Annotated in this window: 50 protein-coding genes (2 of these 50 only partly in view); 28 read left to right on the forward strand and 22 right to left on the reverse strand. The window is 63.7% G+C overall.

Going from position 1 to position 57671, the window contains the following annotated elements:
- The 19 genes from tssC to BLR77_RS09985 form a co-directional block, all read left to right on the forward strand.
- Positions 1-887: the 3' portion of a type VI secretion system contractile sheath large subunit gene (gene tssC / locus BLR77_RS09900; protein ID WP_074677234.1), read on the forward strand. Its footprint begins 607 nt before the window's first position; the window shows 887 of its 1494 coding nt (coding positions 608-1494); its start codon lies off the left edge, out of view; the stop codon is at positions 885-887.
- A gap of 123 nt (positions 888-1010) precedes the next feature.
- A complete protein-coding gene (locus BLR77_RS09905; protein WP_061238833.1) occupies positions 1011-1499 on the forward strand; it encodes an Hcp family type VI secretion system effector in 489 nt (162 codons plus the stop codon).
- A gap of 80 nt (positions 1500-1579) precedes the next feature.
- Positions 1580-2038, forward strand: coding sequence for a T6SS effector amidase Tae4 family protein (locus BLR77_RS09910; RefSeq protein WP_074677236.1), 459 nt, complete (start codon positions 1580-1582; stop codon positions 2036-2038).
- The gene (locus tag BLR77_RS09915; protein WP_074677238.1) at positions 2035-2487 is read left to right on the forward strand and encodes a hypothetical protein; all 453 of its coding nucleotides are present in this window, start codon (positions 2035-2037) and stop codon (positions 2485-2487) included. The genes BLR77_RS09910 and BLR77_RS09915 overlap by 4 nt, the downstream gene beginning before the upstream one ends.
- Positions 2488-2495: 8 nt before the next feature.
- Positions 2496-3011, forward strand: coding sequence for a type VI secretion system baseplate subunit TssE (tssE, locus tag BLR77_RS09920; RefSeq protein WP_074677240.1), 516 nt, complete (start codon positions 2496-2498; stop codon positions 3009-3011).
- Positions 3008-4867, forward strand: coding sequence for a type VI secretion system baseplate subunit TssF (tssF, locus tag BLR77_RS09925; RefSeq protein ID WP_074677242.1), 1860 nt, complete (start codon positions 3008-3010; stop codon positions 4865-4867). Before tssE ends, tssF begins: the two co-directional genes overlap by 4 nt.
- Positions 4831-5883, forward strand: coding sequence for a type VI secretion system baseplate subunit TssG (gene tssG / locus BLR77_RS09930; protein WP_074677244.1), 1053 nt, complete (start codon positions 4831-4833; stop codon positions 5881-5883). Before tssF ends, tssG begins: the two co-directional genes overlap by 37 nt.
- On the forward strand, positions 5876-8548 hold the full coding sequence (tssH, locus tag BLR77_RS09935) for a type VI secretion system ATPase TssH (RefSeq protein ID WP_074677246.1): 2673 nt from the start codon (positions 5876-5878) through the stop codon (positions 8546-8548). Before tssG ends, tssH begins: the two co-directional genes overlap by 8 nt.
- A gap of 58 nt (positions 8549-8606) precedes the next feature.
- Complete coding sequence (locus tag BLR77_RS09940) at positions 8607-10547, forward strand: type VI secretion system Vgr family protein (RefSeq protein WP_074677248.1); 1941 nt, start codon at positions 8607-8609, stop codon at positions 10545-10547.
- Positions 10547-10978, forward strand: coding sequence for a DcrB-related protein (locus BLR77_RS09945; protein ID WP_074677250.1), 432 nt, complete (start codon positions 10547-10549; stop codon positions 10976-10978). Before BLR77_RS09940 ends, BLR77_RS09945 begins: the two co-directional genes overlap by 1 nt.
- A gap of 6 nt (positions 10979-10984) precedes the next feature.
- Positions 10985-15499, forward strand: coding sequence for an RHS repeat-associated core domain-containing protein (locus BLR77_RS09950; RefSeq protein ID WP_074677252.1), 4515 nt, complete (start codon positions 10985-10987; stop codon positions 15497-15499).
- Complete coding sequence (locus BLR77_RS09955; RefSeq protein WP_074677254.1) at positions 15489-15917, forward strand: hypothetical protein; 429 nt, start codon at positions 15489-15491, stop codon at positions 15915-15917. The genes BLR77_RS09950 and BLR77_RS09955 overlap by 11 nt, the downstream gene beginning before the upstream one ends.
- Positions 15918-16206: 289 nt before the next feature.
- Positions 16207-20676, forward strand: coding sequence for an RHS repeat-associated core domain-containing protein (locus tag BLR77_RS09960; protein ID WP_074677256.1), 4470 nt, complete (start codon positions 16207-16209; stop codon positions 20674-20676).
- Entirely contained in the window at positions 20670-21287 is a 618-nt protein-coding gene (locus tag BLR77_RS09965) for an Imm43 family immunity protein (RefSeq protein ID WP_074677258.1), read from the forward strand. The genes BLR77_RS09960 and BLR77_RS09965 overlap by 7 nt, the downstream gene beginning before the upstream one ends.
- Positions 21288-21361: 74 nt before the next feature.
- Entirely contained in the window at positions 21362-22297 is a 936-nt protein-coding gene (locus tag BLR77_RS09970) for an ankyrin repeat domain-containing protein (RefSeq protein WP_162275011.1), read from the forward strand.
- 374 nt (positions 22298-22671) lie between these two features.
- Positions 22672-23073, forward strand: coding sequence for an immunity 22 family protein (locus BLR77_RS09975; RefSeq protein ID WP_074677262.1), 402 nt, complete (start codon positions 22672-22674; stop codon positions 23071-23073).
- Between the two features lie 250 nt (positions 23074-23323).
- Entirely contained in the window at positions 23324-23752 is a 429-nt protein-coding gene (locus tag BLR77_RS25040; protein ID WP_139202934.1) for a hypothetical protein, read from the forward strand.
- 126 nt (positions 23753-23878) lie between these two features.
- Positions 23879-24283 carry an immunity 22 family protein gene (locus BLR77_RS09980; RefSeq protein ID WP_074677264.1) on the forward strand — a complete coding sequence of 135 codons (405 nt, stop codon included), beginning with the start codon at positions 23879-23881 and terminating at the stop codon, positions 24281-24283.
- 35 nt (positions 24284-24318) lie between these two features.
- The gene (locus tag BLR77_RS09985; RefSeq protein ID WP_139202936.1) at positions 24319-24717 is read left to right on the forward strand and encodes a hypothetical protein; all 399 of its coding nucleotides are present in this window, start codon (positions 24319-24321) and stop codon (positions 24715-24717) included.
- Between the two features lie 348 nt (positions 24718-25065).
- On the opposite strand, the gene BLR77_RS09990 is transcribed toward BLR77_RS09985, so the two are convergent.
- The 11 genes from BLR77_RS09990 to glyQ form a co-directional block, all read right to left on the reverse strand.
- Positions 25066-26217 carry a GGDEF domain-containing protein gene (locus tag BLR77_RS09990; protein WP_074677268.1) on the reverse strand — a complete coding sequence of 384 codons (1152 nt, stop codon included), beginning with the start codon at positions 26215-26217 and terminating at the stop codon, positions 25066-25068.
- Between the two features lie 67 nt (positions 26218-26284).
- Positions 26285-27217 carry a phosphatidate cytidylyltransferase gene (locus BLR77_RS09995; protein ID WP_074677270.1) on the reverse strand — a complete coding sequence of 311 codons (933 nt, stop codon included), beginning with the start codon at positions 27215-27217 and terminating at the stop codon, positions 26285-26287.
- 1 nt (position 27218) lies between these two features.
- A complete protein-coding gene (locus BLR77_RS10000; RefSeq protein WP_074677272.1) occupies positions 27219-27839 on the reverse strand; it encodes a lysophospholipid acyltransferase family protein in 621 nt (206 codons plus the stop codon).
- 9 nt (positions 27840-27848) lie between these two features.
- Complete coding sequence (locus BLR77_RS10005) at positions 27849-28283, reverse strand: hypothetical protein (RefSeq protein ID WP_074677274.1); 435 nt, start codon at positions 28281-28283, stop codon at positions 27849-27851.
- Positions 28273-29610, reverse strand: a complete 1338-nt coding sequence (locus tag BLR77_RS10010; RefSeq protein ID WP_074677276.1) for a phosphatase PAP2/dual specificity phosphatase family protein — start codon at positions 29608-29610, stop codon at positions 28273-28275. The genes BLR77_RS10005 and BLR77_RS10010 overlap by 11 nt, the downstream gene beginning before the upstream one ends.
- Positions 29610-31361, reverse strand: coding sequence for a bifunctional alpha/beta hydrolase/class I SAM-dependent methyltransferase (locus BLR77_RS10015; RefSeq protein ID WP_074677278.1), 1752 nt, complete (start codon positions 31359-31361; stop codon positions 29610-29612). The genes BLR77_RS10010 and BLR77_RS10015 overlap by 1 nt, the downstream gene beginning before the upstream one ends.
- A 26-nt stretch (positions 31362-31387) precedes the next feature.
- A complete protein-coding gene (locus BLR77_RS10020) occupies positions 31388-31993 on the reverse strand; it encodes a CDP-alcohol phosphatidyltransferase family protein (protein WP_074677280.1) in 606 nt (201 codons plus the stop codon).
- A 243-nt stretch (positions 31994-32236) separates the two neighbouring features.
- Positions 32237-33004, reverse strand: a complete 768-nt coding sequence (locus tag BLR77_RS10025) for a lysophospholipid acyltransferase family protein (protein ID WP_074677282.1) — start codon at positions 33002-33004, stop codon at positions 32237-32239.
- 13 nt (positions 33005-33017) lie between these two features.
- Positions 33018-33548, reverse strand: a complete 531-nt coding sequence (gene gmhB / locus BLR77_RS10030; protein ID WP_074677284.1) for a D-glycero-beta-D-manno-heptose 1,7-bisphosphate 7-phosphatase — start codon at positions 33546-33548, stop codon at positions 33018-33020.
- Between the two features lie 69 nt (positions 33549-33617).
- Positions 33618-35672 carry a glycine--tRNA ligase subunit beta gene (gene glyS / locus BLR77_RS10035; RefSeq protein ID WP_074677286.1) on the reverse strand — a complete coding sequence of 685 codons (2055 nt, stop codon included), beginning with the start codon at positions 35670-35672 and terminating at the stop codon, positions 33618-33620.
- Positions 35669-36616: a glycine--tRNA ligase subunit alpha gene (gene glyQ, locus BLR77_RS10040; RefSeq protein WP_074677288.1), complete on the reverse strand. Its 948-nt coding sequence runs from the start codon at positions 36614-36616 to the stop codon at positions 35669-35671. The genes glyS and glyQ overlap by 4 nt, the downstream gene beginning before the upstream one ends.
- 172 nt (positions 36617-36788) lie before the next feature.
- On the opposite strand from glyQ, the gene BLR77_RS10045 reads away from it, so the two are divergent.
- From BLR77_RS10045 to BLR77_RS10055, 3 genes are read left to right on the forward strand one after another with little or no spacing between them, the layout of a single operon-like run.
- The gene (locus tag BLR77_RS10045; RefSeq protein WP_074677290.1) at positions 36789-37343 is read left to right on the forward strand and encodes a DNA-3-methyladenine glycosylase I; all 555 of its coding nucleotides are present in this window, start codon (positions 36789-36791) and stop codon (positions 37341-37343) included.
- The gene (locus tag BLR77_RS10050) at positions 37340-37948 is read left to right on the forward strand and encodes a pyridoxamine 5'-phosphate oxidase family protein (protein ID WP_074677292.1); all 609 of its coding nucleotides are present in this window, start codon (positions 37340-37342) and stop codon (positions 37946-37948) included. The genes BLR77_RS10045 and BLR77_RS10050 overlap by 4 nt, the downstream gene beginning before the upstream one ends.
- Before the next feature lie 56 nt (positions 37949-38004).
- Entirely contained in the window at positions 38005-38892 is an 888-nt protein-coding gene (locus BLR77_RS10055) for a lysophospholipid acyltransferase (protein WP_074677294.1), read from the forward strand.
- Positions 38893-38935: 43 nt separating this feature from the next.
- On the opposite strand, the gene BLR77_RS10060 is transcribed toward BLR77_RS10055, so the two are convergent.
- The 7 genes from BLR77_RS10060 to BLR77_RS10090 are packed head-to-tail and all read right to left on the reverse strand — an operon-like array spanning position 38936 to position 46431.
- Complete coding sequence (locus BLR77_RS10060; protein ID WP_074677296.1) at positions 38936-39961, reverse strand: Rieske 2Fe-2S domain-containing protein; 1026 nt, start codon at positions 39959-39961, stop codon at positions 38936-38938.
- On the reverse strand, positions 39958-41085 hold the full coding sequence (locus tag BLR77_RS10065; protein WP_074677298.1) for a GNAT family N-acetyltransferase: 1128 nt from the start codon (positions 41083-41085) through the stop codon (positions 39958-39960). Before BLR77_RS10065 ends, BLR77_RS10060 begins: the two co-directional genes overlap by 4 nt.
- Positions 41082-42236, reverse strand: coding sequence for an ATP-grasp domain-containing protein (locus tag BLR77_RS10070; protein WP_074677300.1), 1155 nt, complete (start codon positions 42234-42236; stop codon positions 41082-41084). Before BLR77_RS10070 ends, BLR77_RS10065 begins: the two co-directional genes overlap by 4 nt.
- Entirely contained in the window at positions 42224-43579 is a 1356-nt protein-coding gene (locus tag BLR77_RS10075) for a F390 synthetase-related protein (protein WP_074677302.1), read from the reverse strand. The genes BLR77_RS10070 and BLR77_RS10075 overlap by 13 nt, the downstream gene beginning before the upstream one ends.
- Positions 43566-44420, reverse strand: a complete 855-nt coding sequence (locus tag BLR77_RS10080) for an MBL fold metallo-hydrolase (RefSeq protein WP_074677304.1) — start codon at positions 44418-44420, stop codon at positions 43566-43568. Before BLR77_RS10080 ends, BLR77_RS10075 begins: the two co-directional genes overlap by 14 nt.
- Positions 44417-45415 (reverse strand): NAD-dependent epimerase/dehydratase family protein, encoded by a 999-nt coding sequence (locus BLR77_RS10085; protein ID WP_074677306.1) that lies wholly within the window; start codon positions 45413-45415, stop codon positions 44417-44419. Before BLR77_RS10085 ends, BLR77_RS10080 begins: the two co-directional genes overlap by 4 nt.
- The gene (locus BLR77_RS10090) at positions 45412-46431 is read right to left on the reverse strand and encodes a 3-oxoacyl-[acyl-carrier-protein] synthase III C-terminal domain-containing protein (RefSeq protein ID WP_074677308.1); all 1020 of its coding nucleotides are present in this window, start codon (positions 46429-46431) and stop codon (positions 45412-45414) included. The genes BLR77_RS10085 and BLR77_RS10090 overlap by 4 nt, the downstream gene beginning before the upstream one ends.
- A 324-nt stretch (positions 46432-46755) precedes the next feature.
- Here BLR77_RS10090 and BLR77_RS10095 point away from each other — a divergent pair, with 324 nt between their 5' ends.
- From BLR77_RS10095 to BLR77_RS10105, 3 genes are all read left to right on the forward strand, one after another.
- The gene (locus tag BLR77_RS10095) at positions 46756-47022 is read left to right on the forward strand and encodes a PilZ domain-containing protein (protein ID WP_074677310.1); all 267 of its coding nucleotides are present in this window, start codon (positions 46756-46758) and stop codon (positions 47020-47022) included.
- 119 nt (positions 47023-47141) lie between these two features.
- On the forward strand, positions 47142-49778 hold the full coding sequence (gene mprF / locus BLR77_RS10100) for a bifunctional lysylphosphatidylglycerol flippase/synthetase MprF (RefSeq protein ID WP_074677312.1): 2637 nt from the start codon (positions 47142-47144) through the stop codon (positions 49776-49778).
- A gap of 10 nt (positions 49779-49788) precedes the next feature.
- Positions 49789-51033 carry a virulence factor family protein gene (locus tag BLR77_RS10105; RefSeq protein ID WP_074677926.1) on the forward strand — a complete coding sequence of 415 codons (1245 nt, stop codon included), beginning with the start codon at positions 49789-49791 and terminating at the stop codon, positions 51031-51033.
- Between the two features lie 147 nt (positions 51034-51180).
- Here BLR77_RS10105 and ehuA read toward each other — a convergent pair whose 3' ends face one another.
- The 4 genes from ehuA to ehuB form a co-directional block, all read right to left on the reverse strand.
- Positions 51181-51960, reverse strand: coding sequence for an ectoine/hydroxyectoine ABC transporter ATP-binding protein EhuA (gene ehuA / locus BLR77_RS10110; RefSeq protein ID WP_074677314.1), 780 nt, complete (start codon positions 51958-51960; stop codon positions 51181-51183).
- Between the two features lie 41 nt (positions 51961-52001).
- Complete coding sequence (ehuD, locus tag BLR77_RS10115) at positions 52002-52664, reverse strand: ectoine/hydroxyectoine ABC transporter permease subunit EhuD (RefSeq protein ID WP_074677316.1); 663 nt, start codon at positions 52662-52664, stop codon at positions 52002-52004.
- The gene (ehuC, locus tag BLR77_RS10120) at positions 52661-53320 is read right to left on the reverse strand and encodes an ectoine/hydroxyectoine ABC transporter permease subunit EhuC (protein WP_074677318.1); all 660 of its coding nucleotides are present in this window, start codon (positions 53318-53320) and stop codon (positions 52661-52663) included. Before ehuC ends, ehuD begins: the two co-directional genes overlap by 4 nt.
- 64 nt (positions 53321-53384) lie before the next feature.
- Entirely contained in the window at positions 53385-54230 is an 846-nt protein-coding gene (ehuB, locus tag BLR77_RS10125) for an ectoine/hydroxyectoine ABC transporter substrate-binding protein EhuB (RefSeq protein ID WP_074677320.1), read from the reverse strand.
- A gap of 243 nt (positions 54231-54473) precedes the next feature.
- Here ehuB and ehuR point away from each other — a divergent pair, with 243 nt between their 5' ends.
- The 3 genes from ehuR to eutC all read left to right on the forward strand — a co-directional run.
- Positions 54474-55871, forward strand: a complete 1398-nt coding sequence (gene ehuR / locus BLR77_RS10130) for a MocR-like ectoine utilization transcription factor EhuR (RefSeq protein WP_074677322.1) — start codon at positions 54474-54476, stop codon at positions 55869-55871.
- A gap of 402 nt (positions 55872-56273) precedes the next feature.
- Complete coding sequence (gene eutB / locus BLR77_RS10135; RefSeq protein ID WP_074677324.1) at positions 56274-57248, forward strand: hydroxyectoine utilization dehydratase EutB; 975 nt, start codon at positions 56274-56276, stop codon at positions 57246-57248.
- 9 nt (positions 57249-57257) lie between these two features.
- Positions 57258-57671, forward strand: partial view of an ectoine utilization protein EutC gene (eutC, locus tag BLR77_RS10140; RefSeq protein ID WP_074677326.1) — the 5' portion only. Its footprint extends 564 nt past the window's final position; the window shows 414 of its 978 coding nt (coding positions 1-414); the start codon lies at positions 57258-57260; the stop codon falls past the right edge of the window.

A 57671-nucleotide genomic window follows, 5' to 3' on the forward strand; every position in this document is an offset into this window, starting at 1 on the left:
TGGGCTCCTGGCAGGAGCTGTCCAACCCGCGCGACCTGACCAAGATCTTCACCACCCCGGAATACGCCGGCTGGCGCTCGCTGCGCGAGTCCGAAGATTCGCGCTACATCGGCCTGACCATGCCGCGCTTCCTGGCACGCCTGCCGTATGGCGCCAAGACCGATCCGGTGGAGGCCTTCGCCTTCGAGGAAAACACCGACGGCGCCGACAGCAGCAAGTACACCTGGGCCAATGCCGCCTACGCCATGGCGGTGAACATCAACCGCTCGTTCAAGCTCTACGGCTGGTGTTCGCGCATCCGTGGCGTGGAGTCCGGCGGCGAAGTGCCGAACCTGCCGGCGCATACCTTCCCCACCGACGACGGTGGCGTGGACATGAAGTGCCCGACCGAGATCGCCATCTCCGACCGCCGCGAGGCCGAACTGGCGAAGAACGGCTTCATGCCGCTGCTGCACAAGAAGAACACCGATTTCGCCGCCTTCATCGGCGCGCAGTCGCTGCAGAAACCGGCCGAGTACGACGATCCGGACGCCACCGCCAACGCCAACCTGGCTGCGCGTCTGCCGTACCTGTTCGCCACCTGCCGTTTCGCGCATTACCTCAAGTGCATCGTTCGCGACAAGATCGGTTCCTTCAAGGAGCGCGACGAAATGCAGCTCTGGCTGCAGGACTGGATCCTCAAGTACGTCGACGGTGACCCGGCTCACTCCACCGAGACCACCAAGGCCCAGCATCCGCTGGCCGCCGCCGAGGTGGTGGTGGAAGAGGTCGAGGGCAACCCCGGTTACTACAACTCGAAGTTCTTCCTGCGCCCGCACTATCAGCTCGAAGGGCTGACGGTGTCGCTGCGGCTGGTTTCCAAGCTGCCGTCGGCCAAGGGCGCCTGAGCCCCGGCAGGCAAGCCGGCCTCACGCGGCGTCGCCGCGTGAGGCCTCTGCCTGATACATGGAAAGCCCCGGGCTTTTCGCAATCTCTGACCCCCGTGGCGATGACCACACCCAGGAGAAAACATGGCTGTCGATATCTTCATCAAAATCGGTGACATCAAGGGCGAGTCTCAGGACAAGACCCACAAGGACGAAATCGAAGTACTCAACTGGAGCTGGGGCATGTCCCAGTCCGGCAACATGCACACCGGCACTGGCGGTGGCGCGGGCAAGGTCAGCATCCAGGATCTGTCGCTGACCAAGTTCGTCGACAAGGCCACCCCCAACCTGATGATGCATTGCTCCAGCGGCAAGCACGTGCCCAAAGTCACCCTGACCGTACGCAAGGCAGGCGGTGACTCCCAGGTCGAGTACCTGATCATCAACCTCGAAGAAGTGCTGATCTCCTCGCTGAGCACTGGCGGCTCGGGCAACGATGACCGTCTGATCGAGAACATCACTCTGAACTTCGCCAAGGTCACCGTCGACTATCAGCCGCAGAAAGCCGACGGTACCAAGGAAGGCGGTCCGATCAAGTACGGCTGGAATATCCGTTCCAACGTCAAGATCTGATGCCCTGCCGCCCCCGGCGCTTGCGCCGGGGGAGGTCGGCCTTGGGAAGACTCCGATTCACCCAGTAATGAGACTGTTTCATGGCCAAGCCTTCGTTTATCAATCTGTGGAACGAATATCTCAAGATCTGGAACGAGTACCCCGACGGCAAGGTATGTGATGGCCCATGGGCGAACCAATGCGCCATTCGCATGAGCTACACGCTCAATGCCGAGCAGACCATCAAGGTCAATAACTCCACCTACAGCGAACCCAAATGTGCTCACGCACATGCCAGGGGTGCTGAATCATTGGCCAACTGGTTGTGGAAACACCACCTGGGCCGCCCGTTGATCATCGGTGGCAGTGCACAGGAGCGTCTCAAGCTGGCCGACAAGACCGGACTGATCTTCTTCAAGGACTGCTTCCAGCAAGATGGGCAGACCGTCGATGAGCGCACTGGCGACCACATCGATCTGTGGAAGCGTGGCTTTACCGCAGGCCGTTACGATGACCCGAGGCACATGGCCCGGCAGATCTGGTTCTGGGAGCTGGCATGAGCAAGCGCCTTCGTACACCTTTACTGCTGCTCGGCATGCTGACCAGCCTCTGTGCATGCGCCGAATCGACTCCACCGCCTGCCACAGACAATCCTGGCTACCCGGAGCACGTGGACCTGGCAGGGCAGACTTATCAGCTGGAGAACGCCGGACAGGCCTGCGTATTGCGCAAGCCAGACCAGAGCGTACTGCCGCTGGACATTCCCTCGCCGTGTCATTTCAGCGTCGGCAAGGATGGCCAGGCACATGTCGAAACCTTTCAGGGTGTGCCGATCGTCATGGTGCTGCATGTAGCCCCCGTGGCGGACAGCAAGCTGGAGTGTCGTTCGCAATACAAGGCCATTCGACTGATCAAGGGCCAGCTGGAGCCATCGGTGCTGGCGCAGAGTGCCAGTTGCCTGCGCGGCGTCGGTGATCAGAAGAACTACACCGCGATGTTCGACTGGTAAACCTGCGCATGATCAGCCCCATGACCCCACGCGAGCGCCTGCAGCCATCGCTGCTCGACCGCCTGACCGACGATGACCCCAGCAATCCGCAGGAAAGCGCGGATCGCCGCGTGCTGTCGCTGAACCAGCTCAAGGCTTCGGTGCTGCGCGACCTGACCTGGCTGTTCAATACCATCGCCCTGCTCGATGCCGACGCCACGCGGCACACACCGGCAGGCACCTCGGTGATCAACTATGGCCTGCCGCCTTTGGCCGGCAGCAGTGTTTCCGGGATCGATATCGCCGCCCTGGAGAGCCTGATCCAGCGCGCCATCATTACCTTCGAGCCGCGCATCCTCGCCCACAGCGTGCGGGTACGGGCGCATGTCGGTCACGAACAGATGAACCATAACGCCTTGAGTTTCGAGATTCAGGGTGACCTGTGGGCACAGCCGGTGGCCCTACCCTTGCTGCTGCGCACCGAGCTGGACCTGGAGTCCGGCCATGTCCAGGTGCTGCCTGCCGAGCAGCGGAGACGTTCATGAACCCCCGTCTGCTGGAGCTGTATAACCAGGAACTGCTGCACATCCGCGAAAGCGCCCAGGAGTTTGCCCGCGAATACCCGAAGATCGCCGGGCGCCTGACGCTGTCGGGAATGGAATGCGCCGACCCCTATGTCGAGCGCCTGCTCGAAGGCTTCGCCTACCTGACCGCCCGCGTGCAATTGAAGCTCGATGCCGAGTACCCGACCTTTACCCATAACCTGTTGGAAGTCGCCTACCCGCATTACCTGGCGCCGACGCCGTCGATGACCGTGGTACAGCTGCACACCGATGCCAACGATGGCGCGCTCAACGGCAGCTTCAACCTGCCGCGCGACAGCGTGTTGCGCGCCACGCTCGGCAAGGACAGCCAGACCCCCTGCGAATACCGCACGGCTCACCCGGTGACCCTGTGGCCGCTGCAAGTAGCGGATGCCGAGTACATCAGCAACCCAGCCGCCACGCTGGGTCGCCTCGCCGCCAGCGAGCCGCGGGCCAAGGCCGCGCTACGCATCACCCTGCGCAGTGGCGCTGAAATACCCTTCTCCAGCCTGGATCTGGACAACCTGCCGTTGTACCTCAACGGTCTCGACGAGCTGCCATTTCGTCTCTACGAACAACTGCTGGGTAATCGCGTCGCCGTGTTCGCCCGCCAGCCAGGGCGCGACTGGGTCGAGCGCCTGCCGGCCGACGCCCTGCGTCCGTGCGGTTTCGATGATGCCGAGGCGGCCCTGCCAGTGGTGCCGCAGGCCTTCCAGGGCTATCGCCTGCTGCAGGAATACTTCGCCCTGCCGCAGCGTTTCCTGTTCGTCGACTTCTGCGGTCTGCGCCGTGCCGCACGCCAGTGCAGCGGTGAGGAGCTGGAGCTGATCGTTCTGTTCGACCGCGTGGACAGCCACCTGCAGAACCAGGTCGGCGCCAGTCAGTTCCTGCCGTTCTGTACCCCGGCGATCAACCTGTTCCCGCGGCGCCTGGATCGCATCCACCTGAGCGACAAGGTGCACGAGCACCACGCCATCGCCGACCGTACGCGGCCGATGGATTTCGAGATCCATTCGCTGCGCGGCGTCACCGGCCATGGCAGTGGCCCGGAGCAGCCCTTCCTGCCCTTCTATGCGGTGCGCGACCCCGCTCGCTATGGCCGTGACCAGGCCTATTACAGCGTGCGCCGCGAACCTCGCGTGTTGTCGGCCGAGCAGCGCCGCAGCGGCACCCGCTCCAGCTATGTCGGCAGCGAAACCTTCATCAGTCTGGTCGACAGCCATCAGGCGCCCTATCGCCATGACCTGCGCCAACTCGGTCTCAGTGCCCTGTGCACCAACCGCGACCTGCCGCTGTTCATGACCGTTGGCATCGGCAAGAGCGACTTCACCCTGGCCGACAGCGCGCCGGTGCAGAGCGTGCGCTGTGTAGCAGGGCCGAGCCGACCGCGTGCCAGCCCGGCCCACGACAACCAGGCCTGGCGGCTGATCAGCCAGTTGTCACTGAACTACCTGTCACTGGCCGAGCAGGGCCAGGGTGCTGCTGCCCTGCGCGAAATGCTGCGCCTGTATGGCGATATGCAGAATCCGGCGCTGCAACTGCAGATCGAAGGCCTGCGCGAAGTCAGTGCCAAACCTTGTACGCGGCGCCTGCCGATGCCCGGGCCGATCGTCTTCGGCCGTGGCCTGGAAATTACCCTGGAGTTCGACGAGAACGCCTTTCGCGGTACCGGGGTGTTTCTCCTCGGTGCGGTGTTCGAGCGTTTCCTGGCGCGCTACGTATCCCTCAACAGCTTTACCGAGACGGTGCTACGCAGCACCGAGCGCGGCGAGATCATGCGATGGAAAGCCCGACCCGGCCGTCGTCCGAACCTGTAGACACGCTTGTGCAGATGCAGGCGCAGCCCTGGGAGTACGACTTCTTCCAGGCCCTGCGGCGCATCGAGAACGAGCACCCGCATTTGCCGCGCCTGGGCCGATCCCGGCGCCTGGCTGACGACCCGCTGCGCCTTGGGCAGCGCCAGGAGGGCAGTTTCGCCCCGGCCACTCTGGCCGGCGTGACCCCCGCCAGCGACGAGCGCCCGGCGCGTCTGGAACAGTACTTTTTCGGCCTCGGCGGGCCCAACGGGCCGCTGCCGCTGCACCTGACCGAGTACGTGCGCGAGCGCCAGCGCAACCACGCCGACAGCACCAGCAAGCACTTCCTCGATCTATTCCATCATCGCCTGCTGACCCTGTTCTATCGCGCCTGGGCCGAAGCTCGACCGACCGTCAGCCACGACCGCCCCGACGACGACTACTGGTCGGCGCGCCTGGCCGCCTTCAGTGGCCGCGGCATGCCCAGCCTGCGCCAGCGAGGCTTGCTGGACGATGCGGCGAAGCTGCACTTCAGCGGTCACCTGGCCGCACAGACGCGCTACCCCGATGGCCTCAAGGCGATCCTCGCCGACTACTTCGGCGTGCCGGTGCAGATCGAAGAATACGCCGGCAGCTGGCTGCGCCTGCCCGAGCGGACGCGCCTGGGCGTGGAGTCCAGCCAGCTGGGTGTGGACTTCTGCCTGGGCAGCCAGGTCTGGGACCGCCAGCACAGCTTTCGCATCTGCTTCGGGCCGCTGACGCTCGAGCAGTACAACGCCATGCTGCCAGACGGCGAGTCCTTCGCCGCGCTGGTGGCCTGGGTTGCCGAGTACCAGGGCGACGAACTCGACTGGCAACTGAATCTCGTATTGCAGCGCGAGGAAGTCCCCGCGCTATGCCTCAACGGCCAGGCTCGCCTGGGCTATACCACCTGGCTTGGCCAGCCGCAGCACGACGCCAGGGATCTGGTGCTGGCCCGCCATCACGCCGCAGCGACCCCGCCGGCGGATCAATCAAGGAGAGCTTCACATGGGTGAAATCAGTCGTACCGCGCTATTCGGCAAACTCAACAGCGTCGGCTACAAGGCCATCGAGGCCGCCACCGTGTTCTGCAAGCTGCGCGGCAATCCCTACGTCGAGCTGGCGCACTGGTTGCACCAGCTCCTGCAGCTGCAGGACTCCGACCTGCACCGCATCATCCGCCAGTTCAGCCTGGAGCCGGCGCGCCTGGCGCGCGACCTGACCGACGCACTCGACCGCCTGCCGCGCGGCTCGACCTCGATCACCGACCTGTCCTCGCACGTCGAGGAAGCGGTCGAGCGTGGCTGGGTCTATGGCAGCCTGATGTTCGGCGAGCATCAGGTGCGTACCGGCTACCTGATCATCGGCATTCTCAAGACGCCGAGCCTGCGCCAGGTGCTGCTGGGCCTGTCGGGCGAGTTCGCCAAGATCAAGGTGGAGACCCTGAGCGAGCGCTTCGACGAATACATCGGCGATTCGCCGGAGAACAACCTGGCCGCCAGCGATGGTTTTGCCGCTGCCGCACCGGGTGAGGCCAGTGGTGCCATGGCGCCGGCGGCGATGGGCAAGCAGGAGGCGCTCAAACGCTTCACCCTCGACCTCACCGAACAGGCACGCAAGGGTGAACTCGACCCCATCGTCGGCCGCGACGAGGAGATCCGCCAATTGGTCGATATCCTCATGCGCCGGCGGCAGAACAACCCGATCCTTACCGGTGAAGCCGGCGTCGGCAAGACCGCCGTGGTCGAGGGTTTCGCCCTGCGCATCGCCGCCGGTGACGTGCCGCCGGCACTCAAGGATGTCGAGCTGCGCAGCCTCGACGTCGGTCTGCTGCAGGCCGGCGCCAGCATGAAAGGCGAGTTCGAGCAGCGCCTGCGCCAGGTCATCGAAGACGTGCAGGCCTCGCCCAAGCCGATCATCCTGTTCATCGACGAAGCCCACACGCTGGTCGGCGCCGGTGGCGCGGCCGGCACCGGCGACGCCGCCAACCTGCTCAAGCCGGCGCTGGCGCGCGGCAGTTTGCGTACCGTGGCGGCCACCACCTGGGCCGAGTACAAGAAGCACATCGAGAAGGACCCGGCGCTGACCCGCCGCTTCCAGGTGGTGCAGGTACCCGAACCATCCGAGGACAAGGCGCTGCTGATGATGCGCGGCGTGGCCTCGACCATGGAGAAGCACCATCAGGTGCAGATTCTCGACGAAGCCCTGGACGCTGCGGTCAAGCTCTCGCACCGCTACATCCCGGCGCGCCAGTTGCCGGACAAGTCGGTCAGCCTGCTCGACACCGCCTGTGCCCGCGTGGCCATCAGCCTGCACGCCGTACCGGCCGAGGTCGATGACAGCCGCCGGCGCATCGAGGCGCTGGAAACCGAACTGCAGATCATCGCCCGCGAGCATGCCATCGGCATCGACGTCAGCCTGCGCCAGGCCAACAGCGAGAGCCTGCTGGCCGCCGAGCGCGAGCGCCTGGTCGAGCTGGAAAGCCGCTGGGCTGAAGAGAAGCAACTGGTCGACGAACTGCTGGCCACCCGCGCCAGCCTGCGCGAAAGCGCGGGTGTCGTCGATAACGACAGCGCCACGGACCACCAGAGCCTGCGCGCCCACCTGGTCGAACTGCAGCAACGCCTGAGCCAGCTGCAGGGCGAAGCCCCGCTGATTCTGCCGACCGTCGACTATCAGGCCGTGGCCTCGGTGGTGGCGGACTGGACCGGCATTCCGGTCGGGCGCATGGCGCGCAACGAGGTCGAGACCGTACTCAAGCTCGACAGCCTGTTGGCCAAGCGCATCATCGGCCAGGACCACGCGCTGAAGATGATCGCCAAGCGCATCCAGACCTCGCGCGCCGGCCTCGACAACCCCAGCAAGCCGATTGGCGTGTTCATGCTCGCCGGCACCTCTGGCGTCGGCAAGACCGAAACCGCGCTGGCGCTGGCCGAGGCGCTGTACGGCGGTGAGCAGAACCTGATCACCATCAACATGAGCGAATTCCAGGAGGCGCACACCGTTTCCACCCTCAAGGGTGCGCCGCCCGGCTATGTCGGCTATGGCGAAGGCGGTGTGCTGACCGAGGCCGTGCGTCGCCGGCCGTACAGCGTGGTGCTGCTCGACGAGGTGGAAAAGGCCCACCCGGACGTGCACGAGATCTTCTTCCAGGTGTTCGACAAGGGCGTGATGGAAGACGGCGAAGGGCGCCTGATCGACTTCAAGAACACCCTGATCCTGCTCACCACCAACGCCGGCACCGAGCACGTGGCGCGCCTGTGCCAGGACCCGGATAACCTGCCCGACCCGGAGGGCATCGCCCGCGACCTGCGTCAGCCGTTGCTGGAGATCTTCCCGCCAGCCCTGCTCGGCCGCCTGGTGACCATCCCCTACTACCCGCTCAGCGACACCATGCTCAAGGCCATCACCCGCCTGCAACTGGGGCGCATCAAGAAGCGCATCGAGAGCACCCACAAGGTGCCGTTCGATTACGACGAGGCAGTGGTCGACCTGGTGGTCTCGCGTTGCACCGAGAGCGAGAGCGGCGGCCGGCAGATCGACGCCATTCTCACCAACGGCATGCTGCCTGACATGAGCCGCGAGTTCCTCACCCGCATGATGGAAGGCAAACCGCTGGCCGGCGTGCGCATCAGCGTGGCCGACAACGACCTGAACTACAGCTTCGCCGACAACGCCTGAGCCCGAGCGCGGGTCGGCTATCGCCGGCCCGCGCCATGGCAGGCTGGAACCCCGACCTATGTTCTTCGCCCAATCTTCCCGCTTTGCCCGCATCACCAGCCCGCTCGGGCCGGACGTTTTGCTGCTGCGCTCGATGCACGGCAGCGACGAGCTGGGGCGCCTGTTCGAGTACGAGCTGCAGCTGGTGTCCCACGATGCCAACCTCGATCTCAACCAGTTGCTCGGCAAACCGCTGTCGCTCTCGGTGCAGCAGCATGGCGGTGGCGAACGCTATTTCCATGGCATCGTCGCCGCCTGCGGACAGACCGTCGACCGTGGCCAGTTCGCGGCTTATCGGGTCACCCTGCGGCCCTGGCTGTGGCTGCTCAGCCGTACCTCCGACTGCCGCATCTTCCAGCACATGAGCGTGCCGCAGATCATCAAGCAGGTGTTCCGCGACCTGGGTTTCTCCGATTTCGAAGACGCACTCAGTCGCCCCTATCGCGAGTGGGAGTACTGCGTGCAGTACCGCGAAACCAGCTTCGATTTCGTCAGCCGGCTGATGGAGAAGGAGGGCATCTACTACTACTTCCGCCACGAGGCCGATCGCCATGTGCTGGTGCTCGCCGACGCCTACGGCGCCCATGTGCCGGCCCCCGGTTACGCCAGCGTGCCCTACTACCCGCCTGATGGGCAGCACCGCGAGCGCGACCACATCAACGACTGGCAGCTGGCCCAGCACGTGCAACCGGGCTCGATGGAGCTCAACGACTACGACTTCCAGCGCCCCAGCGCGCGCATCGATGTGCGCTCGGTCATGCCGCGTCCGCACAGCGCCGGCGACTATCCGCTGTACGACTATCCCGGTACCTACGTGCAGAGCAGCGATGGCGAGCAGTACGCGCGCAATCGCATCGAGGCCCTGCAGAGCCTGCACGAGCGCGTCGAGGTCGGCGGCAGCGTGCGCGGCATCGCCTCGGGCAACCTGTTCAGCCTCACCGGCTTCGGCCGCGCCGATCAGAACCGTGAGTACCTGGTGGTGTGTGCGCGCTATCACGTCGCGCAGGAATCCCTGGAGAGCGGCAGTGGCGGCGGTGGCCAGTTCGAGTGCCAGCTCACCTGCACCGACGCCCAGCAGACCTTTCGTCCGCTGTGCGGCACGCCCAAGCCCATGGTGCAGGGGCCGCAGACCGCGGTGGTGGTCGGCCCCGCCGGCGAGGAGATCTGGACCGACCAGTACGGCCGGGTCAAGGTGCACTTCCACTGGGATCGTCACGACCAGTCCAACGAAAACAGCTCCTGCTGGATTCGCGTCTCGCAGTCCTGGGCCGGCAAGAACTGGGGCCATATCCAGATTCCGCGCATCGGCCAGGAAGTCATCGTCAGCTTCCTCGAAGGCGACCCCGACCAGCCAATCATCACCGGCCGCGTCTACAACGCCGAACAGACCGTGCCCTACGACCTGCCTGCCAATGCCACCCAGAGCGGCATCAAGAGCCGCTCCAGCAAGGGCGGCACGCCGGCCAACTTCAACGAAATCCGCATGGAGGACAAGAAGGGCGCCGAGCAGCTGTACATCCACGCCGAGCGCAACCAGGACATCGTCGTCGAGGTGGATGAAACCCACTCGGTGGGCAACAACCGGGTCAAGAGCATCGGCATGAACGAGACCGTGACCATCGGCAACAACCGCCTGCGCGCGGTGAAGCTCGACGACGTGCTGGTGGTGGGTTCGACCAAGACCGACAGCATCAGCCAGAGCTACCTCATCGAGGTCGGGCAGAACCTGCGCCTGGTCTGCGGCAAGAGCATTCTCGAACTCAACGCCAGCGGCCAGATCAACCTCAGCGGCGTGGCGATCAACTTCCATGCCAGTGGTGACGCCGAATTCAACACCGGCGGCGTCCTCAATCTGAACATCGGCGGCGGCCCTGGCGCCACGCCTGATGGTCAGGGTGAGCAGGGCAGCATCGATGCGGCCGTCAAATCCCTGTTCGGGCAAGAGAAAGGAAACTCCTGATGAGCTACACCACCCAAGAACTGAGCCTGCAATTGCCCACCGAAGAGGTTCAGGACGGCACCATCAATATCCTGCGTTTCCCTGCCCTGGGCACCTCGCTGGTGATCACCCGCGGCAACCTGGGTGCGGACGAAACCCTGCGCAGCCACTTCGAGGAGCAACTCGGCAAGCTGGCCAAGCAGCTCAAGGAAATGAAGACCGGCCCGATCAACGACACCCGCGTAGGGCCGGCTGGAGACATCGAGGCCGTGGAACTGCGCAACCAGTTCATCAAGGGCACCGAACAGGTGTACCAATTCCAGCTCGGCGTCAAACCGACCGAGGGCCGCATCATGTCGCTGAGCTACGTAAAGCCGCAGCCGATGGGCGAGGCCGAGGCCAACCACTGGGAAAGCATCAAACGCTCGCTGGTACTCAACGGAGCGGGATAAGCGTCGATGTCCGACCTGTTCTGGGCCGCCCGGCTCGGTGATGATCTTGAACACAGCTCGGTCTTCGCTGACGTTCTCAGCGGGGTGCTGGAGGTGGCCGCCTATGCCGCTGCCGGCGCTGCGTTGGTCGCTGCCACCGGCCTGACCGTGGCCACCGGCGGTATTGCCGGTTGCGTGCTGGGCTTTGCCGCCAGCGTCGTGGTCGGCGTTGGCATGAACCTCACCGGTCTGGACAAGGCCGTCACCAGCGTCTGCGACGGCCTGGCCAACGCCATCTTCCCGCCCAGCCCGCAAGCCAAGATCACCAGTGGCGCCAGCAAGACCCACACCAATGGCCTGCCGTCGGCCCGCGCGGCCGGCAAGCTGGGGGCGGTGGCGCCGCCCTCCGGCACTGAGCTGGAACAGTCGGCGGAGCCCGGCTATCTGGACATGGCCACGAGCTTTTTCAGTGAGCTGTGGAACCCCACTCTCGAGAATCCAGCGCCAGGCGCCATCCCCTGCCCGCTGGACACCATCCTCTGTGAGAAACACCCGCCCATGCCGTTGCAACTGCTGGCCGAAGGCTCCAGCAAGGTCAGCATCGAAGGGCAACCGGCGGTACGCAGTGGTGACCGCGCCACTTGCGAAGCCAAGGTGGTGGCAGCTGGCAACATCTCTTCCAACGTACGCATCGGTGGCGAATCCGTGGTGGTGCGGCCGATTCGCAGCGGCAAGACGCCGGGCATCGGCCTGGCCCTGAGCGTGCTGATGGCGCTACGCGGCAACCCGCGCAAGCTGCTGAGTAACCTGCCATGCCTGGCCATGGGCATGGTCAACGGCTTTGTTGTCGACCAGGTAGCTGGCGCGGTGACCCGGTCCATCACCGGTGCGCCCAACCCGGTGCATGCCGCGACCGGCGCCAAGGTACTCAACGGTCTCGATGACCTCGACTGCGTGCTGCCAGCCTTGCTGCCCGTCGAATGGCAGCGTTTCTACTGCAACCGCGACGAACGCCAGGACGGTCTGTTCGGGCCGGGCTGGAGCGTGGCGTACGAAGTGTCGGTCACGCTGACCACCGATGCTGCCGGCGCGCGCAGCTTCATCTACACCGATGAGCAAGGCCGGCGCATCGACCTTGGCTGGCTGGAGCCCGGCGACGCCGCCTATGGCCCGGGCGAAGGCCTCAACCTGCGTCGTGATGCCCGCAGCGGTGCGTTGCTGATCGAGAACGACAATGGCCTATACCGGCTCTTCGAGGCGGCCCCCGATAATCCCCGGCTGCTGCGCCTGAGCAAACTGGGTGACCGCAACGACAATCGCCTGCTGCTCGAATACGACGCCCAGGGTCGGTTGGCGGCCATCAGTGACCGTGACGCCGCGCTGCGTGTGGACTTGTGCTACGACACCGTGCACCCCGCGCGTCTAGCGCGGCTGGAGCGTTGCCATGCCGATGGGCGGCGGCAGCTTCTTGCGGCCTATGGCTATACCGAGCAAGGGTGGCTGCGTGAGGTGGTGGATGCCAATGGTCAAGCCAAACGCCGCTTCGCCTATGACGACAGGGCCCGCCTGACCGCGCACCAGACTCCCACAGGTCTTGGCTGCTTCTATCATTGGGGCGAATTCAGCGAGGCGGGTACGGTTCAGTCTAGAGTCGTGCGTCACTGGACCAGCGAAGGTGAAGAGTACCTCTTCGACTACGACATCGAAGCCGGTATCACGCGCATCCGCGACGGGCTCGGGCGTACTCGTGAGCATTGTTGGAACCGGCAACATCAGGTCACCCGTTTCACCGATCCACTGGGCCAGAGTTGGACCTTCGACTGGAACGACGAGCGCCAGCTGATTGCTGCCACATCCCCGCAGGGCGCGCGCTGGCAATACGACTATGACGAGTCCGGCAACCTCTGCGGCTCCACCGACCCGCTGGGCCGGCGTGATTGCATCGAATTTCTGGGTCACTGGGCCTTGCCGGTCTGTGAAACTGATGCCGCCGGCAACGCCTGGCAGTACCGCTACGACGCACGGGGTAATTGTCAGGAAGAGATCGACCCGCTTGGGCATACCACCCGCTACCGTTATGACGGCAGTGGTCTTCCGGTGGAAATCATCGACGCTTCCGGCAACCGCCAGACCCTGCGCTGGAACGCGCTCGGCCAGCTCATCGAGCAGGTCGACTGTTCCGGCTATCCCACCCGCTTCGCCTATGACGAGTGCGGCAATCTGGTACAGGTCACCGATGCCCTAGGCGAGATCACCCGGTATCAGCACGACGCCCAGGGCCGCCTGCTGCAGAGGCAACTGCCGGATGGCCGCAGCGAACAGTTCATCCGCGATCCGGGTGGGCAGGTTCAGGCGTATCAGGACCCGGCCGGAAAGGGGCTGCGTTATCGCTATGACCGCAGAGGCCGGGTGACCGCCGTTCTGGGGCCACAGGGTAGCCAGATCACCTATACCTACGACAGCTATGGCAGGTTGCAGAGTCTTACCAACGAGAACGGCGAGCCCTACCGTTTCACGTGGGACGACAATGACCGGCTGAGCATTCGCCATGGACTCGACGGCACGGCCCGCCACTATCGCTACAACGCAGACGGTTACCTTAGCGCCGTGGCCTACACGCCCGCTCCGATTGCCGCTGGGGACGCAGCGCCCATCGTCCACGATTTGCAGCGTGATGCGGTCGGCAGGCTGATGTGCAAAACCACTGGCGACGGGAAGACGCGATTCCAGTACGACACCCTCGACAACCCGACCGAGGTGAGTTTCACCGACGATGCCGATAACGTTCAGGTGCTCAACTTCGCCTACGATCAGCTCGGCAGGCTGGCACAGGAAAGCGGCGCAAGCGGTACGCTGCAACACCGCTACGATGCGCTGGACAACCTGACAGAAACCCTACTGCCGGACGGTCGGCGCATCAGGCGCCTGTACTACGGCAGCGGTCATCTGCAGATGCTCAATCTCGATGATCACGAAGTCAGCCATTTCGAACGCGACCGGCTGCACCGCGAGGTGCTTCGAAGCCAAGGTCGCCTCACCACCCGCAGCAGTTATGACCGTGCCGGACGCCTGAGCGGGCGCCGCCGCCATGGTACGGGGCAGCCGGTGCAACTGCCGTCCCAGGCAGAGCAGCGTTATGACTATGACCCCAGCGATAATCTGATCGGCCGTCTGGACTATGACTCCCAGGCGGAGCGTCATCAGCGGCACGGCCTGCACTACGATGCCCGTGGCCGCATCATTTCCAGACAGGATCTGCTCAGCGGGCATCTGGAAACCTTTGCCTACGATGGCGCAGCCAACCTTCTGTCAGGCGCGCGGCAGGATGCATCCCCGGTTCGCCATGACCAGCTTCTGGTCTATCAGGACAAGCGTTACCGCTATGACGCCTTTGGCCGGGTGATAGAAAAGCGCAGTGCCGCGCGGCAGCTGCAACGCCTGTTCTACGACCATGAAAATCGCCTGGTAGAAGTGCGCAATGCCGATGGCAGCCGGGTACACATGCAGTACGACCCTCTCGGCCGGCGCACGCAGAAGCAACACTTTCATGCTCAGGGCCACCTGCTCAGTGAAAGCCGTTTCATCTGGGATGGCCTGCACCTGCTGGGCGAGCAAAGCAATGGCCGGCACAGCCTGTACCTGTACGACGGTAGCAGCCACGAGCCTCTGGCCAGGATTGACGGGATAGGCCCGCACGCACAGCTGCAGTACTACCACAACGACCCCAACGGCCTGCCCCAGCAATTGACCAACGAGCATGGCCGCTGCACCTGGCAAGCCAGCTACCAGGTCTGGGGCAACACCTTGAGTGAGCAACGCCAGGACGCTCACTTCATGGAGCAGAACCTGCGTTTTCAAGGCCAGTACCTTGATCGGGAAACAGGTCTGCACTACAGCACGTTTCGCTTTTACGATCCGGATATTGGTCGCTTCCTCAGTCCCGATCCGATCGGCTTGGCCGGGGGGACCAACCAGTACCAGTACGCGCCCAACCCTGTCGGATGGGCCGACCCGCTGGGGCTGACGTGCCAGAAGTCGAACCTGCATCAACGTGGCCACAAGCCGGGCCCCGGCGAGCGCAGCCTGACCCGCCAGCAATACAAGAGAATGGTGTCGCAGACTCGCCAACAGGGCGGTGCATTGCATGCGCAGTTACAATCGCGCCTGCAACACTCGGACTATGTCTACCGCGCAACGAACTACAGGACGCTGAAGTACTACCGTGATGCGGGGCGCATCAACCGTGATGCTTACATGACCTTCGATAATCCGGGCCTGGACCCGAAGGTCAGCATGGACAAGAGCCAGGTATTCGATCACTGGGGGCAGCACGAAGTGTTGCTGAAGATACCTGCTTCACAGGTCATCGACGCCCGCGTCCCGAGGCCATTGGGAGATTCTCACCGGGTTGGCTGGGAGCCTGTAACCGAGGCCTATCCGGCGGCGGGTTCAGGTGGCAACAGCCAATTCCTCGCACAGACCTCAACCTGGGACGAATCCTGGATCATCCCCATGAATGGAGCATCGCCAAGTGGACCCTGATCAACTCAGCCAGCTCTTGCAGGGCCGCCGCGCCGGGCGTATCACCGAGGAGGCATTGACCTCCTGGGTAGATGCTCACGCCGATGCAGCTAGCAGCCGGCTCAAACGAACCACCTACCTGAAGTTGCGCCGTGGTGACCCACAGCCGGCGTTCCTCGAATGCTTGGCGGCCTGCCATAGCTGCACAAAGGTCTACCAGGCCGGTGAGTTCCGTGACTACCACGACTTCGAGCAGTGCGACGGCCGCCTGCGTAGCGCGTCGGGTGTCTTTACACCCGTGCCGGCGCCCGCCTGGTACGCGGCCCCGGCCAACATCCTGGGCGGCGAAGTGCTCTATCAATGCCAGCAGTGTGAGGCCGTCTGGAGGCTCATCCTGCCCGAACGAGCACAGCGAGGTAGCTGGTGTCGGGTCGGTTAGCCATTGCCCGGCAGCAATCTCGATTTGCCCCTGATTGGTGATGGCGATATTTCCCTACAAAACCGTAGTTACTTCACAAACCACACCTGCTCATAACTGGCCGATTAATGGATGCTGAGTTCCCGTTCTTCTTGCTGGATCTCATCGCCAGGATACGTCCACGGCACCCAAAGGAAGGAAACGCCCGATGAGCTACACCGTTCAAGAATCGAGCAGCGATCTCGAGGCCCCGCTCGCCAAGCTGGCGAAACAGATCAAGCACAGCCTCAGCCTCAACGGATGACCTGCGATGTCTGATGCGCTCTGGGCCGCCCGGCTCGGCGACGATCTGCTGCACACCACACTGCTTGCCGACATCGTCGGCGGCGTGCTGGAAGTGGCCGCCTATGCCGCCATCACCGCCGTGGCCTGTGCCGCGGTGGTCGCCGCCACCGGTTTGACCGTCCTCACTGGCGGCCTCGGTGGCTTTGCCCTCGCCGCAGTAGTGGGTATCGCCGTGGGGGTCGGCATGAACAAAACCGGCTGGGACAAGGGGCTCACGACCCTCTGCGAAGGCCTGGGCAACGCCATCTCCCCGCCCAATGTCCAGGCCAAGATCCTCACCGGCGCCAACAAGACCAAAACCAACGGCCTGCCTTCGGCGCGCGCCGCTGGCAAGTTGGGCAGCGCCGCAGCGCCGTCCGGTACCGAGCTGGAGCAGGCACCGCCCGCCGAGGAGCCTGAGCCCGGCTTCCTCGACATGGCCAAGAGCTTCTTCAGCGAGATGTGGCGCCCGACGGTTGCTCAGCCCGCACCGGGCGTCATTCCCTGCCCGCTGGATGCCATCGAGTGCAAGAAGCACCCGCCGATGCCCGTGCAACTGCTCGCCGAAGGCTCGATCAAGGTCAGCATCGAAGGCCAGCCGGCGGTGCGCAGTGGTGATCGCAGCACCTGCGAGGCCACGGTGGTGGAAAGCGGCAACATCTCGCCGAACGTGCGCATCGGCGGCGACGCCGTGGTGGTGCAGCCGATCCGCAGTGGCAAGACGCCCGGTATCGGCCTGGCCCTCGCCGTGCTCATGGCACTGCGCGGCAACCCGCGCAAGCTGTGCAGCAAGCTGCCCTGCCTGGCCGCCGGTTTCGCCGGCAACATGGCCATGGGTGGCGCCACTGCCTATGCCACCAATTCCATCGCCAACGCCCTCGGTTCGGCCAGCAGCGGTGCGCCCAACCCGGTGCACGCCAGCACCGGAGCCAAGGTGCTCGGCGAAGATGATGATCTCGACTTCGTCCTGCCGGGGCTGATGCCCATCGAGTGGCAGCGCTTCTACAGCAGCTGCGACGAGCGCCGTGACGGTCTGCTGGGTGCCGGCTGGAGCCTGCCTTTCGAGATCGCCGTGCAGGTACGCGCCCACCCGGAGGGTGGCGAGGCGCTGACCTATATCGACGAGCAGGGCCGCCCCATCGAGGTCGGCAGCCTTCCACCGGGCGATGCCTGCTACAGCCCGGGTGAAGGCCTGAACTTCCGCCGCGATGAAAGCGGCGCGCTGCTGGTGGAAAGCGTCGATGGCCTCTATCGCCTGTTCGAGCCGTTGCCCGAGTCACCTGACCGTCTGCGCCTGAGCAAGCTCGGCGACCGCAACGACAACCGCCTGCTGCTCGAATACGACGCCACTGGCCGGCTGCGTGCCGTGCGCGATGGCCACAACCAGCTGTGCATCGAACTGATTGCCGATGTCCTGCACCCGCAGCGCCTGGGCCGGGTCGAGCGCCTGTTCGCCGATGAGCGGCGCGAGGTACTGGTCGCCTACGCCTATGACGCCCAGGGCGATCTCAGCGAAGTCCGCGACGACAAGGGCCAGCTGCTGCGCCGCTTCGTCTATGACGGCGGCCGCCGTCTGATCGAACACCAGCGTCCCACAGGCCTGCGCTGCTTCTATGAGTGGGGTGAGTTTCAGGGTGCCGATGGCCGAGAATCGCGGGTGACACGGCACTGGACCGACGACGGCGACGAGTACCAGCTGCATTACGATCTGGATGCGGGGATCACCCGGGTCACCGACGGCCTTGGTCGGGTCAGCGAACGCCACTGGAACAGCCAGTACCAGATCACCCGCTATCGAGATGCCCTCGGCCAGCTCTGGCTGTTCGAATGGAACGACGAACGCCAGCTGCTCGCCGCCGTCGCACCGGACGGCGCGCGTTGGCAATTCGCCTATGACGAGTCCGGCAACCTCTGCGAAACCCTCGACCCGCTGGGGCGCCGTGACTTCACTCAATGGCTCGGCCACTGGTCGCTGCCCGAAGCGGAGACGGACGCCGCCGGCAATGCCTGGCAGTACCGCTACGACAAGCGCGGCAACTGCATCGCCGAGATCGACCCGCTGGGCCATATCACCCGCTACCGCTATGACACCAGTGGCCTGCCGGTGGAGATCATCGACGCCAGCGGCAAGCGCAAGACCCTACGCTGGAACGCCCTCGGCCAGCTTACCGAGCAGGTCGACTGCTCCGGCTACCCGACGCGCTTCGCCTACGACGAGCGCGGCAACTTGGTGCAGATCACCGATGCCCTCGGCGAGATCACCCGCTACCACTACGATAGCCAGGGTCGCCTGCTGCAGACGCAGCTGGCCGATGGCCGCAGCGAAAAGTATCAACGCGACGCCATCGGCCAGCTCAGCGCCTACCTCGATCCTGCCGGCAAGCCTGTACGCTACCGTTACGACCGTCGTGGCCAGGTGCGCCAGCGCATCGATGCCCTGGGGCGCAGCGTCGGCTTCGAATACGACGCCTATGGCCGCCTGCTCGCCCTGAGCAACGAGAACGACGAGCGCTACCGCTTCACCTGGGATGTTCTTGATCGTCTCACCGCCCAGCACGACCTTGATGACAGTGCCCGGCATTACCGCTATGACCCGCAGGGTAATCTCATCGGCCTGGCCTACACCCCGGCGCCGCATGGCACCGGCCTGGGCAGTGTCCCGGAGACGCCACCAGCGCCGATCATCCACCGCTTCGAGCGCGATGCCGTTGGCCGGATGATCGCCAAGCACACCGATGACGGTCGCACCGAATACGCCTACGACCCACTCGACCGCCTGCTCAGCATCGACCTCACCGCCGTCGACGGCCAGGTGCAGTCGCTGGCCTTCGCCTACGACGCCCTCGGCCAGCTGCTCAGCGAGCAGAGCGCTGCTGGCGCCCTGCAGCATGCCTACGACGAGCTCGGCAATCTGCTGGAAACGCAACTGCCTGACCAGCGCCGTATCCGCCGTCTGTACTACGGCAGCGGCCATCTGCAACTGCTCAGCCTGGATGATCAACTGGTCAGCCGCTTCGAGCGCGACCGCCTGCACCGTGAGGTGCTGCGTACTCAGGGGCAACTGGCCACCCGCAGCCAGTACGACCGCACAGGCCGCCTCACCGCACGCCTGCGTCGCCGCCTGGAGCAACCCGTGCAGCTGCCGGCCGAGGCCGAGCGGCGCTACGCCTACGACCCCAGCGACAACCTGATCGGCCGCCTCGACCGCGACCCGGCCAGCCAGCGCGAACAGAAGCAACAACTGCACTACGATGCCAGCGGGCGCATCATCGCCAGCCAGGACCTGATTCGCGGCAACCTGGAAACCTACAGCTACGACGCCGCTGCCAACCTGCTGCAGCCGGTCGGCGGCGATGCCGCCAGCAGCGGCTGGGTGCGCCACAACAAACTGCTCACCTACCAGGACAAGCGCTACCGCTACGACGCCTTCGGCCGCCTGGTGGAAAAGCGCAGCGGCCGTCACCAGGTGCAGCGCCTGAGCTACGACGCCGAACACCGCGTGCGGGAAGTCACCAACAACGACGGCAGCCGCGTGGTGATGCACTACGATCCGCTCGGCCGGCGTATCGGCAAAAGCCACTACGATGCCCGCGGCGCCTTGCTCGGCCAAACCGACTTCACCTGGGATGGCCTGCGCCTGCTCAGCGAGACCCGCAACGGCCGGCACAGCCTCTACCTCTACGACGAGGGCAGCTACGACCCGCTGGCGCGCGTCGACGGCCAGGGCGAACACGCCCGCCTGCGCTACTACCACACCGATCCGAACGGGTTACCGCAGCAACTAACCGAAGACGACGGCCGCTGCATCTGGCAGGCCCGTTATCAGGTGTGGGGCAACACCCTGGCCGAACAGCAGGAAAGCTTCTTCGTCGAAGAGCAGAACCTGCGCTTCCAGGGCCAGTACCTGGACCGCGAAACCGGGCTGCACTACAACACCTTCAGGTTCTACGATCCGGATATCGGACGCTTTATCAGCCCGGACCCGATTGGGTTGGCGGGTGGGATCAACCTGTTCCAGTATGCGCCGGAGCCGTATGGGTGGGTGGATCCGTGGGGGTGGAGTCCCAGCTCGACACTTGACCGTGCATTAGGCGGTGTTGTCGGCGACAACATGCAGGCTCATCATTTAATTCCGGTTGCTGTTTGGAAAAAGCATGAAAGCTTTTTAACTAGGATAGGTCTCGGAAGCTCGCGTGATACAGCACCAAATGGCCTATTAATGCCAGATAGCGGTGCGCAAGCAAAAACGTCTAAAGCGACTGTTTATCATCGTGGCTCCCATGCAAATTATAATGCCTTGGTAGATAGGAAAATTGAGCGAATTCACCGAGACTATAAAGCAGGAGTAATTGATAAGGCGGCAGCAAAGCAGCGGGTCGAAGGCCAAATGAAATCTCTTCGGCGCAACATAAGGTCAGGAAAAATATCCACCCAGAAAGGAGGTCGGCTTTGTTAGAGCAAAATTCGAAATTTTATACACTACAATTCAAAGAAGAAAATGGTTATCCGATTTTTCTCGACGGCGTCATCCACGAGAGTTTCGTGCCAAAGATTTATGACAAAGGCATGGTTTACGACTGGTACGACACAGACTATGGTGAAACCACAGATGACCTGCCCCCAAAATTAGTATGGATTACGAAGAACAAAAACCTCAAATTTGACATCGCTCGTGGTTTTATGGGTTTTGTTGTTAGTTCTCGCTTCATTGAAATCTTCGAGCGCTGGCGTGTCCGCGACTGGGAAATTTCTGAGCTTGAGGTTGTAAATCCCAAGGGAGAAATAGTCGCAAGCAATTATTTCTACCTACGCCAGAAGTCAGAATACCTACTGAAAGATGTAGCAGACATGGAGAAATCAAAATATCGAAAAGGTAAATGGGGGCCTGAATACACAAGCTTAATAATAAACAAAGCAATAGACCTAGATTTCTTTCTTTCCTCAGAAGGCATTCTGTCAGGGCACCCAATATTATCAGCCAGAGCAATCTCTGACTTGTTAAAACTCAACAGCAAAGGCTTCGAAGTAGTGCCGACCGAGCAAATTGAGTCCGTACTTGACTACTAGTGACAAAAAATAGGTCGGCAAGCGACCGAAAAAGCAGAAAAGGGGACATTTATAAACTATAAGAGGATATGACATTGAAAGCTTATGCAAGTCCAAATGAAGTTGGCCCAGATGATGATACAGCTAGGGTGCCGCTTAACTACGCTGTGCTGAAAAACGATCTAGTTGCAACTCAGAAACTACTTGCTGAGGGTGCATATCCTGACGGGCTCGATGAAACTTCATTTACTCCTCTTATGTATGCCACCCGTGAAGGTCATGGCGGAATAGTTAGGCTTCTGTTAGAGGCAGGTGCCGATCCTTGCCGGCTAGGGTATGTGCAAAGAGTCTATCCTCTTGATTTTGCTCAATGGCGAGTCAATGACTCAAAAACCTTAGAACTGCTCAAGGGTGTCAATGCCCCTAGCGTATCAATGGAGTTCGATACCTCTTCTTTAAGAGGCGCAGAGATGATCGCGTTCGTCAGTCGCGAGTATGCAGGTATTTACCCTGTCGATTTCAAACGTGACGTTAACGGTGAACAATTCTCCTTCTGGCTTGGCCAGACACGCCTTGAAAAAAATGACTGGGACAATCCTCTGTTTCTGTTCTCTGCCGGGCTTTACACATATGGCACGCCTATTGATATAGGGCTGATCCTTCCGCCAGAGTGGGCTGTCTTACAAGAATATAGAAATCCACGCAGCCTTCTTTCGTTTCCGCTAGACCTTCTACAAGCACTTGCTAGCCGGGTCCAGCAGGGCGTTGGAATAAATCACGGAGATATAATCAATCCATCTGAAGATGATCTAAAGGATTTGGGTTGGCCAGCTACAGTTCGCTATTTGGTCGCTGTCGACCAGAGCTGGGGGCGTAACAAAGATGACCATGATGATACTGATGTCATCCTATTAACTCTTGCTCCTGTAACAAACAAAGGTTTCAAGCCTACCCATAAAGGAGGCTTGGATATGGCAGATAAGCTGCGCTCTGCACGTTGGAAAAAAATGGCGATTCCATTTTACAGGTAACGATAGAGGAACGGCGCAGTACAGGATCAATGGAGCCCCATAAACTTCGGTTTGTCCCTGAGCAATCCCAGTTACTGGTCTGCGCCTGCTCAGCGAAACCCGCAACGGCCGGCACAGCCTCTACCTCTACGACGAGGGCAGCTACGACCCGCTGGCGCGCGTCGACGGCTAGGGCGAACACGCCCGCCTACGCTATCAGGGGAATAGGGGACAGACCACGATTAATTTATCCGTAAATCGTGGTCTGTCTCCTATTGTTTCTCTTCCATAACAAGTTAATTGCAGATCTATAGCAGGTGACTAGCAAAAGAGAAGCTAAGATGATCATTGCAAAACATCATAGGAAACATATGAAATTAAGCAGGTGCTCCTAAATGTTCGATGACGCGAAAGCTATTCATATCTGGGTGGGAAGCAATTTCTCAAAAGAAGAAGAGTATATGAGCTATTTTGAGCTTGATTACTCTGTTGAAGGGGACTTTGCTGACCCAGGTTATAAGCTCTGTGGTTTTTGCAAGGATATCGGTATCGTTTGGTATGACGAAGATTTTATAGGCATCATTCCTCGTCGAGAGCAGGAGGTCTCTTTAGATGATATTTTGGCGGAAGCTGCTATAGATGATGAGCTACCGGTAGCTAAGGCTCGCTGTGATTCTTTGGGTATAAAAAAAGCCAATGCGATTTTTTGGTATCAAGATGCTGATCTTGTGCTTGAGAAGTCGACCAAGGATAGTTATAACGGTCTAAAATATATAGGTGTTTTTAAGGAGAGTTAGGCAGGCGGAAGGATCCAAAAGGGGACAGATTTATTTTCGGCTACCAGTGTTTTTAGCCAATAAATAAATCTGTCCCCTTTTTGTTTTTTGGACCAGGGAAAAGCCCTAGCTATGCGATTAAGGTTCCATATGAAAAAGTACCTAGTCACTTGGTGAAAGATATTAAGAATCGCCCGCCGTCACGGTCGATCAATATAACTGCCAACAAAAATGGGACAGGGTTAATCAAAAGAGTCACAGGATGCCGTTAATGAAAATATATTTGACCCCGGAAAATGTTGACTTTGAAATATCTACGGTTGGCGTACATGTGGTCTACTCCGACGTAGAAGGATCTACCATTGAAGTCGATGCGCGTATACCAGATGCAGTGCAAATAGACTCCTATACTAAAGTCAAAATACATTTCCCGCTTACCGCAGAGTTAACTTGCGTAACAATGAATTTTTTTGAACTGCATCACAAGGATATTGTACTCGGCGAGTGCAGTGCGCGAGGGGCAAAAAAAAATCAGGCTCCAGGTATATACACAATAGAGAACTCGGAAAAGCTAAAGCTGAAGTCGAAAATTTACGATCCTCACAATATTTTTAATCTAAGGCACTACTTGGTCTGCGGGAGTGATAGTTATGTTGAAGTAATTTCTCAGCAATACACAGCACATAAAAAAATCCCATAAAGCAGACCCGCGCGAATCGCCGATGGCCGAGATCAAGATCAATTGGAAAAGGGAACAGATCTATTTTCGGCCACCGGTGGTGCTGGCCAGTAAATAAATCTATCCCTTTTTAGGGTGCATATATAAGTGTCAAGCGAAAATAAAAATTTTCATGTATGGGTAGGTAGCAATTTCTCGCAAGAGGACGAATACATGAGCTATTTCGAAATCGATCACTCTACCGAAGGTGATTTTGATGATCCAAACTACAAGCTCTGTGGCTTCTGCCAAGATATTGGTGTTGATTGGTATGACGAAGATTTCATCGGCATTATTCCTCGCTGCGAGCATGAGGTTTCGCTAGATGAAATTCTGATCGAAGCCGCTGTAGATGAAGATGAATTGCCGCTCGTCAAAGCTCGTTGTGAAGCCCTTGGAATCAATAAGGCCAATGCAGTTTTTTGGTACCAAGACGCAGAGTTGGTCCTCAAGCAACCTATCAAAGATAGCTATAACGGCCTGAAGTACATAGGTGTGTTTCAAGGGGACTGATATGAGAGTCTATTTAAGGGAAAGGCATAGTAGCCTTGACTGTAAATAAGCCGCTTCTTTCAATGGACATGAAAAGACTTTCGAAAAAGAAACAGCGCTTATTCGATGGCACTGAAAATGACTTCTACGTATTCAGTTCAATGTTGGATGTGGCCGAACTCGGATCAGTTTTTTTCGACAACCGGCAGGTCCAGTATTTATGGGAACTGGGTGAGGGGCAGGCCGATGCGCTGGTAGGTCTGATTCCTGGCGCAAGAAAACATATGGTTATTCCAGGCGATTCGCCCGCGTATAAGCAAGGGAACCTCGCTCTGTACGTGCAACGCGTTAATGGGCGAGACGCCAATCAGTCGGTACTTATCGTCGTAGCTGCAGGAGAAGCACAACCTGCGCGCTTCGTGATCGATCTGTGTGGCGTGTTTGTGGACGAGTAAAGCTGCCATCTGATTAGCGTCAGGCTCAAATCATGGTTTTTTGCGATTGCCGCTATGGCAAAAGGCTTACACGCCGAAGCGCAACGGGCCTCTCCCGTCGCCCGCGCAGGCTGGCTAATCTACGCACACCTACCGGGAACTGGATGTCCCGAGTCACGGAAGACAGACCGCGCCAGGATGGCAAACGACAGGATGTCGGAAGGTCTTAAAAAACCCGCTTCGGCGGGTTTTTTGTTGCCTGTAGAAAAGTCAGGCGACACTGAACGCTGGTAGCCAGGCATGACTCAGGTCCGCCAGAAGAAAGCTGTTGGCCTCCCAGATATCACCAGTAAATCCGAGCCCCTCCTGTCAGTCCGCCGTGGCCAGGACCTGTGTATTACGCCCGGCATGCTTGGCGCGATAGAGCGCGGCGTCGGCCTTGAGCAGCATGGTGGTGATGTCATCGTCCAGGGCGGGTGTCAGCCCATAAACACCGGCGCTAAAGCTCAAGGCGATGTGCTTGTCATCAACCTGCGCCGGGTGCCGGGTAAGGGATTGGCGGAGCTGATCGACCAGCTCCAGCGCGCCGCTGGCGTCGGTGCCGGGCAGGATCAGCAGAAATTCCTCACCACCATAACGGCCGATGTTGTCGTTACGCCGCAGCCGCTGTTGAAGATGGTCCGCGCAGTGCCTGAGCACGGCATCGCCGACCAGATGGCCGTGGCTGTCGTTGATCTGCTTGAAGTGATCCAGATCGAGCATGGCGATGGACAGCGGTATGTGTAGGCGGCGGGCACGCTCCAGCTCGTCGGTGAGTTGTTCGAGTATCGCCAGGCGATTGGGCAATCCGGTAAGCGTGTCGCGCAGGGCGGTCTGGCGCAGCTCCGATTCGATGCGCTCGCGCGACAGCAGCACCAGGCCGAAGGAAAACATGATGATGGTGGCGGCACCGAGGGCGACCGATACCGTCTGCTTCAGGTTGCTGACGTCGTAGTGCATCTCCGTCGGCGCGCCGGCGAGGATGACCACCACGCGAATACCCAGGCCGAACAGGCTGATGCCTGCCCCGATCATCAGGATTCGGTGGGCGCGCCCGCCGAGCACGGCATGAATGCGGCTCAGGTGCAGGATCACCAGGCATTGGGTGAACAGCAGCAGGCAGGCGACCAGTTGGCGGGGTTCCTGGGTGTCGATCAGCAGGCTGAGCAGCACGCCCAACAGCAGCGGAAAGGCGAAGGCCAGCCGCCAGGGCGGGCGCTGGCCGTGGATCAGCGGCAGGCTGACGGTGTAGAAGGCCAGAGCCGTGGACAGCAGCGTGTTGGCCAGCACGTAGCTGATCCACATCGACACCTGCCCGAACAGGGTGAAGCCGATGTAGGCCAGCGAGTGGGACAGCATGCCCAGACCGGTGGTGAGCATGCCGTCGCGATGACGCAACTGGCCGACCAGGATCAGACAGCTGCCCATGATCACGGCGACCAGTGCGACGGCTCCGAACAGTGTCTGAGTGTGGGCGATCATGTCAGCCTTCTTGTTTTCTGATCTGCGTTGACTCTAGGGCAATTCCCCTCACGGTGCCTGTGCCGGCTCAGGCCCACCAGTAGCGCACCATATGGAAGAACACGGGCGCGGCGAAGCATACTGAATCGAGGCGGTCGAGCATGCCGCCGTGGCCTTCGATCATGTGGCCCCAGTCCTTCACTCCGCGGTCGCGCTTGATTGCCGACATCACCAGGCCGCCGGCAAAGCCGAGCATGCACACCAGCAGGGCGAACAGCGCTGCCTGCCAGAAGGCGAAGGGGGTGATCCAGCACAGCATGGCGCCGATCAGGGTAGCCAGTGCCACACCGCCGATAAATCCTTCGATGGTCTTGGATGGCGAGAGATTGGGGGCGATCTTGTGTTTGCCGAAGAGCTTGCCGCATACGTACTGCAGCACGTCGGAGAGCTGCACGACGATGATCAGCCAGGCGATCAGCAGCAGGTTGCGGCCCTCGTAGCCGGGGATGTCCAGCGTCAGCAGCGCCGGTACCGAAGAGATGCAGTAAACGGCGATCATCAGGCCCCACTGCACCTTGGCCGCACGCTCGAGGTAGCGGGTGGTGTCGCCGCCCAGCGAAGCGAGGATCGGCAGCAGCAGGAACAGGTAGACCGGGATGAAGATGGCGAACAGGCCGTACCAGCCGAAGGCAATCAGCAGGTATTGCATCGGCAGGGCGAAGTAGAAGGCCGCCACCAGCGCCGGGTAGTCGCTACGCCGGGTCGGCGTCAGCGTCATGAACTCGCGCAGGGCGTAGAAGGACACGAAGTAGAACAGCACGACAACGCCGTTGTTGCCGAACAGGAAGGCGATGCCGATTACCAGCACCATCACCCACCAGGCATTGATCCGCGCGTTGAGGTTGTCGACCACCGGGTTGGGGCGGTCGCCGCTGCGTTTCTTGAGGATGAAGCCGACCAGACTGGCCAGCAGGAGCAGGGCACCGATACCGGCGAATAACAGCAGGGTATTACGATCCATCTCAGGCCTCCTCGGGTGCCAGTGCCAGCAGGGCGTTACGCGCGCGTTCCAGGAAGGCGTCCTTGCCTTCCCCCTCGATGGGCTCCAGCGCTGCGCCAAAGCTCAGTGTGCATAGCAGGGGCAAGGGCAGCGCCCTGCCTTTGGGCATCACCCGGTTGAGGTTGGCGATCCAGACCGGTACCAGCTCCACGTCCGGGCGCGCCTGAGCCAGGTGATAAAGGCCGCTCTTGAACGGCAGCAGCGGCTCGTCGCCGAGATTGCGTGTGCCCTCGGGGAAGATGATCAGCGAGTCACCGCCGTCCAGCGCGTCGAGCATCGCCTGCAGCGGGTTGGCGCCTTCCTTGCGCTCGCGGTCTACCAGCACACCGTTGAACACCTTGTTGATCAGGAAGCTGCGCACCCCGGGTTTCTGCCAGTAGTCGGCCCCGGCCACCGGTCGGGTGCGTTTGCGCAGCTCCGGCGGCAGGGATGCCCAGAGCAGGACGAAATCGCCATGGCTGCTGTGGTTGGCGTAGTACAGGCGTTGGGTCGCCTGCGCGGTGCTGCCGAGCCACAGGGCTCGTGCGCCGGTCAGCAGTCGAGCTGCCGAGGTGATGGCAAAAGCGGTCAATGCAGCGAGCATGGCGACTCCTTAAGCGAAAACGATGAAGATCCCGAGTACAACGATGACGATCTGTAGCAACAGGCACAGCGCCTGTTTGCGTAGCAGGCCGAGCGCGCCCTGAGAGCGGAGGTCCCACGTGCGGCCAGCCTGCTGCGCATTCTGCAGGCCCAGATTCTGTAGCGCCTGATCCAGAGCACGAGTCTGGTTATCGAGCTGTTCACCGGCTTTGGCCAGGTGTTGAAAGAGTTCGGCGTCCAGCGCCACGCGCAGCGCCCAGTATTTCTCGGCCAGGCCGGCGATCAGCAACGCTGCGCAGAGCAGTGCCAACGCCAGGCTCGCGGGGGCGCCAAGCCATGGCGCCAGGCCGAAGACCACGGCGAGCAGGCTCAGTGCACTGGAGCAATGATCGAGGCTGCGCCCACGCCGCAGCAGTGCCGCGACCAGCATGAGGTCAGCCTGCATGGGCGACCTCCAGTTTCGCTCCGGCATCGAGCATGCCCTGCAGCGCGGCCAGGTGCTGTGGGCCAAGCACGATCTGCGGCCGCGCCTGACGGATCAGTGCCACGGCTGACTCCACGCTCTGGCAGCGGCCACTGTGCAGCAGCCAGGCCGCCACGGCGGTGGCGCTGCGCGAGTAGCCCAGCGCACAGCACACCAGCACTGGGCCCTTGTGGCGTAGCCGTTCGATAGCCTCGGCGGCGTGTTGGCAAGTGAGCGCATCCGGCGCCACCAGATCCAGTGACGGCAGGCTGCAGTAGTGCTGTGGTGTGTGCCGCAGCGGCAGTTCGGCGCAGAGATCGACCACGGCTGCATAGCCATCGAGATCGCCCGTGGCGGGCAGACGGCCGAGGTCGATGCCTTCCACCACCTGGCTTGGCGCAGGCTGGCGGTGTGTCCACAGCCGCGAATTGATCCAGGCGCCGAGCAGATAGGGGGCGAGCAACGCCGTGGCGGCCGGGCTGAGGCGTCCGGTGGCCTGCTTCTGGAAACCGCCAGCACCGAACAGCAGGTAGTTGAGCGCAACCAGCGCCAGTGAAGCCGCCGGCCAGAACAGCCACAGCCAGGTACCGCCCAGCTTGACTGCGAGCACGGCGCATAGCGTTGCGCCAAGCCCGTAGCGCATAGCCAGGCGCCAACGGCGCGGATCGTTGGCCAGGCGTATCTGCTTCAGCGGCGTAGCGCCCTGTAGCGGTAGCAGCCACAGGCAGAGGAACCCGGCCAGCAGCCCGGTGGGCAGGTCGATGAAGTGGTGCTGCCAGGTGGTCAGCACGGAAATGCCGATCAACGCCATCCACCCGTGCAGCAGGCCACGCCAGAACGGGCCGCGGGTGTGATTGGCGAACATCGCCCAGATGATCACCAGCAGGGTGATATGCAGCGACGGCGCCTGGTTGAAGGGTTTGTCGAAGCCCATCAGTACGTCGAACATCAGACCGAAGGTACCATCCAGCGGCGGCCGCTCGAAGGTGAAGCGCAGCGGCCAGAGCAGAAAGCAGGCCACGCAGATCACCTGCGCGGCGAGCAGGCGCAGGGCATGGCGATCCATCTCGCGGCGGCAGGCCGGCAACAGGAAGGACAGGCCATAAAGAAGGTCGATCGACCAGTACGGTACGATGGTCCAGGGCCACAGCGGTATCTGCGGCTCCCAGGCGAAGACCAGGCTGCCGACATCCTCGCGCTGCCCGGTGAACCAGTTGGCGAAGCCGTAGCTGGCGAAGAACAGCGGGCCGAGCAACAGCAGCCAGAGTACGCCGCGCTTCCACAATCCTTGTTCGCGGGCGTACTCCATCACTTCACCCGTTGTGCCAGGGACACGCTGAAGATGCCCCACTGGTCGATGCGTTGTGCCACCTTGCGGAAACCGGCTGCTTCCACCAACTGGTCCATTTCTGCCTGGCTGCGCCGGCGCATGACCCAGGCCTGGCCGTCGCGGTGGCTGGTCAGGGCGCGGGCGATCAGTTCCAGCTGCGGGTGCCAGGGCTGGCCGGTGTAGACCAGATAACCGCCCTCCTCGACCGCTGCCGCCAGCCCGGCCAGCGAGTCGCCGACCATCTGGTTGCTGCCGAACAGCTCGTACAGGCCGGAGACCACCGCCAGGGTCGGTTTCGGCTCGAGCGCGGCGAGATCCTCACGGTCGAAGGCATCGCCTTTGACGAAGCGGGCGATGTCGCCCAGGCCCTTCTGCTCGATCAGCGCATTGCCGTCGCGCACGTTGATGTCGCTGTAGTCGCGCAGCAGGATCGAATCGGGGTGCTGCTGGCCCTCCAGCGATTCGAGGATGTAGCGGCCGTGGCCGGCGGCGATATCGACGATGCGCACTGCCCTGCCCGCCTCGCGCAACCTGGCCATGGCCAGGCGCAGCAGTTCCTCGGCGTGCAGCTTGCGCTGACGAATGCCGCGCCAGCCGATGGAGTCGAGGTAGTTCTGGTCGATCAACCGGCCCAGCGCACCCTTGCCGGTGGGCTGGTTGCGGTAGACGTAATCGAGCGTACTGCCGGAGTCGAAACCGGTGTCGAAGCCCAGCTTCACGCCGGCTGACAGGCTGCTGCCCAGGCGCATGCCGGCGCGGGTGGCGCGCCAGTAGAGGTCGCGCAACGAGCGTTTTGGCAGCGGCGCGGCCAGCTCTTCGGCTTCGGCGCAGGTGGCGCCCAGACGATCGGCATCGAGCAGCGAGGGGCGCGTTACCGGCTCCTCGAAGTTGCGCAGGATGAAGCGCCGTGCGCGGCTCAGGGCGTGGGCGCGGTCGCGTTCACCGAGGGTGTCGTGGAAGAAGCCCGGTAGCAGGTGCTTTTCCTTGCGCAGGCTGCCGAGACGCTCGAAGAAGTCTTCCTGCGGCTTGCGGTGGACGACGAAGTCGGCGCCGGAGATCAGCAGCTGGGTCGGCACCTGGATCGCCTGGGCGTCGGCGACGATGCGGTCGGCGGCCTCGTATAGGCCGAGCAGCATGGTGACCGAGATGGGCCGGGCGATCAGCGAGTCATTCTCGAAGGAGGCGATGCGCTCGGGATCATGGCTGAGATAGCGCGCCTTCACGTAGCTGTTGACGAAGAAGTTGCCGCGCCAGGCGTGCAGCAGCTTCAGACCGGGGCGGGCGAAGGGCACGTAGAGCTTGACCTTGAAGGCCGGCGAGGCGAGTACCAGGCAACGCACCTTGGGCGCGTAGTCGTGGGCCCAGGTGGAGATGATCACCGCGCCGACACTCTGCGCCACCACCGCCAGGTCCTGTTCGGCGATGCCGTGTTGTGCGCCGATATGCTCGACGAAGGTCTGCACGTCACGCACGTTGGTGGCGAAGCTCGGACTGTCGCCGCGTGCGCCGGGCGAAAGCCCATGGCCACGGGCATCCCAGGCGAAAAAGTCGCAGTGCGGCAGCTCCAGCTCGTCCACCAGGTGGGCCATGCGTCCACCATGTTCATGGCCACGGTGAAACAATACGACAGCCTGGCGTGGGCCATCGGCGGGCGCTGTCGCCGACCAATGTCGATAGCTCAGCTCGACGCCGTCATGAGTGGTAAAGGTGTGAAGCTGTACGGGGCGCATGGAATCTCCTTATTCCGTAGAACGGGTCAGACCGCTTCGGCCAACCCGTGGCGAATGCGGTTGTAGAGGGTATAGAGCAGCAGGGCGAGGATCAGGGCCAGCAGCAGGTTGATCCACAACGCTGGGAGCAGGCCGCTGGCGACGCCAGCGCCGAGCACGCCGAAGCAGAAGGCGCGGTCACTCTTGCCCATCGGCCCGTCATAGCGGCGTGAGGCGCCGACCATGGGCCCGAGCACGCCGGCGTATTCGCTGATCACCGCCAGCAGTACCACGACAATCACCAGCAGCGGCGAGACGCCTGCCAGCAAGGCGAAGGGCAGATACAGGGCGCTGTCGGCGATCACGTCGCAGAGTTCATTGAGGTAGGCGCCGAGCTTCGATTGCTGGCCGAATTCGCGGGCGAGCATGCCGTCGACGGCGTTCAGCGCCATGCGCAGCAGCATCCACAGGGGAATCAGGGCGAACAGCCAGGTGATGTGACTGAAGGCCGCGAGCAGGGCGCCCAGCAGCACGGAGACGAGGGCTGCAGCCAGAGTGACCTGATTGGCGGTGACGCCGCGTGCATAAAGACGTTCGACGCCGGGGCGCAGCAGGTTCTGGAAGGCGGGTTTGAGCTGGTAGATCGATGGCATGGCAGTGAATTCCCTTTACTGATCCAATCTTCGGCCATTGCCGCGGGTGAGACTGTGAGCCCATCGAGGTAGACGCGGCTTTATCGACGGCGTGTGCCCGCTGGAAGCCAAATCGCTACATCTGAGCCACAACTTATACCCCGCCGCGGGATTTTCCTAGCGCTGGTGATTCGCCAGGAAAATCAGTTTGATGCAGGCAATGATGGCGCTTTGATTGCATTTCCTGCACAGCTTATCCACAGATCAGGCGGTTTCGCCCAGGCGGCTCAGCTGCGGCTCTTCACCGCGCAGTTCGGTCTGTTGCTGGCGTACCCACTGAAAAGCACGTTCGTTGAGCTCGGCGATGGCACGCGGGCCTTCACCCTCGGCGTACATCGGCTGGCCGATGATGACTTGAATGGTGCCCGGGCGCTTGCCCCAGCCGGCCTTGGGCCAGAATTCACCGGCGTTGTGGGTGATGGGCAGCACCGGCAGGCCGGCATTCACTGCCAGGGCGGTGCCGCCACGGGAGAACTTGCCGATCTGGCCTGGCGGAATTCGCGTGCCCTCGGGGAACACCAGCACCCAGGCGCCCTGCTTGAGGCGCTCATCGCCCTGCTTGGCCAGTTGCTTGAGCGCCGCCTTGGGGTTGCTGCGGTCGATGGCGATGGGCTTGAGCAGCGCCATGCCCCAGCCGAAGAACGGCACGCGCAGCAGTTCACGCTTGACCACCTGCGACAGCGGCTCGAAGAAGCCGGAAAGGAAGAAGGTTTCCCAGGTGCTCTGGTGGTTGGCGAGGATCACGCAGGGGCGCTCTGGGATGTTCTCCAGGCCGCGCACTTCATAGCGAATACCGACGATCACCTTGGCCAGCCACACGGCGCAGTTGCACCAGGCCTGGACGACGAAGCGGTAACGCCAGCGGAACGGCAGCAAGGGCGCGACCACCAGGCTGATCAGGCACCAGAAGAACGAGCTGGCCGACAGCAGCAGGTAGAAAAGCGTGACTCTGAAAGCCTGCACTATCGCCATGAAACTTCACACCTTATGAGAGCAGTTGATCGGCGACAGCCGCCAGATCATCGAATACCAGAGTTCCTGGCGGCAGTGGCTTGGCCAGGGTGCGTTCGCCCTTGCCGGTTTTCACCAGCACGGGCTGACAATCGACGGCCAGCGCGGCCTGCAGGTCACCGCTGCTGTCGCCGACGAACCAGATTCCCGCCAGTTCCGTGGCGTAGTGCGCGGCGATCTGCTGGAGCATGCCCGGTTTCGGTTTGCGGCAGTCGCAGCCGTCATCCGGCCCGTGCGGGCAGTGAACGATCAGGCCGACCTCACCGCCCTGCTCCGCCACCAGCTGGCGCAGGCGCGCGTGCATCGACTCCAGGGTTGCCATGTCGTAATAGCCACGAGCGATGCCGGACTGGTTGGTGGCCACGGCCACCGTCCAGCCCGCTTGCGACAGGCGTGCGATTGCAGTGATCGACGAAGGGATCGGAATCCACTCGTCGAGCGTCTTGATATAGGCGTCGGAGTCTTCGTTGATGACACCGTCGCGGTCGAGGATCAGCAGTTTCATGCAGCCACGCCAGAAGCAGAGATGGAAACGACCGCTGGCCGCGAAAATCTTCGCGGCCAGCGCCTGGCGTCAGCCCAATACCGAGATATCCGCCACGCCGAGGAACAGCCCGCGCAGGCGAGCCAGCAGGGCGTAACGGTTGGCGCGTACGCGCGCATCCTCGGCGTTGACCAGCACCGCCTCGAAGAAGGCATCCACCGGCTCGCGCAGACCAGCCAGCTTGGCCAGCGCCTCGTTGTACTGACGGGCGGCGGCCAGCGGCTGTACGGCCTGGTCGGCTTGCTGGATGGCAGCGTGCAGGGCGAACTCACTGGGGTTGTCGAAGTAGTGCGCTTCGACCTGGGCGGCGACGCCACCTTCGGCCTTGCTCAGCAGATTCGACACACGCTTGTTGGCGGCGGCCAGGGCTGCGGCCTGCGGCAGCTTGCGGAAGGCCTGCACGGCCTGCACGCGCTGGTCGAAGTCCAGCGGCGAAGTCGGGCCTACCGCACGCACCGCCTGGTACACGGCCACTTCGATGCCTTCGTCTTCGTAGCGCGCACGCAGGCGGTCGAAGATGAACTCCAGCACCTGGGCGGCCAGGCCTTCGGTCTTGATCTTGCCGGCGTACTGGGCGACGGCGAAGTCGACCGCGGCGGCCAAGTCCAGATCCAGGCCCTTCTCGATCAGGATGCGCAGCACGCCGAGGGCGGCGCGACGCAGGGCGTAGGGGTCCTTCGAGCCGGTCGGCAGCATGCCGATGCCGAAGATGCCGACCAGGGTGTCGAGCTTGTCGGCCACCGCCACGGCGGCGCCGGTCAGGGTGCTCGGCAGTTCGGCGCCGGCACCGCGCGGCATGTACTGCTCGTTCAGGGCCAGGGCGACGTCCTGCGGCTCACCGTCGTTGAGCGCGTAGTAGTAACCGGCGATGCCCTGCATCTCGGGGAACTCGCCGACCATCTCGGTGGCCAGGTCGCACTTGCTCAGCAGGCCGGCACGGGCGGCACGCTGGGCGTCGCCACCGACTGCGCGGGCGATGAAACCGGCCAGTGCGGAGACGCGCTGGGCCTTGTCGAACACCGAACCGAGCTGGGCCTGGAACACCACGTTGGCCAGGCGCTGGTTGAAGCCTTCGAGCTTCTGCTTCTTGTCCTGCTTGAAGAAGAACTCGGCGTCGGTCAGGCGCGGACGCACGACCTTCTCGTTACCCGAGACGATCTGCGCCGGGTCCTTGGACTCGACGTTGGCCACGGTGATGAAGCGCGGCAGCAGCTTGCCGTCCGCATCGAGCAGGCAGAAGTACTTCTGGTTGTCCTGCATGGTGCTGATCAGCGCCTCCTGCGGCACCTCGAGGAAGCGTGCCTCGAAGGAGCAGACCAGCGGCACCGGCCATTCCACCAGCGCGGTCACTTCGTCCAGCAGTGCCGGCGGCACGATGGCGGTACCTTGCTCGGCGGCTGCCAGCTCGTCGACACGGCGCGAGATGAGCTCGCGGCGCTCGGCGAAGTCGGCCAGCACGAAGGCGCTGCGCAGGTCTTCGGCGTAGTTGGCCGGGGCGCTGATACGCACGTCGCGGTTGGCGTGGAAGCGGTGGCCACGGGAGACGCGACCGGCCTTCTGCGCGAGGATCTCGCACTCGACCACGGCGTCGCCGAACAGCATCACCAGCCACTGGGTCGGGCGCACGAATTCGTCGCGACGGGCGGCCCAGCGCATGCGCTTGGGAATCGGCAGGTCGTTCAGCGAGTCCTGCACGATGGTCGGCAGCAGGTTCACCGCCGGCTGGCCGGGGATATGCTGGGCGAAACGCAGTTTCGGCCCGCTGCGGTCGATATCGGCGATGTCCACGCCGCACTTGCGGGCGAAGCCCAGGGCCGCCTGGGTCGGGTTGCCGTCGGCGTCGAAGGCGGCCTGGATGGGCGGGCCGTCGAGGTTCATGCTGCGGTCGGCCTGCTGCTCTTCGAGCTGCTCGACCAGCACCGCCAGGCGCCGTGGCGCGGCATACACGCGGCTGGCGGTGTAGCTCAGGCCAGCGGCCTTGAGGCCTTTCTCGATACCGGCGAGGAAGGCCTCACCGAGGCTTTTCAGGGCTTTCGGCGGCAGCTCTTCGGTGCCCAGTTCGACCAGGAAATCGTGTGCACTCATGCTTGCGCCTCCAGCTTGGCCAGTACTTCGTCACGCAGTTCGGGGGTGGCCATGGGGAAGCCGAGCTTGGCGCGCGCCTGCAGGTAGCTCTGCGCCACGGCGCGGGCCAGGGTGCGCACGCGCAGGATGTACTGCTGACGCGCGGTCACCGAAATGGCGCGGCGGGCGTCGAGCAGGTTGAAGGTGTGCGAGGCCTTGAGCACCATCTCGTAGGTCGGCAGCGGCAGCTCGAGCTCGATCAGGCGGTTGGCCTCGCTCTCGTAGAAGTCGAACAGCTCGAACAGCTTCTCGACGTTGGCGTGCTCGAAGTTGTAGGTGGACTGCTCCACTTCGTTCTGGTGGAACACGTCGCCGTAGGTCACGGTGCCGAACGGGCCGTCGGTCCAGATCAGGTCGTAGACCGAGTCGACGCCCTGCAGGTACATGGCCAGGCGCTCCAGGCCGTAGGTGATCTCACCGGTCACCGGGTAGCACTCGATGCCACCGACCTGCTGGAAGTAGGTGAACTGGGTGACTTCCATGCCGTTGAGCCAGATTTCCCAGCCCAGACCCCAGGCGCCGAGGGTCGGCGATTCCCAGTTGTCTTCGACGAAGCGGATGTCGTGCACTTCCGGATCGAGGCCGATGGCTCTCAGCGAACCCAGGTACAGCTCCTGGAAGTTCTCCGGATTGGGCTTGAGGACCACCTGGAACTGGTAGTAGTGCTGCAGGCGGTTGGGGTTCTCGCCGTAACGGCCGTCGGTCGGGCGACGCGAAGGCTGCACGTAGGCGGCGTTCCAGGTCTCCGGGCCGACGGCGCGCAGGAAGGTGGCGGTGTGGAAGGTGCCGGCGCCCACTTCCATGTCGTAGGGTTGCAGCACCACGCAGCCCTGCTCGGCCCAGTAGTTCTGCAGGGCCAGGATCAGGTCCTGGAAGGTGCGCACGGCAGGCTTGTTCTGGCTCACGAAAAAATCACCTGTGGAGGCTTGCGAGGGAAAGCCGGGGAGTATATCGAAACTCGGCGCAGGCCGCAGGGTACGGCATATCGGCATCATCCACGGCCTTTTGTGACTGTATTTATATCCAGTTATTTTGCCGTTATAGTCGCTGCTTCGACCCTGACCGAGGCTTTCCGCCATGCCCCGTTGCTTCTGGTGCACCGACGATCCGCTCTACCAGGCCTATCACGACGAGGAATGGGGCGTGCCGCAGCGCGATCCCCGTCATCTGTTCGAGATGCTGCTGCTCGAGGGCGCGCAGGCTGGCCTGTCATGGATCACCGTGTTGAAGAAGCGCGAACGTTATCGCCAGGTGCTGCATGGGTTCGATCCCGAGCGCCTGGCCCGTCTCAGTGATGAAGAGATCGAGGCGCTGATGCAGGACCCGGGCATCATCCGCAATCGCCTCAAGCTCAGGGCCGTGCGGCAGAACGCCCAGGCCTGGCTGAAGCTGGAGGACCCGGTGGCGCTGCTCTGGTCGTTCGTCGGTGGCGCGCCGAAGATCAACCACTTCAGCGAGCGCAGCCAGGTGCCGGCAGTGACGCCAGAGGCCGAGGCGATGAGCAAGGCGCTGAAGAAGGCCGGCTTCACCTTCGTCGGCCCGACCATCTGCTATGCCTTCATGCAGGCCACGGGTATGGTTATGGATCACACCACCGACTGCGACCGCTACGCGCAACTGAAGGGCTCATGACCACCATCACCACGCTGGACGAACTGCAGGCACTGTACGGCGACAGCCACGAACGCTCGCGGCGCAAGGAGTTGCCGCGGCTGATCGAGCCCTACCGCGCGCTGATCCAGGCCTCGCCCTTCGCGGTGCTGGCCAGCGTTGGCCCGGATGGCCTGGATTGCTCGCCGCGTGGCGACGCGCCGGGCTTCGTCCACATCCTCGACGACCAGACCCTGCTGCTGCCGGATCGCCCCGGTAACAACCGCATCGACAGCCTGCGCAACATCGTGCTGAACCCGCGTGTGGCGCTGCTGTTCCTGATTCCCGGCGTTGGCGAGAGCCTGCGCATCAACGGTCGCGCCGAGATTTCCCTCGACCCCGAACTGCTGGAGCTGGGCCGCGCGCAGGGCAAACTGCCGCGCAGCGTGCTGCGCATCCATATCGATACCTGTTACTTCCAGTGCTCCAAGGCGGCGGTACGTTCGGGCCTGTGGGATGCTTCGCGCCAGGTGGCGCGCGCCAGCCTGCCGAGCGCCGGCGATATCTTTCGCTGCATCTACGAGGAGTTCGATATCGAAGCCTACGAGCGAGACATGCAGCAACGCCTGCGTACCAGCCTGTACTGACTGGGTCGGCCCTGGCCGTTACACTGGGCGCTTTGCAGAAACGGTTGGAGTCTGTCGTGGAAAAACTCAAGGGCGCCCTGGTGGTGGGTTTCCTGCGCCTGTTCGCACTGCTGCCCTGGCGCGCCGTGCAGGCCGTGGGCAATGCCATCGGCTGGCTGATGTGGAAACTGCCGAACGGCTCGCGCGATGTGGTGCGCATCAACCTGAGCAAGTGCTTCCCCGAGTTGATTGAGGCCGAGCGTGAGCGCCTGGTCGGGCAGAGCCTCAAGGACATCGGCAAGACCCTGACCGAAAGTGCCTGCGCCTGGATCTGGCCGGCGCACAAGTCGCTCAAGCTGGTCCGCGAAGTCGAAGGCCTGGAAGTGCTGCAACAGGCCCTGGCCTCGGGCAAGGGCGTGGTCGGCATCACCAGCCACCTGGGCAACTGGGAAGTGCTCAACCACTTCTACTGCAACCAGTGCAAGCCGATCATTTTCTACCGCCCGCCGAAGCTCAAGGCGGTCGACGAGCTGTTGCAGCAGCAGCGCGTGCAGATGGGCAACCGCGTCGCACCCTCGACCAAGGAAGGCATCCTCAGCGTCATCAAGGAAGTGCGCAGAGGCGGCGCCGTGGGCATTCCGGCCGACCCCGAGCCGAGCCGTTCGTCGGGTGTGTTCGTGCCCTTCCTCGGCACCACCGCGCTGACCAGCAAGTTCGTCCCCGGCATGCTTACCGGCGGCAAGGCGGTCGGCGTGTTCCTGCATGCACTGCGCCTGCCGGACGGCAGCGGCTACAAGGTGATCCTCGAAGCGGCCCCCGAAGGCATGTACAGCGAAAACGTGGAAGAAGGCGTGGCGGCGATGAGCGAAGTGGTGTCGCGCTACGTGCGCAGCTACCCGAGCCAGTACATGTGGAGCATGAAGCGCTTCAAGAAGCGCCCCGAGGGCGAGGCCAAGTGGTACTGAGGTTGCGTCGTCCACCTCTTGCCGATGCGATCGCGGCCAGGTGCTAGAGCTCCAGTTCCAGCCGCCGGGCAGCGAAGTCGTCCAACCGCCCCTTCAGCAGTAACTGGCGAATCCAGGGGCCCAGCAGATCCTGGCGACCGTCGAGCATCTGCACGGGTCCCCATTGCTCAGCGCAGTCGGCGAAGCGTTGCTGATTCGCGCTGACGGCCTCCAGAATGCGCTTGTCCTGGCGCAGCACTACGCCGAACAGCGGCCGTATCAGTAGCCGTTTCAGCCAGCCGGGTAGCCAGCCGCGGCGGGTGGCAATACGGGCGATTACCTGCAGATGACCGGCTTCGGCGGGAACGAGCCAGGCCGTGATCAGCAGCGTGAGCCGGCCGCGTGCGTCGCGGTATTCGATTTCCGCCAGGCCCGGCAAACGGAAGCGGCCGAAGCTCTCGCCGCGACTGCCTTCGAACAGCCGTGAGATCAGTCCGGGTTGCAGGCGCTCTTCGCTGTAACGCGCTTCGATCCCATCTTCCAGTGCGCGGATATCGGCGATCACCCGTTGGCGTTTGCTGTCGCGGCGAATCCAGCCGGCGTGTACGAAGTGCGTGTGGAAGGCGTCAAGGAAGTTCTCCGCCGCCTCTTGCAGGCTGCAACGGACCTTGTCGTGCATCCAGAACAGATCCAGTCCTTCCTGCGTGGCGCTACAGGGTAATGCCGGTGCCGGCAGCTTGGCGTCGCGCACCCATATCAGGCCGTGGGAATCCCGTGCCTGCAGCGGTTGCAGCAGGACTGCGCTGCTGCCTTCGTCGAGGCTGCCCGGGGCCCGGGTGCATTGACCGGCGCCGTTGAAACGCCAGCCGTGGTAGGGACACTCGACTGCGCCGTCGCGCACGCAGCCGGCACTGAGCGGAGCGAAGCGATGCGGGCATCGATCCGGCAAGGCGGCAGGCCGCCCGTCGCGCTCGCGGAACAGGACCAGCGGCCGGCCGTGCAGCACGCGCGCCAGCGGTTTGCCTACGCCGAGCTGCTGGCTTGTCGCCAACGGCCACCAGTAAGCCAGCGGCTGGTCGGTCGGGTTCATAGTTTCAGCTTCCTCATCAGCGGCACACCCAGCCCCTGCAGGAGTGCGGCCAGGGTGCGCCAGACCAGGCGCTGGCGCAGCGGCAGGTGGGCGATATGCAGCATGCTGTATTCGATCTGTGGCTGGCCGCCGCGCAGGCGCTTGAAGTGCGCCGCACCGGAGCTGAAGTTGAGCCGCATGCGGCGTGTGGCCGCCTCCTCCAGGCACAACCGGGTCAATTGGCGATAGAGCCCGGCGCGCTGGGGCAGCGCGGTGTCGTAGCCGACGATGGGCGCGCTGAGCACGGTGTCGCTGGCGAACCAGCCGACGACCCCGTCGATGCGGCCGCAGTCCGCCCGCAACACACGCAGCTCGAGCCAGCCATCACGCTGGCCCTGCTCCAGCCAGGCGGCGCTGTAGTGCGGATTAAGGGCGCTGTATTTATCCAGATAGAGCAGGTTATAGAGCGCTTCGATACGCTCGAACTCCCGGTGTGCCAGGCTTTCGCCCGTCTCGATCCGGTAACCGCTGCGGCGTAGCAGCGTGGCATCGAGCCGGCAATTGTGGTGGCGCAGATAAGCGCTGTCGGCACCCTCGCAGCCATCGAACAGATAGACCTGGCGGCTCGGTACGGCGAGATAGCCAAGTGCATCAAGCCGTTTCAGCAACACGTCGTTGCTCGCCGGGTTGAGCGAGCGAAAGCCGAAGGCATGGCTCGGAAAACGCTGGCGCAGCTGCACTGTCAGCTCATCCAGGCCCTGGCCTTGCCAGTCCGAGGGATACAGGTTGGTCGACAGCAGCCAGTTGTTGACCTGCACGATGCGATCGATATGGGCGCTCCTGAGCAGGTATTCGACACCCGCGACCAGCGGTTTCAGCAGGTGTGCGAGCAGCCGACTGGGCAGGCGCTGCAACTCGTCGCGGGCGTAGCCGCTGTAGGCGGTCAGGGGCGAGACCACATAGCAGTTGTCGGCTCGCTCGCCGCCGTGGTTGATCGATACCGGCATCTGCCATTGGCCGAGGTCGAGCAGTTGCAGTTCGCAGACCAGGTTGCCGATACCGCGCTCGGCATGTTCGCGCACGTAGCGCGCCGCTGCGCTGTCGAGTTGCGCCAGTGGCGGATCGTCGGCAGCCAGCAGCCTCATGCTCTTGGTGTTCCCGCGAGCGACTGACCGTCCCACTCGATATCCGCGGTCGAGGCTGCCAGCAGGCCGCGCCGGCGCATCAGTGCGCGCATGGCGATCTCGCCGACGCCGAGCAACTGGGCTGCCAGTGGGCCGAGGTCGCCGTCACGCAGGATCACGTCGCGCGCCGCGCGATAGTCGCTCCAGAAGGTGCGGCTGACGAGATGGCGTGGCGCGCCGATCAGCAACATCGCGAGTGCCACCATGCGTGGGGTCGGGCTGGGCAGAAGCGGCTCGCCGGCTGTAATCAGGGTGTTCACCAGCGCCGTGGGCTGGTCGTCGAACAGGTGGATGCCGCTGGTCGCGCGTGGATTGCATTCAAGGACGTGAAAACGTCCCTCGGCATCAGCGATGAAATCGAAGCCGACCTGGCCGCTATAGCCTGTGGCCTGACCGAAAGCCTCGACGAAAGTGCGTACGGCAGCAGGTTGCGCAGGCTGGAAGTAGATCCCGGAGCCACGTCCGACGCGGTACAGCGGACGGTAGCAGGCATGTGCGCGTAACTGCCCGCCTACCAGCAGGCTGAAGCTGCAGTGCTCGTCGCCGGCGATGAAGCGCTGGGCCACCCAGGGTTGCTCTGGCGTCGGACGCAGTGTGCGAACGGTACTCGGGTCGGGACGGATCAGGGTGCGTGAGGCGAAGCGCGAGTAGGCCGGTTTGAACACCCAGTCGCGGCTTTCCCCGGCCAGGGCGAGGCAATCTTCGTGGCGCTGCAGCAGGCGTGTCTCGGGCGCCGCAACTTGCCAGCCACGAGTCATCTCGGCGAAGCGGCCCTTGTGATGCAGGCGGTGCAACAGCTCGAAATCGCTGGTCAGCACGCGGCACAGCGGCGTCAGTTGCGGCAGACCATGGGCCAGGTAGAAGACTTCCTCGCAGGTTGGCAGGAGCAGGTCGATGGCGTCCTGGCGGATGCGCTCGGCCAGTGCGTCGATCCAGGCTTGCGGGTTGCCACGTGGCTCCGGCAGGCGGATGAAGTTGTGCACTGCGCGGCTCGAGCGAGCCAGGGGCCAGGCCAGCGAGTCGCCGACGCTGACTGTCCAGCCGCTGGCGGCGAATGCGCGTGCCCATTCCAGGCAAGCCGGCGCACGAGCGCCGAGGATCAGTACGTGCATGGCGCTCCCTCTGGTCTGCGCTGCAGCAGCAGGCGGCGACGCTTGGCGCCGGGTTCATCCGGTATCCAGTCGGTGGTGTGCAGCGTCGCGGGTTGCACCTGCTGCTGTTGAAAGAATGCCGCCAACGCCTGGCGCAAGGCGGTGTCGGCCTTGCCGGGTTCTACCGCCTTCACCTGCAGGTGCCAGTCCATGCCCTCCTGGCGCAGGCGCCATTCCTCCAGGTTGGCCTGCGCGGTAGCGATGGCGCGCCGCAGCAGATCCGGGTAGAGCGGACGCAGGCCGCTGCCATCCAGCGCCGGCAGCCAGAAAATTTCATCGGCGCGGCCTTCGATGGCGGCCAGGGTGCGCTCGGCGCGGCCACAGGGGCATGGTGTCGGCGCCAGTTGCAGAATGTCGTTGAGGCGATAGCGAACGATGATCTGCGTGGTACGCGAGAAATCGGTGATCAGCGGCTGGAAGCGCCGCTGCTCCTGGTCCAGCCATTCGGGTTCGATCAGCAGATGGGTTTCGTTCAGGTGCAGGTTGCCATGCTCGCAGCTGTAGCCGAGAAAGCCTTCGCTGGCCTGGTAGATCTGCGCCGGACGGTGGCCGAAGGCGTGCTCGATGCGCTGTGCGTCTTCTTCCTCGAGGACTTCGGCGACCGATACCAGATGCGCCGGGGCGATGCGCAGGCGCCCGGCCTGATGCGCGTCGGCCAGAGCGCGCAGTACCGTGGCCGGCGCCACCAGGACATGCGGCTGCTGCTGTTCGAGCGCTCCCAGCGCGGCGTCCAGGCCCAGCAGCAGATCATGGAAGGCGAAGTCGATGCGGCGGCTGGACAGCGTGGTGTACAGCCGGCTGTTGGCACGCAGGAAGAAGGCGATGCGTAGCGGCGGTCGCCACGGCAGCAGGTGGCCGAGCAGGCGTGTCGGCAAGGTGCGCGCCAGCAGGGTTCCGGCCCAGCGTTCGCGCTCTTCCCGGCCGACCAGAAAGACACCGCGATGACCGGAGGTGCCGCTGGAAAGGCCGACGGTCAGCTCGCCCAGCTGTGGGCTGAAATCCCGTGAGTGCTCGGCTTGCAGGGCGACGTCCAGAGCAGCTTGCAGGTCGATGTTCTGGCTGTTGCAGGCGCTGAATTCATTCATCAGCAGCGCCTTGTCCATGCCAGGCCATCGCTCCAGTGGCTGCCCACGAAAAGCGCTCAGGCGCGGTGCCTGTGGTGCGGTTTCGCGCAGAAAGCGCGTCAGCTGACGCGCTTGCCAGGCCTCCAGGCGGCGCCGGTCGGAGAAGCGCAGCCACCAACGACTGTGGATGAAGCTGGTGGCAACGCGCAGCAGGCTGCGCAGTCGTTCAAGGTCGAGCATGGAATGCCTCTGCGGCCACTTCGCAGTGCGACGGCAGGATCAGCAGCGAGGGTTCGCGCCGGGCCAGTTCGCTTACGCCGGCGAAGGTCTGGCGATAGCTGCGTACAGCGCTGTTGCTGAACCACTGCGTTGCTGTGGGGGGCAGCCGACCTTCGCGGCAGGCCGGCAGCGAATAACAGGCGTCCGCCACCAGCAGCAGCGGCCGGCCACCGGCATCGGGGATGCACAGGCCGAGTTGGCCGTGGCTGTGTCCGGGGAGTACGACGCCGAGCAGGCTGCCATCGCCGAACAGGTCGAAACCGTCCCTGAACGGTGCCATCCACGCTGGCAACGGCCGCTGCGGGTAATCGTCGGCGTGCTCCAGGCGTGCCGAGAAATCGTCCGGTAGCAGTCCTGGCAGGCGCCCCTGCAGCGTTGCCCGCCAGCGCTTGCCGCGCAGCGCCAGCACATGCTCGCTCTCGGCGCGCAGGGCGATGAAGCGCGCCTGCGGGAAGTCGCGCAAGCCGGCAACGTGGTCGCCGTGATAGTGCGAGACGATCACTGTGGTGACCTCCTCACAGCGGATACCGCGCGCGGCGAGCTGCGCCGACAGACACTCTTCGGCAGGCAGACTCACCGGCAGCAGGCTGCCGTAGAGGCGTTCGGGAAAAGCGCCCGTGGCGTCGAGAAAGTGCTGTGCATAACCGGTGTCGTAGAGCATCCAGCCGCGTGTCGGGTGGCGCAGCAAGGCGCAGTACGACGGGAAGTCGACCTGCCGCAGCCCTGCACCGCGGGCAGCCATGCACGCCAGGTGGCGGCAGCTGCCGACCCGTAGCCAGGCGACGTCGACCGATGCGCTCATCTGCCCTGCTCCAGCCACCAGGCCGCGTGGCGACGAATGCCTTCTTCGAGGTCGATCCTGGGCTCCCAGCCAAGCTCGCGGCGAATCGCCGAGGTGTCCAGGGTCTGGCTGAAGGCGAGTACGCCGGCGCTGTAACGGGTCAGCAGCGGCTCCTCACCGCTGCGCCAATGCGCGCCGGCTTCGAGCAAACGGGCGACGGCGGAAACCAGCGGCCAGGGCAGCCGGCGCGTGCGTAGCGGCAGCGCGAAGGCCGTGGCGACGCGTTCCAGCAGATGGTCGAGGCGGATCGGTTCGGCATTGCTGACGTTGTACAGGTTGTAGCGGCCTGGTAGCGGACGGGTCAGGCCGAGCCAGACGGCATCGACCAGGTTGTCGATGTAGGTCAGGTCGAGTTCGGCCCGCCCGCCGCGCATCAGCGGAATCGCCCCACGACGCATCACGCGCAGCATGCGCGGCATCAGCGTGGCGTCCCACGGGCCGAATACCGCGCGTGGGCGCAGCACCACGGTTGGCGCGACATCGGCTTCACGCAGCAGCGCTTCGGCCATGCCCTTGGTTTGCGCATAGCGGTTCACGGGCGGCGGCAATGGGTCGCGCTCACGCACGTCGAGACGATCCTGAAAGTCGAAGTACAGACTCGGTGTCGAGAGATGCACCAGGCGCGCGACGCCTTGCGTGCGACAGGCCGCGATGACCTCTTCGGTAGAGGCGACGTTGGCGCGCTGAAACGCCTCGGCGCTGCCCCAAGGCGCCGATAGCGCCGCGCAATGCACCAGAGCATCGGCGCCCCGGGCCGCCTCTGCCAGCGCTGCACTCGCCTGTGGAGTGCCGTGTTCTAGGGGTAGAAAACGCATCGCTGCGCGAGCGTGGCGCTGTACTTCGTCAGCGGCGTCCCGGTTGCGGCCGCTGAACACCACCTCGCAGCCCTCTGCGGCCAGGCGCCAGGCGATGTGTCGGCCGACGAAACCGGTGCCTCCGGTGAGCAGAATCTTCATTTCAGCTCCAGCAGCATGCCGCCGAGTGAAAGCCCGGCACCTGTGCCGAGCAGCAGCACGCGCTGACCGGAGCGGATGCGCCCGTCGCGCAGGCCTATGTCGAGGGCGGTCGGCAGCGAGGCGGCGACCTGATTGCCGTACTCGGCAAAGATGTCGATCACCTGCTCGGCAGAGAAGCCCAGCCGCTTGCGCAGGTGTTGCATCGCCAGATGGCTGGCCTGGTGCGGAATCACTCGGTCGATCTGTGTCCGCTGCACTCCCGCTTCGTCGAGCAGAGCCTGCAGAAATCCTGGCAGATGGGTTGAAGCCAGGCGGAACACCGCTTTGCCGCGCATGGCGAAACGGCTCAGTGCAGTGAAATGCTCGTCGCCGCGCGAGGGATGATGACGCGAGCCGCCCGCCGCAATCTGGCAGAGCTCGGCGCCTTCGGAATAGGTGCGTAACTGCGCCGCGAGGATGTTCAGGCGCAGTCCGTCGCCGTCGCGTCCGAGCACCACCGCCGCGGCGCCGTCGCCGAAGATCGCGGCACTGTGCAATTGCTGCCAGTCGAGCCCGCAGGAGGCGATGTCGGCACAGACCAGCAGCACTCGACGGTAGCGCCCTGCGACCAGTGACCAGGACAGCTGGTCGAGGGCAGCGATGAAACCGAGGCAGCTGGCGTTGATGTCGAAGGCCGGGATGCCGCTCGTGCCGAGGCCAAGCTCGCGGTGGATCAGCGCGGCATTACAGGGCATGCCCTGATCCATGGTGCCGCTGGCGGCGATTACGCAGTCGAGCTGGTCGGCACTCAGGCCGGCAGCGTGAAGGGCCTTGTGCGCGGCCTGTGCGGCAAGGCTGGCGGCAGTATCTTCGGCGGCGGCCACGGCGCGACTGCGTACGCCACTGAGGCGCTCGATGCTGCCATCGGGCAGACCGAGCGACTGGTCGATTGCGCTGCTCGCCAGGCGTCGCGCTGGCAGGGCATGGCCGCTACCGAGAAGTGACAGGGCGCGCAAAGGTAAAGAATCGTTCGGCATGCACAATCCATTGTTCAGGCATGGGTAATAGCCCGGCATGATGAACCAGCGAGGCGTTTACGCCTACTCCGCAGGCTAGTCAGCAGGGTATTTTCGTGCGCCAGGAGGCCTTTTTCGGAGGTCTCTGCAGTGCTAGATCGCCGTCGTTCACGGCGCGTCGATGCTCGCTTGCTGCCGCGCGCTCAGGTGGCGAACTGCGCTGGCCGCCACGCGCCTCAGGCGGATTCTGGTAGCCTGTTGGCGCCTTTTTTCTGCCGCATGCTGGGCGCTTGCGCGCTAATGCGCTATTAAAGGCGACATCGCTCGTCCATTTCTGGAGCAGTCATGCCGAACCAGCGTCAGCAGGTGCGTACCCCGATGAAGTGCCGGATCAAGATCAGCCACCCCAGCTTCGGTGAGCTGCTGGCACAGACTCGTGACCTGTCCGACAGTGGCGTCTACGTGAAGCACCCGGACATGGCCGGCCTGGCGGTCGGCACCGAAGTGACCGGCCAGGTGCAGGATCTGCCCTTCCCCGCCCCGGTCTTGAAGATGGAAGTGATGCGCGTCGATATGGAAGGCGCCGGCCTGCGTTTTCTCGACGAGGCCTGAACGACTCAGCCAACCCGGACATTCGCAACGAATGTTTCGGATCTATGGAACATTTTGTTACATCTGCACTCTGATCAAGACCTCACTCCGAGGTGGCGTCCATCAGAGGCGTTTTCGACATGAGTCGAGCGGTATCCGAACTTCCCGCCCAGGGCGCTGATGCGCCAGAACTTGTTCCTTCCTCGCCACCCGGCTGGCTGCAACGCAACCGCCATCTGATCGGTCTCGGCCTCTCGCTGTTGCTGTTCGGCGTGGCGCTGGTCGCCTGCTGGCATCTGGTGCGCGAGATCAATCCGGACCAGGTGCGCGAATCCCTGGCGGCCGTGCCACCACAAGCGCTGCTTGGCGCCCTGCTGGCCACCGGGATGGGGTTTGTGGTGATGCTGGCCTACGAGTGGTCGGCCAGTCGTTACGCCAACGTCGAGCTGCCGCCGCCGACCCTGGCGCTGGGCGGCTTCTGCGCCTTCGCCATCGGCAACGCCGTGGGCCTGTCGGCATTGTCCGGCGGTTCGGTGCGCTACCGGTTGTACGGGCGCAACGGCCTTGGCGCGGGTGATGTGGCGCGCATGAGCCTGTTCGCCAGCCTGTCGCTGGGCGTCAGCCTGCCGATTCTCGCGGCGTTGGCGGCCCTGTTCGACCTCGAGGATGCCTCGGCCGCGCTGCGCCTGTCCGAGCCCGTGTTGGCGGTGCTGGCCGTCGCCATGCTGGTCACGGCATTGGTCGTGGTGCTGTTGATCAGCCGCAAACGCCTGGCCGAGCGACCCGCTCCGGGCTGCTGGCAGGTCGACCTGGGGCGTTTCAGCCTGCGTCTGCCGGGTCTGCGCATGAGCCTGACGCAGTTGTTGATCAGCAGCCTGGACGTGCTGGTCGCCGCCAGCGTGCTGTACCTGCTGCTGCCTGAGGCGCCGCCTTTCTCCTCTTTCGTGCTGATCTACATGCTGGCGCTGGCGGCCGGTGTACTGAGCCATGTGCCGGGCGGTGTCGGCGTCTTCGAAGCGGTGCTGCTGGCCGCGTTCTCTTCGCGCATCGATCCGGCCGGGCTGGTCGCGGCGATGCTGCTCTATCGACTGCTCTATGTGCTGCTGCCTCTGGTGGCCGCCGGGCTTCTGCTGCTGGCTGCCGAGGCGCGTCGCCTGTGGTTTCCGCGCCAGGTGGCGCGCATGGCCAGCGGCATGGCGGTGCCTGTGCTGGCGCTACTGGTGTTCTGCGCTGGCACGGTGCTGCTGTTCTCCGGGGTGACGCCGACCGTGGACGAGCATCTGCAGGCCTTGGGCTTTCTCATGCCACCGCAACTGATCGCCGCCTCGCACCTGGCGGCCAGCCTGGTCGGCACGCTCTGCCTGCTGCTGGCGCAAGGGCTGCGCCGGCGCCTGTCGGCGGCCTGGGCACTGACTCTGGTGCTGCTCTGTCTGGGCGTGGTGCTGTCGTTGCTCAAGGGCTTCGACTGGTTGGAGGCGTTGGCTCTGGCGGCTATCGCCGGCCTGCTGGCGCTGTTTCGTCGCGAGTTCTACCGCCGCAGTCGCTTGATGGATGTACCAGCCTCCGGCCTGGTGCTGGCGGCCACGGCCGGGGTGATCGCTGCGTCGATCTGGCTGCTGCTGTTCGCCTATCAGGATGTCGCCTACAGCCATCAGCTGTGGTGGCAGTTCGAGCTGGATGCCAATGCCCCGCGCGGCCTGCGTGCGGCCCTGGGCAGTGCCCTGGTATTGCTGGCGGTCGGCCTGACCTGGCTGCTGCGTGCCTCGCCACCGCGTATCAGCCTGCCCGATAGCGAGGCGTTGTTGCGGGCGCGCACCATCGTTCAGGCTTCGCGCCAGCCGGAAGGTGGTCTGGCGCTCAGCGGTGACAAGGCGCTGCTGTTTCACCCTGACGGCGAGGCCTTCCTCATGTACGCCCGTCGTGGGCGTAGCCTGGTGGCGCTGTTCGACCCCATCGGCCCGCTGGCGGCGCGTGCCGAACTGATCTGGCAGTTCCGCGACCTGTGTGACCGCCACCATGCACGGCCGGTGTTCTACCAGGTGCGTGCCGAGAACCTGCCCGGCTATATCGACATCGGCCTGACCGCGCTGAAGCTCGGCGAAGAGGCACTGGTGGACCTGAAAACATTCGACCTGGCCAGCAACGGCAAGGAGGTGAAGGCGCTGCGCTACACCTGGAATCGCGGCCAGCGCGACGGCCTGAGCCTGGAATTCCATGCGCCCGGGCAGGCGCCGATGGCGGAGCTGCAGGCCATCTCCGAGGCCTGGTTGCAGGGCAAGAATGTGCGTGAGAAAGGTTTCTCCCTGGGCCGTTTCAGCCCCGAGTACCTGGCGCATTTCCGCGTCGTGGTGGTGCGCTTCGAGGGTCGCGCGGTGGCCTTCGCCAACCTGTTGGAATGTCAGACGCGCGCGGTGGCCAGCCTCGATCTGATGCGCGTGTTGCCGGATGCGCCCAAGTCGACCATGGAATTTCTCATGCTCGGGCTGATCCAGCAGTTCCAGAGCGAGGGCTATGCGCGCTTCAGCCTCGGCATGGTGCCGCTGGCAGGCCTGCAGACGCGCAAGGGGGCGCCGCTGCCACTGCGCCTCGGTGCGCTGGTGTTCGATCGTGGCGAGAGCTTCTACAACTTCCAGGGCCTGCGCCGCTTCAAGGACAAGTTCCTGCCGCAGTGGGAGCCGCGTTACCTGGCCGTGCCGGCCGGGCTCGATCCCTGGGTGGCCTTGGCCGATACCGCCGCGCTGATCGCCGGCGGCCTGGGTGGACTGGTGAGGCGCTGAGATGAGCAAGATGACAAGGAGGCTGGGCGCGCTGTTGCTGGTCGTGGCGCTGGCCGCAGGGGCGGCGGGCTGGTGGTGGTCGATGCATGCGGCCGTGCATCTGCAGACGCTGCAGATCCAGGGTAAGTCGGCGCTGTTGCTGAGCCAGGGCGAGGCGCGTCAGCGTGTGTTGCTGATCGCACCGACCGAGCAGGCGCTGGACGAAGCCACGCTGCGCCGTCTCGCCGAAGCCGGCGATCTGCGCCTGTTGCAACTGCCCTTCTCGCCTGGCGACTGTAAAGCTCAACAGCAACTGATCAGCCAGGCCAGCGAGCGACTGGGCGGCGCGCCGACCCTGGTTGCCGGTGTCGGCCCGGCAGCGGCCACGGCCTGGCGCTGGCTGGCCGCGCAGCAGAGCGATCAGGCCCTGGCGCTCTCGGTCGGCTTCGACCTGGCCACACCGGATTGTGCCGATCCGCTGCCACAAAGGGCCGAGCACGGTCACTGGATCGCCCTGTGGAACGACAACCCGGGTGATGACAACGCGCGCTTCCTGCGTGAACAGGCCAATGGCGAACCTCGTATCGGCGCGCTGGGCACGCCGTTGCCAACGCTGCTGGCCGATCAGCTGCAGCACCTGCTCGCCGGCCAGGGCGCGGCTATGCCGGTGATCGAGCATCCTTCCGCGCAAGCGGCCGACACCCTGACCCTGTTCTATTCCGGTGACGGTGGCTGGCGCGATCTGGACCGTGACTCGGCCGCACATATGGCCGCCGCCGGTTATCCGGTGGTGGGCATCGACACCCTGCGCTACTACTGGCAGCACAAGAGCCCGGAGCAGAGCGCCGCCGACCTGTCGCGGCTGATGCAGCAGTACCGCGACAAATGGCATGTGCGGCGCTTCGTGCTGGCCGGCTACTCCTTTGGCGCCGACGTGCTGCCGGCCATCTACAACCGCCTGCCGGCCAGTGATCAACAGCAGGTCGATGCCATGCTGCTGCTGGCCTTTGCTCGCAGCGGCAGCTTCGAGATCGCCGTCAGCGGCTGGCTCGGCAAGGATGGTGCGGAGGCGCCGACCGGGCCCGAGCTGCGCAAGGTGCCGGCGGCCAAGGTGTATTGCATCTACGGCAGCGAGGAAGCGGCCGAAAGCGGCTGCACCGAAGTCGGGACGCAGGTTGAGTGTCTGCAGATCGTGGGCGGCCACCATTTCGACGGTGACTACGCCGCGCTGGCGCAGAAGATGCTGGCGGCGATCAAGGCGCGGCAGCAGCCTTAAGAGCACGTTCTTGTAGGAGCGGATTCATCCGCGAAAGATCGCGGCTAAAGCCGCTCCTACAGGAACGGCAGAGAGGTTTGTTAGCCGCGACAGTCTTGCTACCTCATCGCCGCTGAAGCGCCTCCCACAGATCCGCGTTCAGGCGCTTCAGTGGGCCTCGTTGACCGCACTCAGAAATGCCTGCGTACGCTCCTGCTGCGGGTTGCCGAACAATTGATCCGGCGAGCCCTGTTCATGGATGCAACCCTGGTGGAAGAAGCACACTCGGTCGGCGAACTCGCGGGCGAAGCCCATTTGGTGAGTGACCATCAGCATGGTCAGGTTATGTTCGCTGCCCAGGCGGCGGATGACGTTGAGCACTTCACCGCACAGCTCCGGGTCGAGCGCCGAGGTCACCTCGTCGAACAGCATGACCTTGGGCCGCATCGCCAGTGCGCGGGCGATGGCCACGCGCTGCTGCTGACCGCCGGACAGCTGCGAGGGGAAATGGCGCAGCTTTTCGCCCAGGCCGACCATCGCCAGCAGATCCTCGGCGCGTTCGGTAGCTTCCTTCCTGCCCATGCCGAGCACCTGCATCGGCGCCTCGATCACGTTCTGCAGCGCGCACATATGCGGGAACAGGTTGAAGCTCTGGAACACCATGCCGATCTTGCCGCGTACCTTGCGCTGGTGGCTGGCGCTGGCCGGCACCAGGCGACCGTCGCGCGCCGGCATGTGGGTCAGCGGCTCGTCGTCGACGCAAATCACGCCTTCGTCGATGCTCTCCAGGGTCATCAGCGCGCGCAGCAGGGTCGACTTGCCCGAACCGCTGGGGCCGATGATCGCCACCTTCTCGCCGGGGGCGACGTCCAGGTTGAGCTTGTTGAGCACGGTGAGGTTGCCGTAACGCTTGGTCACGTCGGTGAAGCGGACGATGGGCTGGGTCATGGAGGAACTCCCTGCAGCAGCGGTCGAGTTTAGAAAAGCAGTCATCGGGCAGTGACCTCCAGTCGATCTTCCACGCGCCGCACGCACCAGGCCAGGGCCAGGCTCAGCAGCAGGAAGAAAAGACCGACCATGGTGATGGGCTCGAGGTAGCGGAAGCTCTCCGAGCCGATGTTCTTGGCTTGCTGCATGATTTCCACCACGGTGATGGCCGACAGCACCGGGGTGTCCTTGAGCATGGCCACCAGGTAGTTGCCCAGCGCCGGCAGGATCGGCCGCAGCGCCTGCGGCAGGATGATCTGCCGATAGGCAGACAGCGGCGACATGTTCAGCGCCGTCACCGCTTCCCACTGGCCGCGCGGCACCGCATCCAGGCCAGCGCGATAGACCTCGGCGGTGTAGCAGGCGTAGTGCAGGGCGATACCGAGGATGCCCGCCTGCAGCGCAGTGAGGTTGAGGCCGTAGTTGGGGAACACGTAGAACAGGAAGTACACCTGGATCAGCAGCGGCGTGCTGCGGATGAACTCGATCAGCCCGGCTACCGGCCAGGACAGCCACAGGTGCTTGCTGCGTCGGGCGATGGCCAGCAACAGGCCGACGACGATGGCGATGGCGAAACCGGCAAAGGTGATCAGCAGGGTATTGAGCGAAGCCTTGAGCAGCTGCGGGAGGATGCTCAGGGCGAAATCCCAGTCGAAGAAATTCATTGCAGGCCTCCGCGCATCCGGCCACGGCTCAGGCGTTTTTCCAGCAGGCGCATGCCGAGGTTGATCACCTGGGCCATGAGGAAATACAGCAGCAGGGCCAGGGCGAAGATCTCCAGGGTCATGAAGGTCGCCTGGTCCAGCTGGCGGGCGCGGAAGGCCAGGTCAGACAGGGTGATCAGCGATACCAGCGAGGTGTTCTTCAGCAGTTCGATCAGCAGATTGGTGCCTGGCGGAATCGCCGCCAGCAGCGCCTGCGGCAGGATGATGCGCAGGAAGCGTTTGGACGGATGCATGTTCAACGCGGTGCACGCCTCGTACTGACCCTTGGCCACGGAACGGATGGCGCCGCGCATCACCTCCGCGCCATAGGCGCCGATATGCAGGCCGAGGCCGACGATGGCCACGGCGAAGGCGCTCATCTCGATGTTGAACGGCGGCATCGGCAGCACGAAGTACAGCCAGAACAGCTGCACCAGCAATGAAGTGCCGCGAAAGATTTCGATGTAGGTGATGGCCAGCCAGCGCAGCGGGCCAATTGGCGACAGGCGGCCGAGGGCGGCGATGACTGCCGAGACGATGGCCAGCAGCGAGCCCCAGAAGGTGACTTGCACGGTGACCCATGCGCCTTGCAGCAGCAGAGGGAAAAGATCGGTCATGAATGTCTACCGCTCGATGGACGGAAACGCACCGCGCACCGGAGTGCGCGGCGTTGCCCGCTCATTACTGGCCGCAGAGCTCGGCGGCGGTCTTGTCGGTGATGTTGGACTGATCGAAGCCGAAGGGTTTGACCGTGGCCAGATGCTCTTCGCTGCCCAGCCACTTCTTCAGCTCGGCATTCACCGCATCGCGCAGGTCCTTGTCTTCCGGGCGGAAGGCCAGGGCACCATAGCCGGTGTGGGCCGGGTCATCCTTGAATTCGGCGATGGCTTCGACACTGTCGCCGCCCTTGTCGGCCAGGCCCTTCATGGTCAGCTGGGTACCGACTGCAGCGTCGGCGCGGCCGGCGCGCACGGCCTGCAACTGCGCGGTGGTATCCGGCACCTGGAGGATCTGCTCGTCGGTGATACCGGAGTTACGGGCATAGCCCAGGTTCACCGTGCCGGACATGATCGCCACCTTGGCACCGCTCTTGGCGATGTCTTCGTAGCTGTGCAGGCCTTTCGGGTTACCGGTCTTCACCAGCAGGGTATCGGGCAACTGGTAGTGCGGGTCGGTGAACAGCACCTGTTTGCAGCGCTCGGGAGTGATGTACATGCCGGCGGCGATCAGGTCGAAGCGGCTGGCGCGCAGGCCGGGGATCAGCGAGCCCCATTCGGTCAGCACCGGGTTGATCTTCTCGACACCCATGCGCTCGAAGACCTTCCTGACGATCTCCGGCGACTCGCCGGTAACGCTGCCGTCCAGGGCGGTATAGGCGAAGGGGGTTTCGTTGGCGTAGCCGATGCGCACGCTGCTGCTGTCCTTGACCTTGTCCAGCGTTGAAGCCTGGGCGCCGGCAGCGAGCCCGGTAAGCAGGGCGCAGGCCAGCGCGAGGCGGCCGAAGCGGGAGGGGATAACGCTACTCATCTTGGTGTTCTCCTGTTTCTTGTAGTCCGCCAGTGGCGGCGTGCTGTGTTAGGAGGCAGGTAAATCAAGAGCGTTGGTGGCGCTGTTCGCGCCAGGTGGTAATTCTTCTGAGGTGCCAAGGCACTGTTTTCCACCCTTGGCCCGAGCATACAAAGGCTTTTTTCGCTGCGGCATTGCACTAGGACAATTGAATCGTAACGCCTCGCGCGGGATGCTTGAGCGCCGTCGCCAGAGGAGCCATCGATGCACAACTGGAAGAAGGCCCTGGCCAACGCTCGCCCGGGCGAGTCGAAGTACAAGCTCCTGGTACAGGCGGTGGCTGCCGATATCGAACAGGGTACCTTGCTCGACGGCCAGCGACTGCCACCGCAACGCCAGGTTTCGGATGCGTTGGGCATCAGCGTGCAGACCGTGACCAACGCCTACAAGGAACTGGAGCGCCAGGGCCGCGTGCGTTGCGAGGTGGGACGTGGCAGCTTCGTCTCGCGGCGTACCAGCGAGCGCGTGGCCACCAGCATGCTCGATCGCACCGAGCAGGCGCTGATGGACTTTTCCAACGCGCGCATCCTGCACACCGATGCCCATGATCGCCTGTGGCGACAGACCTGCCTGGAGCTGGCGCAGGAGCCGGATCAACCCTGGATTCACGCCTTCCGCCCGATTGCCGGCATGCAGCACCAGCGCGAATCGGCAGTGCGCTGGCTGGCGCGCCTGGGCATGGACGTCGGCATCGAGGACGTGCTGCTGACCAGCGGCGCTGCCCACGGCATTTTCCTCGCCCTGGCCACCCTGGCCGGCCCGGATGACGTGGTGCTCTGCGAAGGCCTGACCGACCACGGCGCCATCGGCAGCTCGCAGGTGCTCGGCTTCACCCTCAAGGGCCTGGAAATGGATCGCTACGGGCTCAACCCCGAGCACTTCGAGGACATGTGTGGCAACGAGCGCATCACCGCGCTGGTCTGCACGCCCAACCTGAACAACCCCACCAGCGCGCTGATGCCCGACGAACGCCGCCGTGAGATCGCCGAGATCGCCCGTCGCTACGGCGTGTACATCATCGAGGACGACGTCTACGGCCCGCTGCTGGCCGGCCAGCAGAGCACGCGGCCGCTCAGCCATTACGCGCCGGAGCTGTCGTTCTACTGCACCAGCATGACCAAGTCTGTGCTCACCGGCCTGCGCATTGGCTACCTGGTGATGCCCAAGCGCCTGGCGCTGCGCACCGAGAGCATCCTGCGGGTCAACAGCTGGATGGCGCCCTCGCTGCTCGGCGAAGTGGCCACGCGCTGGATCGACTCCGGTGAGGCCGAGGACCTGGTGCAACTGCAGCGGCAACTGCTGGCCAACCGGCAGGCGCTGGTGGAGCAGGAGCTGGGCGAGCACCTGATCGGCAATCATCCCTATTCGCTCAACAGCTGGCTGCGCGTGCCCGAGGGTTGGGAAATCGATGGCTTGCTGCGTGAGTTGCGCCGTCGCAACGTCGCCCTGACCCTGCCCGACCCCTTCGTCCCGCCAGGCATGCCCAGGCCGCGAGCGGTGCGCCTGTGCGTCGGCGCCGAATGCAGCGAAGCGAAGATGCGCCAGGGCGTGCAGATCGTCCGTGACGTCTTCGAGCAATACCCGAAGGTGCATGATTTCTGAACGTCCGTAGGGTGGACGTCGCTTTTCACGTCCACCGCAGCGGTGGATCGGTGAAGCGTGATCCACCGCTGGTTACCGGCGCGGCAAGAGCTTCGCGGCTGAAGCCGCTCCTACAACATCTCCGACGGTACAAGGATTCAGCCCCCTCTCCCGCTTGCGGGAGAGGGTTGGGGAGAGGGGCTCTTGTAGCCCGGATGAAGTCCGGGAGCGGTTTGCATCCGCTTACAGATCGGTGCGCACGGCGCACCCTACGGGAGTCACGTTCGTAGGGTGCGCCGTGCGCACCGACTATCCCCGGTAAGGCACCTTCTTGAGCACCTAAATAAAAAATCGTCCTAGTACATTCAGCCGCTCAATTTCCCGCTCATACACTCGGCCGCACACCTTCACGGAACGTGCGCCATGCCCTCCACCATTGCCTTCGACGATCTGCTTCAGGCCCGCCAGCGTATCGCCGGCCTGGTGCGCCAGACGCCGCTGGAGCATTCGCCCAGCCTGAGCCGCCTGGTCGGTGTGCCGGTGTGGCTGAAGCTGGAGTCGCAGCAGGCCACCGGCAGCTTCAAGCTGCGCGGCGCGAGCAATGCCGTGGCGCAGCTGGATGCCGAGCAGAAGCGCCTCGGCGTGGTCACCGCGTCCACCGGCAACCATGGTCGCGCGCTGGCTTTCGCCGCCTCGCAGCAGGGCGTGAAGGCCATCGTCTGCCTCTCCGAACTGGTGCCGCAGAACAAGGTGCGCGCCATTCGCGAACTGGGCGCCGAGGTGGTGATCAGCGGCCGCAGCCAGGACAACGCCCAGCTCGAAGCCCTGCGCATCGCCCGCGAACAGGGCGCCGCCTTCATCCCGCCCTTCGACCACCCACACGTGATCGCCGGCCAGGGCAGCCTGGGCCTGGAGATTCTCGAACAGTGCCCGGACGTCTGCGAAGTGCTGGTGCCACTGTCCGGCGGCGGCCTGTTCGCCGGTGTGGCGCTGGCGATCAAGGCTGCCAGCCCGGCCATTCGCACCCACGGCATCAGCATGCAGCTGGGCGCCGCCATGCACGCCAGCCTGCAGGCCGGTGAGCCGGTCGAGGTGGAAGAACTGCCGACCCTGGCGGACTCGCTCGGTGGCGGCATTGGCCTGGACAACCGCTACACCTTCGCCATCACCCGCGAACTGTGCGACCAGCTGCATCTGCTCGACGAAGCCTCTATCGCCCGTGGCATCCGTCACGCCTACCGCGAGGAACGCTTGGTGGTCGAAGGCGCCGCCGCCGTCGGCATCGCTGCCCTGCTCGACGGCATGATCGAACCGCGCGGGCCGGTGGTGGTGGTGATCAGCGGCCGCAATATCGATATCGACCAGCACCTGCGGGTGTTGGGCGGCGCCAACGCCTGAGGAGTCCCCATGGCCAAGACCCTGATTCTCAACCAGGCCGACCTGCGCGATTGCGTCGGCCTCGACGCCGACAGCCTGGCGGTTGTGGAGAACGCCTTCCGCCTGCTCGCCACGGCTGCGGTGGCGATGCCGCCGATCCTGCGTCTGGACGTCCCCGAGCATAACGGCGAGGTGGACGTGAAGACCGCCTACCTGCCTGGTGTGGCGCACTTTGCGATCAAGGTCAGCCCCGGTTTCTTCGACAATCCCAGACTCGGCCTGCCCAGCCTCAACGGTCTGATGATGCTGTTCTCGGCGCAGACCGGCCTGGCCGATGCGCTGCTGCTGGATAACGGCTACCTCACCGCCGTGCGCACTGCGGCTGCTGGCGCCGTGGCGGCCAAATGGCTGGCACGTGAAGACGCCAGGGTGGTCGCCATTCTC

The organism is Ectopseudomonas alcaliphila, assembly GCF_900101755.1.
In the GTDB taxonomy this organism is placed as follows: domain Bacteria; phylum Pseudomonadota; class Gammaproteobacteria; order Pseudomonadales; family Pseudomonadaceae; genus Aquipseudomonas; species Aquipseudomonas alcaliphila.

Excerpts from the sequence above, each read along its gene's own strand:
- BLR77_RS09905 (WP_061238833.1), top strand. The coding sequence starts at position 1,011 with ATGGCTGTCGATATCTTCATCAAAATCGGTGACATCAAGGGCGAGTCT.
- BLR77_RS09910 (WP_074677236.1), top strand. The coding sequence starts at position 1,580 with ATGGCCAAGCCTTCGTTTATCAATCTGTGGAACGAATATCTCAAGATC.
- BLR77_RS09915 (WP_074677238.1), top strand. The coding sequence starts at position 2,035 with ATGAGCAAGCGCCTTCGTACACCTTTACTGCTGCTCGGCATGCTGACC.
- tssE (WP_074677240.1), top strand. The coding sequence starts at position 2,496 with ATGATCAGCCCCATGACCCCACGCGAGCGCCTGCAGCCATCGCTGCTC.
- tssF (WP_074677242.1), top strand. The coding sequence starts at position 3,008 with ATGAACCCCCGTCTGCTGGAGCTGTATAACCAGGAACTGCTGCACATC.
- tssG (WP_074677244.1), top strand. The coding sequence starts at position 4,831 with ATGGAAAGCCCGACCCGGCCGTCGTCCGAACCTGTAGACACGCTTGTG.
- tssH (WP_074677246.1), top strand. The coding sequence starts at position 5,876 with ATGGGTGAAATCAGTCGTACCGCGCTATTCGGCAAACTCAACAGCGTC.
- BLR77_RS09940 (WP_074677248.1), top strand. The coding sequence starts at position 8,607 with ATGTTCTTCGCCCAATCTTCCCGCTTTGCCCGCATCACCAGCCCGCTC.
- BLR77_RS09945 (WP_074677250.1), top strand. The coding sequence starts at position 10,547 with ATGAGCTACACCACCCAAGAACTGAGCCTGCAATTGCCCACCGAAGAG.
- BLR77_RS09950 (WP_074677252.1), top strand. The coding sequence starts at position 10,985 with ATGTCCGACCTGTTCTGGGCCGCCCGGCTCGGTGATGATCTTGAACAC.
- BLR77_RS09960 (WP_074677256.1), top strand. The coding sequence starts at position 16,207 with ATGTCTGATGCGCTCTGGGCCGCCCGGCTCGGCGACGATCTGCTGCAC.
- BLR77_RS09975 (WP_074677262.1), top strand. The coding sequence starts at position 22,672 with ATGTTCGATGACGCGAAAGCTATTCATATCTGGGTGGGAAGCAATTTC.
- BLR77_RS25040 (WP_139202934.1), top strand. The coding sequence starts at position 23,324 with ATGAAAATATATTTGACCCCGGAAAATGTTGACTTTGAAATATCTACG.
- BLR77_RS09990 (WP_074677268.1), bottom strand. The coding sequence starts at position 26,217 with ATGATCGCCCACACTCAGACACTGTTCGGAGCCGTCGCACTGGTCGCC.
- BLR77_RS09995 (WP_074677270.1), bottom strand. The coding sequence starts at position 27,217 with ATGGATCGTAATACCCTGCTGTTATTCGCCGGTATCGGTGCCCTGCTC.
- BLR77_RS10000 (WP_074677272.1), bottom strand. The coding sequence starts at position 27,839 with ATGCTCGCTGCATTGACCGCTTTTGCCATCACCTCGGCAGCTCGACTG.
- BLR77_RS10005 (WP_074677274.1), bottom strand. The coding sequence starts at position 28,283 with ATGCAGGCTGACCTCATGCTGGTCGCGGCACTGCTGCGGCGTGGGCGC.
- BLR77_RS10010 (WP_074677276.1), bottom strand. The coding sequence starts at position 29,610 with ATGGAGTACGCCCGCGAACAAGGATTGTGGAAGCGCGGCGTACTCTGG.
- BLR77_RS10015 (WP_074677278.1), bottom strand. The coding sequence starts at position 31,361 with ATGCGCCCCGTACAGCTTCACACCTTTACCACTCATGACGGCGTCGAG.
- BLR77_RS10020 (WP_074677280.1), bottom strand. The coding sequence starts at position 31,993 with ATGCCATCGATCTACCAGCTCAAACCCGCCTTCCAGAACCTGCTGCGC.
- BLR77_RS10025 (WP_074677282.1), bottom strand. The coding sequence starts at position 33,004 with ATGGCGATAGTGCAGGCTTTCAGAGTCACGCTTTTCTACCTGCTGCTG.
- gmhB (WP_074677284.1), bottom strand. The coding sequence starts at position 33,548 with ATGAAACTGCTGATCCTCGACCGCGACGGTGTCATCAACGAAGACTCC.
- glyS (WP_074677286.1), bottom strand. The coding sequence starts at position 35,672 with ATGAGTGCACACGATTTCCTGGTCGAACTGGGCACCGAAGAGCTGCCG.
- BLR77_RS10045 (WP_074677290.1), top strand. The coding sequence starts at position 36,789 with ATGCCCCGTTGCTTCTGGTGCACCGACGATCCGCTCTACCAGGCCTAT.
- BLR77_RS10050 (WP_074677292.1), top strand. The coding sequence starts at position 37,340 with ATGACCACCATCACCACGCTGGACGAACTGCAGGCACTGTACGGCGAC.
- BLR77_RS10060 (WP_074677296.1), bottom strand. The coding sequence starts at position 39,961 with ATGAACCCGACCGACCAGCCGCTGGCTTACTGGTGGCCGTTGGCGACA.
- BLR77_RS10065 (WP_074677298.1), bottom strand. The coding sequence starts at position 41,085 with ATGAGGCTGCTGGCTGCCGACGATCCGCCACTGGCGCAACTCGACAGC.
- BLR77_RS10070 (WP_074677300.1), bottom strand. The coding sequence starts at position 42,236 with ATGCACGTACTGATCCTCGGCGCTCGTGCGCCGGCTTGCCTGGAATGG.
- BLR77_RS10075 (WP_074677302.1), bottom strand. The coding sequence starts at position 43,579 with ATGCTCGACCTTGAACGACTGCGCAGCCTGCTGCGCGTTGCCACCAGC.
- BLR77_RS10080 (WP_074677304.1), bottom strand. The coding sequence starts at position 44,420 with ATGAGCGCATCGGTCGACGTCGCCTGGCTACGGGTCGGCAGCTGCCGC.
- BLR77_RS10085 (WP_074677306.1), bottom strand. The coding sequence starts at position 45,415 with ATGAAGATTCTGCTCACCGGAGGCACCGGTTTCGTCGGCCGACACATC.
- BLR77_RS10090 (WP_074677308.1), bottom strand. The coding sequence starts at position 46,431 with ATGCCGAACGATTCTTTACCTTTGCGCGCCCTGTCACTTCTCGGTAGC.
- BLR77_RS10095 (WP_074677310.1), top strand. The coding sequence starts at position 46,756 with ATGCCGAACCAGCGTCAGCAGGTGCGTACCCCGATGAAGTGCCGGATC.
- mprF (WP_074677312.1), top strand. The coding sequence starts at position 47,142 with ATGAGTCGAGCGGTATCCGAACTTCCCGCCCAGGGCGCTGATGCGCCA.
- BLR77_RS10105 (WP_074677926.1), top strand. The coding sequence starts at position 49,789 with ATGACAAGGAGGCTGGGCGCGCTGTTGCTGGTCGTGGCGCTGGCCGCA.
- ehuA (WP_074677314.1), bottom strand. The coding sequence starts at position 51,960 with ATGACCCAGCCCATCGTCCGCTTCACCGACGTGACCAAGCGTTACGGC.
- ehuD (WP_074677316.1), bottom strand. The coding sequence starts at position 52,664 with ATGAATTTCTTCGACTGGGATTTCGCCCTGAGCATCCTCCCGCAGCTG.
- ehuC (WP_074677318.1), bottom strand. The coding sequence starts at position 53,320 with ATGACCGATCTTTTCCCTCTGCTGCTGCAAGGCGCATGGGTCACCGTG.
- ehuB (WP_074677320.1), bottom strand. The coding sequence starts at position 54,230 with ATGAGTAGCGTTATCCCCTCCCGCTTCGGCCGCCTCGCGCTGGCCTGC.
- ehuR (WP_074677322.1), top strand. The coding sequence starts at position 54,474 with ATGCACAACTGGAAGAAGGCCCTGGCCAACGCTCGCCCGGGCGAGTCG.
- eutB (WP_074677324.1), top strand. The coding sequence starts at position 56,274 with ATGCCCTCCACCATTGCCTTCGACGATCTGCTTCAGGCCCGCCAGCGT.